We start from the raw sequence: 53,526 nt of genomic DNA on the forward strand, positions 1-53,526 counted from the left end.
ATTACAGCCACATCACCGCGCCGGCGACGACGGATGCGAAAAACATCATGCCGCGCGTCGCCGCGCTGCTTGATGTGATGGTGATCTCGGACGCCACCGCCGTTGTGGATGCGGACACCTTTGAACGCCCGATCTATGCCGGCAATGCGATCCAGACGGTGAAATCCTCGGATGCGACCAAGGTTGTGACCTTCCGGACCTCGACCTTCGATGCGGCCGCCACAGGTGGCAGCGCGGCAGTCGAGATGATCGGCGCGGCCGGTGATCCGGGCCTGTCATCTTGGGTTGAGGACAAAGTGGCCGAAAGCGACCGACCCGAACTGACCTCGGCAGGGATTGTGGTCTCCGGCGGGCGCGGCGTGGGCTCGGAAGAGCAGTTTGCGATCATCGAAGGCTTGGCCGACAAGCTGGGCGCGGCGGTTGGCGCGTCTCGCGCGGCAGTCGACAGCGGCTATGCGCCGAACGATTGGCAGGTTGGCCAGACCGGCAAGGTCGTGGCGCCCCAGCTTTACATCGCGGTCGGCATCTCGGGGGCGATCCAGCACCTGGCGGGGATGAAAGACAGTAAGGTCATCGTCGCGATCAACAAAGACGAAGAGGCGCCGATCTTCCAGGTCGCCGATTACGGCCTCGTCGCGGACCTGTTCGATGCGGTGCCAGAACTGACCGAAAAACTCGGCTAGGCGCTGCAAATCACTTATTGCGAAGGCCCGCTGATATCTCGGCGGGCCTTTTTTAATTGGAGTTTTGCTCTACCAAATTGTGCAAGACATTTCGCCATTTGCTCATCGGCTTGTCGCCCCAAGGCAAGAGCCGCGCCGCCGCCTTCCGCCTAAAGACCTTGCCGCGCGTTGAGGTCTTATGCTCCACCTTGCCAGTGGCCAAAATGCTTAGAGACAGCCAGACAGAGACCATGTCTTCTAGCATCTCATGAGTCATAAACAGCGGATCGCCCCTCAGATCACGAATGTCATAGTCACCTTCGGGAAGGCGGCCCCAAGTTCGGTGCAAATCGGAGCGGCGCACGCGCGCGAGGCGCTAGATTTCAGAGTTCACCACAACCTCGTCTATCGCTGAATTTGCCGCGCCTCTTGGGCCTTGTGTGCGAGGCTTGGCGAGGCCTATGGTGCGGCGGAAATCGGGCGCAAAAGGATGCCGAGCATGGATATTCAGAAGATCGGAATTGTGGGCGCAGGGCAGATGGGCAACGGCATCGCCCATGTCTGTGCGCTTGCAGGCTATGACGTTGTTCTGAATGATATTTCCCAAGATATGCTGGATAAGGCTGTGGCCCTGGTCGACCGCAATCTTGATCGGCAGGTGAGCCGTGAAAAGATCAGCGCTGACGACAAGGCCGCCGCGATGGGACGGATTTCAACCACCCTTGTTCTCAAGGAGTTGGGTCCGTCGGATTTGATCATCGAGGCCGCAACCGAACGTGAGACCGTCAAACAGGCCATTTTCGAAGACCTTCTACCGCATCTCAAGCCAGATACAATTCTGACTTCGAACACGTCTTCGATCTCAATCACGCGTCTGGCCAGCCGGACCGACCGGCCCGAGAAATTCATGGGATTCCATTTCATGAACCCCGTGCCGGTGATGCAACTGGTGGAGTTGATCCGCGGGATCGCCACCGATGAAGAGACGTTCAAAGCCTGCAAAGCAGTAGTCGATAAGCTTGGCAAAACGGCTGCGACCGCCGAAGACTTCCCAGCCTTCATCGTCAATCGCATCTTGATGCCGATGATCAACGAGGCGGTCTATACACTCTACGAGGGGGTCGGATCGGTTCAATCCATCGACAGTTCCATGAAATTGGGTGCGAACCATCCTATGGGGCCGCTGGAATTGGCGGATTTCATCGGGCTCGATACCTGCCTGGCGATCATGAATGTGCTGCATGACGGGCTGGCGGATACGAAGTATCGGCCCTGCCCCCTGCTCACGAAATATGTCGAAGCCGGTTGGCTGGGCCGCAAGACCGAGCGCGGGTTCTATGACTATCGCGGTGACACCCCCGTGCCGACACGCTGAGCGTTTCGACGAACGCCTGTACAATCCTTAATGCTAGGCGTCGGGATTATCTTTCAGAGACAGAGTGTGCTCACGCAACCAGGCCATGAATTGCCGCGGGTTGCCGATACGCGGCTCCCAATCCTTAGGCGTGAGCGGTCTGCCAATGATTGGCGCTTGCGGCTTGTCGAACGAATGCACCACCTCGTGGATCAGCAAACCCTGGCGCAACACCGGCGAGATCCGATTGGCAATCTGGTACCAACGTGAGTTCGCCCCCTGGAAAAAGCACGGCACGATGGTGGCACCCGATTTCCGGATCATCTTAGCTGTGAACACATTCCACTCCGCCTCAATCGCCGGGCCAAACATCGTCTCGGATGTCGCCACGACGCCGGATGGGAACAGTGCAATGAGTCCGTTTTGCGCCAGATGATCCATTGCGCGGCCACGCATTTCGATCATCTTGCTCTGTGCTTCGGGCTCGTGCGGGAATGGCACCGCAATCATATAGCTGGCCGCGCTTTCGTCGATCCCGGTCAGGATCGACCGGCTGAGAATGCGGTAATCCGTGCGGCGGCGGCCAATCAAATCGGCCAAAATCATCCCATCAACCAACCCGTGCGGGTGATTGGCGACAAACACGACCGGGCCATCGGTTGGAATGTGGTCAAGCTGCGCCTGCGGGGTTTGCAGATCGATGCCCATCGCCTTCATCGTGGCGGGCCAAAACGCCTGCCCGACGGGGGCGCCTTGGCGTTCGAACTGCCGCACCCGACGGATGATCGGGATTTTGCCCGTCATCCATTCGATGGCTTTGATCGTGTGCTGCGTCCAGACCGTGTCGAAACTGTTGGCATAGGTCAGGCTACGCCGGTCATACATAGCAGGCGATTGCCGATCCACAGGTCGGTTTCTAGGTTTCACACTGGGCGTGGTGATATCCGTCAACGCACCCTGTCCCCTCGGGTTACCCTCGACACGGGGTCAGTTGCCTTCGCCAAACTTGTCGGCCACCAGAGCCTCCAACGCATCAGCCAACGCCTCTGCATCCGTGCCAGATGTCTCGACCTCAATAGAGGTTCCAAGCGAAGCTGCCAACATTAAAAGCCCCATAATCGAATCTCCGGCGGCACTTAGCCCATCGCGCCGCACTGTCGCTTGAGCATCAAAGTCTTCTACCACCTCAACAAATTTGGCGGAAGCCCGGGCATGTAAGCCTTTAACATTCACGATCTCCAAATCACGGATCACGGGCTCTGCTGTCATTCCGGCGCTCCGTCGAAGCTGTCAATATAGCGCCGACCGGCCTCCGCCGCGCGACTGACGGCAAGCTCTACCGGTAGATGACGGGATTTGGCCAGCTTTATCAGCATGGGCAGATTGACACCGGTCAGGATTTTGCGGTTTTGCGGGCGGCACGCCCTGAGCGAAAGGTTCGAAGGAGAGCCGCCATACATGTCGGTCACCACGACGACACCGTCTCCGGTATCGACCTGATCGGCGGCGTCACAAATCTCGCGCGTGCGACTGGCGCGGTCGTCATCGGCCCCGATGGGAATCGCGATCATCTCCGGCTGTTGGCCCACCACATGCTCGGTCGCTTTCATCAGCTCCCGTGCCAGGCCCCCATGTGCGACGATAACGATACCGATCAACTGTGCTCTTCCCGGCTCATGGCGTCTGAACCACGCCTCGCCTCTCCAATTCCCGATGTCTTTTAGACACCTGCCACCCGGCGCGCGCAAGATGGGCGCTCAGATTTTCGGCCATTGCGACAGATCGGTGTTGCCCGCCGGTACAGCCGAACGCAACCGTGAGGTGGCTCTTGCCCTCTTCGCGATAGGCGGGAAGCAGGGTTTCGATCAGTTGCGTCACCTGAGCGGCGAAAGCCGGAAAGCGGGGATCCTCGGCGATATACCCGGCCACTGCCGGATCGCGACCATCGATCGCGCGCAGGCGATCTTCCCAATATGGATTGCGCAGAAAGCGGCAATCAAACACCAGGTCCGCCCCGGTCGGCAGCCCGCGCTTGTAGGAAAAGGATTGCACCGAAAGCGCTAGGTTTTGCTGGCCTCCTGCCGTGAACCAGCGGTTAATCTCCGCCCTGAGGTCATGGGGTGTCATCTCGGAGGTGTCGATCAAGATACCCGCGCGGGCGCGTACCGGGGCCAGGAGATCTTGCTCCAGCTTGATCCCCAGCATCGGCTGATCTTCGGGCGCCAAAGGGTGGCGGCGGCGGGTCTCGGAATATCGGCGCTCAAGCACATCCGCTGCGCAGTCGAGATAGACCAAATCGGCGAGGATATCTGGGTCGGAGGAGAGGCGGTCAACCGCCGCAATCAAAGCTTGGGCGCTGTAATCACGGTTGCGTGTATCCGTTCCCAACGCCAGGGGACGGGTGATCGGCGGGCCTTCGAGAAGCCGGGGCAGCAAGCTGAGCGGCAGATTATCGATCGCTTCAAAGCCTAAATCCTCCAGGGCACGAATCGCCGTCGAACGACCCGCCCCCGACGGGCCGGAGACGAAAACAACCCGGGTGCCATCCTCGCCGGTGGGCGCGGCACTGTCAGAACGGGTGCGGTCGGGGTCGATCATTGGTTTTGGCCTCGTGGGAGTTGTGGTGTCTCGGTCATTCTACGCGCCCGCCGCGCAGATATTGGATCAGCACCGCCCAAAGCATCGGCTGACCGGCACCTTGTATCAACTCCGCCGTTGCCCCCGCCCAAGCAACCTTGCGTCGCGGCGGCAAGCGGGCCGGTTCGGGCCGATCCAAATCAACCGCCAGCCGCAGCGGTAACGGACCCGGGGCGAGCGTGGCAGCGAGAAGGCCGACGTTCCGCGCCTCGATCAACGGCGGCGTCGTATCGGGCCGATGCATCAGCAGCCTTCCATCTTCGGCCGTCAATCGCACGCCATCATCGGCAAACAGCTGTGCGCCATGCGCCATCAGAGACAAGGCCAAAGCGGATTTTCCGGTGCCAGATGTGCCGAGCAACAAAAGCCCCCGCCCATCAAAACTCACTGCAGACCCATGGCAATGAAGATGCGTGTCAAACGTCGTCCCGAACTCTTCCAGCGGGCGGATGAGCGGATCGCTTGCGCCCGCCTCCATCGATCAGACCGGGAGACCAACCACGAAACGGGCGCCAAGCGGCTCGGAGGTGACCTCGGCGTCTGTGGGACGGATGTTTTCGGCCCAGATCACACCGCCATGGGCCTCCACAATCTGCTTCGAAATCGCCAAACCAAGGCCCGAATGATCGCCGAATTGCTGCACCGGGCGCTCGGAATAGAACCGATTGAACACTTTGGTCAGCGCCTCTTCCGGGATGCCGGGGCCGGTATCTTCGACCACGATCAACACCCGATTTTGCCGCTTGCGCGCCCAAAGGCGGACGGCATCCCCAGCTTCGCAGAACGAGATCGCATTGCCGATCAGATTGACGAAGACCTGCGCGAGCCGGGCCTCTAGACCGTTGATCACGATCGGTTCGTCGGGCAAGTCGGCAATGAAATCCACATCGATCTTGTCGGCTTCTTCGCGATGATATGTGCTCAGATTGCCCAACATCCGCACAAGATCGAATTCTTCCTCCTCCTCCTTCACCAGCTCACTATCAAGCCGCGAGGCGTTGGAGATATCGCTCACCAATCGGTCAAGCCGCTTCACGTCATGTTCGATGACCTCGAGCAGGCGATTGCGTTGATCTTCGGTCCGGGCAACCCGCATGGTGCCCACGGCGGATTGCAGAGATGCGAGCGGATTCTTGATCTCGTGCGACACGTCGGCAGCGAATTGTTCGTTGCTATCAATCCGATCGTAAAGCGCGCCGACCATGCCACGTAGCGCACCCGACAACCGCCCAATCTCGTCAGGCCGGCCCGTCAGATCGGGGATACGTACGCGGGTCGGGCTCATTTTGCGGGCATTTTTATCTCTGCCCAACTCGGCCGCTGCGGAGAGGTCGGACAGCGGGTTGGCGATGGTCGAGGCCAAGACCAGACCCAAACCGAAAGAAACCAAGAGCGCGATGAGGAACATCTGCAAAAGCTGCTCCCGCTCCACCCGCACCAGCTGATCAATCTCGCCCGCGGCTGTGGTCATCGCCAAAACGCCAACCATCCCGGTGTTGCCCTGGATCGGGGTGGCGGCAGTATAAACCGTGCCCCCCAGATTGGTGCCCCGCCGAATGACCGTGCCGCCCCGCAACGCGTCATCCAACAACACGCGGGCCATTTCCTCTTGATTGATCACGGTCTCGGGCATCTCTCTGCCCGACAGGACAGTCGCAATCCCTTCCCAAACCGCGTTCAGGAAATTTGTGACCAACAACGTGCGGCCTTGGCCTTCATCCAACCCTTGTATCGGACGTACCGGATTTCGGGCGACGGTATCGGTCGAGGCGACCAAGACACCCGATGGAGCATAAACAAAGACATTAACGCCTTGGGTCAGGCCGACGCGCGACAGAACTTCTTGCGGATCGATCCCATCACCCGTGATCAGATCGGTCGGCGCGTTGCGCGGTAGGCTGGCTTCGAAGACATCTGCAACCAACTGCGCCTCGAGAGCGAGCGCGCGTTCGCGCTGCAGCACAAGACTGTCACGGAACGGGTTGAGATAGAGCACACCCGCGACCAAAATAACGATGGCCAACAGATTGAAGATGATAATCTTCCGTGCCAGCGGCGACCGGTTCAATGTGAACCAGCCGCGCCGTTGCCGTGCTGCCCGCAATTCGGCTTCGACCGCGCCTTGCGGTCGATCCCAATCTTCACCCAACACGATATCGGCCCGGTCACGTGCCCGGCGGTTGGTCATGGAGAGGTCCGAAGCCAGAGTCATCTACTCTTCGTTGTACCGGTAGCCGATGCCGTACAGTGTTTCGATGGCCGAGAAATCATTATCGGCCTGGCGCATCTTCTTGCGCAGGCGTTTGATATGGCTGTCGATAGTCCGATCATCCACATAGACTTGCTCGTCATAGGCCACGTCCATCAGTTGATCGCGTGACTTCACGAACCCGGGCCGTTGCGCCAAAGCCTGAAGTAGCAAGAACTCGGTCACCGTCAGTGACACGTCTTTGCCTTTCCAGGTCACCGCGTGACGAAGCGGATCCATCGACAACTCGCCACGGGTCAGCACTTGGCTTTCCTCTGGCGTATCGGTGGCATCGGAGGCGATGGCGTCCTGCCGCCGCAGGATCGAGCGAATGCGCTCCACCAACAAGCGCTGCGAGAACGGTTTCTTGACGTAGTCGTCGGCCCCCATGCGCAGGCCCATCAACTCGTCAATCTCGTCATCTTTCGAGGTGAGAAAAATCACCGGCACCTTGGACTTCTGGCGCAGACGCTGAAGCAGGTCCATGCCGTCCATCCGGGGCATCTTAATGTCGAGAACGGCCAGTTCCGGCATCCGCCGGGTAAACGCATCAAGCGCGCTCTGACCATCATTGTATGTTTCAACCTCAAACCCTTCTGCCTCAAGGGTCATGGAAACGGAGGTCAGGATATTCCTGTCGTCATCGACAAGTGCGATCCGTGACATGCTGTCATCCTTATTACTGCTCGGTTTGCCTTATTTTTTCCTTATTGTCGGGTTTTCCCGCTTTAGAATCAATCTTTAACTTGCGAATCGCTCTGTTGATTCGCCTCAACCAGGGCCTTTTCGGCACGAAAGCGGCCCGATTGATGCAAAAATGTTTCGCTTTGGTTGCGCTAACTGTGCTCTTGCGTCCTGTTCATACGCAAAAACGTCATGTTATACGGGCCTCGCATCGGAGGGCCGACGCCCAACCCGATGCGGGATTTCCACCCTGGGACCGGGCTGATCCGGGCAAGGAGCTAGCTAATGACAATTGGACGCGTGAACCCAGCTGAGACGCTGGACCAGCAAGGCATCACCGGGCTGGGCACGGTCTATTATAACCTGCTGGAGCCCGCGTTGATCGAAGCGGCGCTGAAACGCGACGAGGGCACACTGGGCCAGGGCGGCACCTTTCTTGTGACAACCGGCAAACACACAGGCCGGTCGCCAAAGGACAAATTCGTCGTCCGCACGCCAAGCGTCGAAGATACGATCTGGTGGGAGAACAACGCGCCGATGGCACCTGAGGCGTTCGACGTTTTGCATGCCGACATGCTGACCCATATGAAGGGCGGCGAGTATTTCGTCCAAGACCTTTATGGCGGCGCTGATCCGGCGCACCGTCTGGATGTCCGCGTTGTGACCGAACTCGCCTGGCATGGGCTGTTCATCCGGCATTTGCTGCGTCGACCAGAAGCAGCGGAACTCGACACGTTCGTGCCGGAATTCACCATCATCAACTGCCCCGGCTTCCAAGCCGATCCCGCGCGCCACGGCTGCCGGAGTGAGACGGTCATCGCGCTGAATTTCGAAAAGAAAATCATCCTGATCGGCGGCACCGCCTATGCCGGGGAGAACAAGAAATCTGTTTTCACCCTGCTCAACTACATCCTGCCGGGCAAAGAGGTGATGCCGATGCATTGCTCCGCCAATCATGCGATCGGCGATCCGGCGGACTCCGCCGTATTCTTCGGCCTAAGCGGCACCGGCAAGACAACGCTGTCCGCCGATCCGTCCCGCACCTTGATCGGCGATGATGAACACGGCTGGTCTGAGACCGGCATCTTCAATTTCGAGGGCGGCTGCTACGCCAAGACAATCAGCCTGAACCCCGAAGCCGAGCCGGAGATTTACGCCACGACGAAGACCTTCGGCACGGTCATCGAGAACATGGTCCATGATCCGGACACGTTCGAGTTGGATTTTGAGGATGACAGCCTAACGGCCAACATGCGTTGCGCCTATCCGTTGCATTACATCTCAAACGCCTCGGATACGGCGCGGGGTGGGCAGCCGAACAACATCATCATGCTCACCTGCGATGCGTTTGGCGTGCTGCCGCCAATTGCGCGGCTGACCCCTGCGCAGGCGATGTATCACTTCCTGTCGGGCTTCACCTCCAAGGTCGCGGGCACCGAGCGGGGCGTGACCGAACCGGAGCCGACCTTCTCCACCTGCTTTGGGGCACCCTTCATGCCGCGCCGCCCCGAGGTATACGGCAACCTGTTGCGCGAGAAGATCGATCAACATGCCGCCACCTGCTGGCTGGTCAATACCGGCTGGACCGGCGGCGCTTATGGCACCGGCTCGCGCATGCCGATCCGCGCCACGCGGGCGCTGCTCTCTGCTGCGCTGGACGGTACGTTGAACAAGGGCGCCTTCCGCCGCGATCCGAATTTCGGCTTCGAAGTGCCGATCAGCGCGCCGGGTGTGGCCGAGGTGCTGCTTGACCCGCGCCGCACTTGGTCGGTCAACGAAGAATACGACGTGCAAGCCGCGAAGCTGGTGCAGATGTTTGCCGACAACTTCGCGCAATACGTCCCGTTCATCGACGATGACGTGAAAGCGGCGGCAATCTCGTGAGGCGCTTGGGGTCGTTGATCCGACCCTTCGCCGTTCTTGCGGCACTGGCCCCCGGGCTGGCGCTGGCGAACCCACAGGTCGGGCCAGGCCTCGCCACGCTTGATTACGGCATTTATTGCGCCGAAACACCAGATATCGTGGAAGAGGCACCGGGAACCGCCTCGGGTGTCATCAACCTCGTCGCGGAGATTCCGGTGCTGCGATGGCGGCAATTGGTCGTGCCGGACGATATCGGCATCGGCTTCGGCGTCATCGTTGAGCCGCATCCCGGCGAAACCTTGGAGCCGGTGATCGTGACCGTGACGCACCCACCTTTCCCCGACAGCGGTATCGAGGTGGAGCAATGGATCACCACCATCGAAAGTGACAGTCAGAGCTTGATGGGGTTCAGCTTCGAGCTACCGGAAGAGCAGGTCCATGGCGAATGGACCTTTAGCGCCAGCTATGAGGGCGAGGAGCTTTATCACATCGCCTTCGAAGTGGTGCCAGGCTCCGCTCTCCCAAACATGGTGATCACCTGCATGGGCGGTGCACTGTCTTAGTCCAAAGGCGCGTGGAGCCGTGTTTCCGCCGTGATGATCCCGCCGCGCGCGCCGATCTCAAGCGATCCATAACGCTCCGCGAAGACCGGCGGCAACGGGCGGTCGCCTGGCAGAGATAGCCAAAGCCGAAAGAGATGCCGCCGCCGCGCCGGTTCCGGCCAATCGGTGAAACCGGTCCGGTCATGCAATTGGCTGTGGTTATAGACAAATTGCATGTCGCCCGGCTCCAACTGCATCCCGAAATTCAGCTCCGGGTCATTGGCCAGGGCATCGAACATATCAAGCGCGGCCACATGCTCCGGTGTTAGCCGCAGCGCACCTTCAAACCGTTGTGCGGAGTCGATATATTGCCGCTGATAAAACACAGTGAGCTTGCCCGCATGCCAGGAGAGCGCCGGGATTTCCATATAGGGTTTCGCACCCTCGGGCACCTCGCCCCGCCGGTCGGTCGCAATCGGCTCGAAAAGACGGCGCAAGAGGTCGGGCCGCTCGGCACGCATCCGGTTATAGATGCTTTCGGCACTCACGAGCAGTGACAGACCGCCCTCTTTCGCCGCATTCAGGCAGAGCAGACCGACGCAATCGGCACTGTCCGTATGAAAGCTTTGCCGTGCCGCCGTTTGGTAAATCCGCACATTTGGATCATTCGCGTCGGCCCCGGTATTGCGCACATGGCCGAGAATATGCCCCGCCGCGTTTTGGGACCGGGCCGAGCCCAAATGCGCACCGATCCCGCAGAAGATCGTTGCGGCCATGCGCTGATCATAGCGCGCGACCGGCAGGCCGCGCAGCACTTCGACACCAACCCCGTGGAGCAGTTTCTCTTTCAGCGCAGCAAGATGATCTGCAAAGGGGCCAAGGGGGAACGCGGCGGCAGTGATCTCCCCCACATCGCGCCCGAGCGCCAGGAAATGCGTGGCCGCCTGTTCCAGATCGGCAATGTCCTCCGGCGAGAGTTCGACAAGCCAGCGCTCCGGCGCTGCGGCCATCTCCGCGCCGAGCCAGGCAGCAGGCCCCTCCAACCGCTTCGGCATATCTTCCAAACGGATCATCACATCACCCTCCCCAGGGGCGACGCTAGCCCATGATCCCGCGCCGCACCAGATTGGCGCCGGCCACCACCAACACGATCAGGGTCGCCTTGCGGAACAGATTCGCATCAAGCCGGTCGCTCAACCAAAACCCCACCTGCATCCCGAGAAAGGCCGGAATGAGCAACGCAGCGGAAAACGGTGCCGTCACCGTGTTCAAGACGCCGGATTGCAGGTGCCCGAGAAAGAGGCTGACCGCGCCCAAACCATAGACCACGCCTTGCACCAACATCTGCTTGGCTTTCGGCGTCTCCAAAGCGATGAGGTAGAGCACCGTCGGCGGTCCCCAGGTGCCGGTCAAGCCGCCGAGCCCACCCGCGAAAAGGCCCACACCCCATTCCGCCGCGAGCCGTCTGTTCTGCGGGATATGGAAGCGGACGCCAAAGAGTTGGATCAGCGATAAGCCCACAACGGGGATGCCCAGAACCAGATACATCACCTGCGTCGGGATGATGGTGACGAATTGCGCCACCACCAAGATCATCACACAGACAATCAGAATGTAGCGCCGGTATTCGAGCACCACGGCCTTGGCTTCGGCCAGGCCGAACCGCATCACCTGTTGGAAATTCGTCATCACAATCGGTAAGACGATGCCCGCGATGGCCAATTGCGGCTCGAGGAAGAGCGAAAGGCCGGAGATCATCACCAAAGGCATCGCAAACCCAACCGCCCCTTTTACGAACCCGGCCACAAAGGTCACGCCCAAAGCCGCCAAGAAGGCCCAAAGCGGCATCAGGTTCAACGTCTCTTGCATATCTGTGTCCCCTTCCTGTCCTTCCTATCGCGTCGCTGCAGCGCAAAACAAGTGAGACATTTTCGGTCTTTTTGCGTGTATATGTTGTATTTTTCTTGCGCTGCATCTGCAAAATGCCTAATTCCAACGCAGACCCGATGCGACCGGAGAGACCCATGCCAGATGATGGACAGCCGATGACCGAGAATGCGACCCAAACCGTGCTTCTGCCCGATCTCTTGACCCTGACGGGCGAGGCCATTCCGCCGGTTGAGGCACTTCTGGCAACCGCCACGGATCGGGTGCGGGAGTTGGTCAGCGCGGAGGGCCGCGTGTCTGGCGCGGCGCTTGAAGCGCATCAGACGGCAGCGCATGGATTGGCTTGGCTGGCAACCTATGTGGAATCGCTGCGTCAGATGCAGGGTTGGGCCCAGAAGCTCTCGGCAGAGGGGCAATTCGGCGAGACCGAGGCACTGATCCATCAGATCGCGTTTGGTGAGTATCTCTGGCAGATCTATGGCGGCATCCCGATGTCTCAGGGGGAGATTCTGCGGATGCAAGACCTGGGGCTCACTCAGGACGATCAGCGCGGCATGATGGCGCCCTCGGTCATGTTGCTTTGCCAGTCCGGCAACACCCAGGCGGCGCGTCTGCGCCTGGTCGAACTGATGCAAGAGCAAGCCGCGAATATCACCTTTGGCGCGACCGGTCTGGATGATGAGCTTGAGATGATCCGCGAGCAATTCCGGCGCTATGCGGTCGAGAAGGTCGAACCCTTCGCCCATGATTGGCATCTCAACGATGAGTTGATCCCGATCGAGGTGATCGAAGAGCTGGCTGAGATGGGCGTTTTCGGCCTGACCATCCCTGAGGAATATGGCGGGTTCGGCCTGTCGAAAGCCTCGATGTGCGTGGTCTCGGAAGAGCTGTCGCGCGGCTATATTGGCGTCGGTTCACTTGGCACACGATCAGAGATCGCGGCGGAACTGATCCTGACCGGCGGCACCGACGCGCAGAAAGCCAAATGGCTCCCGCAAATCGCCAGCGCGGAGACCCTACCGACTGCGGTGTTCACCGAACCCAATACCGGCTCCGACCTCGGCAGCTTGCGCACCCGCGCCGTGAAAGAGGGTGACGATTACCGCGTCACCGGCAACAAGACCTGGATCACCCATGCGGCACGGACCCATGTGATGACGCTTCTGGCCCGGACCGATCCGGAGACCAGCAATTACAAGGGCCTCAGCATGTTCCTGGCAGAAAAGACGCCGGGCGATGATGCGAACCCCTTCCCAACCGAGGGCATGACCGGCGGCGAGATTGAGGTGCTTGGTTATCGCGGGATGAAGGAATACGAGCTTGGTTTCGACAATTTCCATGTGAAGGGCGAGAACCTCCTGGGCGGCGAGGAAGGCATGGGTTTCAAACACCTGATGGAGACCTTTGAGAGCGCTCGGATTCAGACCGCCGCGCGGGCCATTGGTGTGGCACAATCGGCGCTGGATGTGGGCCTGCAATATGCCGAGGACCGCAAGCAATTCGGCAAATCGCTGATCGCCTTCCCGCGCGTTGCCTCGAAACTGGCGATGATGGCGGTGGAGATCATGATCGCGCGGCAGCTCACTTATTTCAGCGCGGCGGAGAAAGACGAAGGCCGCCGCTGCGACCTGGAGGCTGGGATGGCGAAACTGCTTGGCGCGCGGGTGGCCTGGGCCGCAGCGGATAATGCGCTACAAATCCATGGCGGCAATGGTTTTGCGCTGGAATACAAGGTCAGCCGAATCTTGTGTGATGCGCGGATTCTCAACATCTTCGAAGGTGCGGCGGAGATACAGGCGCAAGTCATCGCTCGGCGTTTGCTCGGCTGAGATCTGGGCAGGCAATCGGCCCACCTTCCCCGTCCCAGCGGGTCTGCATTATCCAGGATTATCCACGTTTGGATAACTATCCCATCTGTGATAGTCTTGGATAATGACCAAATCGCATTGGCACTACACCCGCACAGATTTCCTCGACACGGTCTTCACCATGCTGGTCAGCGGCCCGGTGCAGGCGATCTCACTCTTCGGGCCCCGCAGGATCGGCAAAACCCAGTTCCTGCAATATGATCTCGCACCACGGGCCGAGATGTACGGCCACAAAGTCGCCTATGCCTCCTTCTGGCAGATGCCGACCTCGCCACTGGCGATCCTGCTTTACGAATTGGATCAAGCGATCCGCGCCGACCCAATCACCACAAGGCTGGCCCGGGGTACATTGGCCCTCTCTCCGAAACTGCGCCTCCGCGACCCCAGCCGTCGGGGGGAGATCGAAATCGATCTCAGCGATCTGAAAGGCAAAGCGCCTGAGGATCATCTGCTGCTGCTGGATCAGTATTGCGAGAAACTGAGCAACCAGAAACACCCGACGATCCTGCTGTTTGACGAGTTTCAGGAAATTCTGCATGCGCCGGAAGCCAATGCGATCATGGCCGCGCTTCGCACCGCGCTCGACAAACGCAAAACCGGGCTATCGGTCGTGTTTACCGGCTCGTCGCAATCGGGCCTGAAACGAGTCTTCTCGCAACGCGACGCGCCGTTTTTCAACTTCGCGACTGAGATCACTTTGCCGCCCTTGCCGGATGCCTTTGTGACGCAGCAACTCAAAGCGTTTCACGAAACCTATCGCGGGCGGGTCGCCGCGGAGACCGCGCAAGCCGCGTTTGAGGATTTCGACCGCAACCCGTTGATGTTCCAGATTTGGTTGAACGCCCTCCCCCTGAACGGGTTCGATGATGCCGCAGCCCGCGCGCAGGTGACGCAGCAAATGGCGGAAACCGGCGGGTATGATCGGACCTGGCTCGGCCTCAGCCCGATCCAACGGGCGATGCTGAGACTGCTGGCCGAGGACGTCCCGCAGCCGACCGGGCAGCGGGGCCATGATTTTCTGAAGACGTTAACCGGCACGAGCTTTACGACCTCGCAACGCCAAAAGGCGCAAAAGGCCTTGGCCCAGCGCCATCTCATCGACAATTGGCAAGGGCATTGGCATCTGAGCGATCCGCTTCTGAAGGCTTGGGTTTTGGCACGGCCCGACCGAGATTTTACATGATCGCCATTTATCTCAAGAAGGATAATCTCGGATAAATCTTGCCGGCTGGAAATTCCGCCACAACCCGTTTCTTGAAGATCGGGGGGATCTGCTCCAATCTACGCCGATGATCCGCCTCGCCCCCCTCATCGGGCTATCCCTCCTTCTGGCGGCCTGCCAAGACGAAACCGTCTCTGGTTATGCTGGGGGTATCTGGCGTCTGACCGAGATGGCCGGTGACCCCGCGCCGGAAGGCGTGACCTTAGATTTGACCGAACAGGGTCAGATTTCAGGTCAAGCGCCCTGCAACCGCTATAGCGGCCCCCAAAGCGTCCCTTATCCTTGGTTTGAAACCGGCCCTCTGGCAGTGACCCGCAGGGCCTGCGCCGCATTGGATGCCGAACGTCGCTATCTGTCGCTGTTGCAATCCATGAGCTTGGCCGAGGTCGCGGGCGATGTCCTCATCCTTTCCAATGAGGCGGGCGGCGAGCTGGTCTTTGCGCGTTAGGCCGAAGAGTGACGTGCGATCAGGTCAACCAAGCGTTGCCGCGCGGCGGGCATAGGTTTGTCACCAAGCGCCGGGGCCAAATGATGCTCCAAGAAATGCCCAGTGAGGCGCAGACCTTGGTCAATCTCTTCCCGGCTAGCCGGGCCTGATTGCAAGAGGCATGCGGGCAGAGGCAATAGCCGATCCACCCAATCCCCCGCCCCCGCCGCACTCACCGCGCGACCGGTTCGGGGCGAGACATACGCCAAACCATCCCGGGCCCCTGTGACCGCGCAAGAGGACAGATCGAGGGCAAACCCCATCTCCCCCAACAGCGCCATTTCCCAACCCAGATAGGCCTGCGCCCAGTTCTCGGCCCCCAACCCATCAAGCAGTGCCACAGACCGCGCATAAAGCGCCGGATGCGGCGCGCGTTCCGGCAAGGTGAAAGACAAAAGCGCACAAACCGACGCAAGGCCAGCCAGCGCCACCCGATCCGCCAGCGCCTCAGCGGCGCGGGTTTTCAACGGTTCGACCGTGAAGGCGCCCAAATGCGCCTCAAGCCGCGCCCGCCAAGTGACATCGAGCTGCGCGCCGGGCTGCAGGATCGGCGTCATCCGACGCGACGCCCCGCCGCGCACCACGCCCGCATAGCGCCCGTACTCGGGCGTAAACATCTCGATGATCGCTGCGTTTTCGCCATGCGGTCGGACCGCCAACAAAACACCTTCGTCGCGCCATTCCATGCGGATCATCTTCCACGCGGCGCGGCGGTTGTCCATCACCACGCCGCCGTGGCACCTTACGCGCATGCCAAACCACACCAGCAGACTGGCTCGAGGATGCGCCGCCCTGATCGCACTGGTGGCTTTGGCCGCTTTGATCTTGCAGACACCGGTTTTGATGGAACTTAGCGACACCTCTCTCGCCGCAACTTTGTGGGAGATGCCAAGGTATTTCACCAATCTGACCAATGCTCTGGTCGTCCTTACCCTTGGCAGTCTCGCCCTGGGCCGCGGACCGGTTCGCCCCGTTTGGCTGGCCGCGCTGACCGCATCAATGGTTTTGGTCGGCGCGGTCTATCACCTGCTTTTGGCACATCTCTGGAACCCGCAAGGTCTGCATTTCTGGACCGATCAGGCGTTGCATAGCGCCGTACCTTTGGGGCTGGGTGTTTGGTGGTTGGCCTATGCACCCAAATCCACCTTGTCGCTCCGCAGCCTTCCAGCCTTTGCGATCTGGCCCGCGATTTATGCGGTCTATGCCCTGATCCGCGGGGCGTTGGACGGGATGTACCCATACCCCTTCCTCAATCCGATCGAGTTGGGCTTTGGGCAAGTTGCGCTCAATCTGTTTGGCCTCTTGCTGGCGATCCTAGCTACCGGTGCTGTGATGATCGGGATCGCAAAGGCAACGCGGCGCTAGGCCAGGCCCTCTTCTTCGAGCAGATGCCGCCCGGCGCGATCTTCGACCTCGATCACCCAAAGATCAGGGTCGAAGCTCTTCTGTCGCTCAATCGCGGCGTCCACATCCGCCTCCACACCCTCGGCCAGCGTGACCCAAGCACGTTCGCCAGTCATCAGATCGAAACTGCGTTGAAAGGCCCACGCCTGGCCGTTGAGCGGGTTTAGCTTCACCAAAACGGCACCCGCGGTCAGATCGCCCTTGGTGGTCACAAAAGCGGGGATGTCGGCCAGTCTGAGCCGGGCCAGATAGGCCTGTACCCAGAACTCCGCCGTCAGCCGGGGGGTCATGCGCCGTCCTTGAAATCCAGACCCATCTCAGAATAGCGCTCGGCCTCGTCCAGCCAATTGGGCCGAACCTTCACCTGCAAAAACAGATGCACACGGCGGCCTAGGAACTCTTCCAATTCCTCCCGCGCGGCCTTGCTGACGCTCTTGATCGTCTCGCCCTTGTTGCCCAGCACGATGCCCTTGTGGCCATCGCGCGCGACATAGACGATCTGCTCAATCCGGGCGGAGCCATCTTTGCGCTCCTCCCAGCTCTCGGTTTCCACGGTGAGTTGATAGGGCAGTTCCTGATGCAAGCGCAGGGTCAGCTTCTCCCGCGTCATCTCAGCCGCAATCATCCGCATCGGCAGATCGGCAATTTGATCCTCGGGATAAAGCCATGGGCCCTCGGGCACGACCTCGGCCAGCCACTCGCGCAAGTCCTCAACGCCGTGACCCTTCTCGGCGGAGATCAAAAAGGTCCTCTCAAACGCGAAGGCCGCATTCATTTTCTCGGTCAACGCCAGAAGCACTTCTGCTTTCACCCGATCAATCTTGTTGATCGCCAGCGCCACCCGGCGGCCCTCGGCCCGCTCGGCCAATCCATCGAGAATAGCCTGGACGCCTTCGGTTAACCCGCGATGCGCCTCGATCAGAAGCACAACCACATCCGCATCTGCCGCCCCCGACCAGGCCGCGGCCACCATGGCACGGTCCAATCGTCTGCGCGGGCGGAACAGGCCGGGCGTATCGACAAAGACAATCTGGCTCTCGCCCGCCATCGCCACACCGCGGATGCGCGCGCGCGTGGTCTGAACCTTGTGGGTCACGATCGAGACCTTTGCCCCAACCATTCGGTTCAGAAGCGTCGACTTGCCCGCATTGGGTTCGCCAATCAAAGCAACAAATCCGGCGCTTTTCGTCATTTGTCTTTCCTCAATCTACGCGGTCGGGGTCCAGCGCGGCCCGGAAAACACCCGTTTTCCGCCCGTTTTCTTCGAAGAAAACGGCCCCCGGACGCGGCCCTCACGACGCGCCCATACGGCTCATCAGGGCCGCAGCCGCCGCCTGCTCGGCCTGACGTTTGGCCCGCGCCTCGGCCCGGGCGCTTTCACCCGATTGTAGCCGTGCCTCAATGGTGAAGACCGGGGCGTGATCCGGGCCGCTTCGACCAATCTCGACATAGCTCGGCGGTGTCTGCCCCCGGGCTTGCGCCCATTCTTGCAAGGCTGTCTTCGCGTCCCGCGCATCCGCATCGACCTCGGCCACCCGATCGCCCCACAGGCGCAGAACCAGGGCACGCGCCGCATCGAAACCGGCGTCTTCATAGACCGCCGCAATCACCGCTTCCATCGCGTCACCCAGAAGCGCGTTTTTGCGGCGCCCGCCGGTCATCTGCTCGGATTTGCCAAGCTTCAACACAGCGCCGAGATCGATCTCGCGGGCGACATCGGCGCAGGTTTCCTTGCGCACCAAGGCGTTGAACCGTGGGGCCAACGTCCCCTCGGGCGCTGTCGGGTCCTGCGCCAGAACCGCCTCGGCCATCACCAGACCCAAAACCCGATCACCCAGGAACTCCAAACGCTGATTGTCGGGCCGTGTCTCGGTCGAGAGCGACGAATGGGTCAGCGCGCGGATCAAGAGCGCGGGGTCGTCAAACACATGCCCCAACCGGTCGCAAAACGCGCTGAGATCCTTCGACAGTTTCACTCGATCGCCCGGAAGAATCTGTCTGAGCGCCAGGTCCAGAAATAGACCATCCGCCGCCCGGCCGACGAGAACATCACCCGATCCGCCCGACCGATCAGATTTTCCATCGGCACCATGCCGACCCCGCCCACCGATTGCGGGAAACGACTGTCGAGGCTGTTGTCACGGTTGTCGCCCATGGCGAAGAAATGCCCCTCGGGAACGGTGAAAAGCGGCGTGTCGTCGCCGCGCGTCCCGTCCTCGATATTGAGCACCGAATGGGTCGGACCGCTTGGCAGCGCCTCGGTGAAGCGCTCTTTCAAACATTCACCGCCTTGCCCGACCGGCGCATTGGAACAGCGCGGCACATGGCCAATCGGGCCCTGCTGCTCAAACAGTTCTGAAAACGGATCTTCCGGCTCAAGCCGCGCCACCTCGCCATTCACATAAAGCACGCCATTGCGCATCTGCACCGTGTCGCCCGGCAGCCCGATGACGCGCTTGATGAAATCGCTGCCGTTGACCGGATGGCGGAAGACAACCACATCGCCCCGCTCCGGCTCAGACCCGAAGATCCGCCCCTCAAACGGGCACATGGAGAACGGGCAGGAATGCTGCGAATAGCCATAGGCCATTTTATTGACGAACAGGAAATCGCCGATCAAGAGCGTGTCTTTCATCGAACCGGACGGAATCCAGAACGGTTGGAAGAACAGCGTGCGGAAGACGCCCGCGATCAACAGGGCATAGACCACGGTCTTCACCGTTTCCCAGATGCCATCTTTCTTTGCCTCTGCCGCCATTTATCCTGCCTCGTTTAGGGCCGTTCCTTGGTCCCGCGTGTCATGAGCGTTGCCCTGGCCGGTGTCAAGCAAGCGGACGCCTGGGCCGGGGCATCGGCGGGCGGGTGGGCACCTGCCCCTCGGGCACAGCCTCGATCACCACAAAGGCCTGCGCCCAAGGGTGATCATCGGTGAGCGTCACATGGAGGATGGCCTCATGACCTTCGGGCGTCATCTGATCCAGCCGCTCCTTGGCCCAGCCCGTGACATGCATCACCGGCTGACCGGTCCGCAAATTGGTGACCGCCATGTCTTTCCAGGCAATCCCCATGCGCAACCCGGTGCCAAGCGCCTTGGAACACGCCTCCTTCGCCGCCCATCGTTTGGCATAAACAGCAGCCGGATCCGGCATCCGCTCGGCGCGTTTCTGTTCGATCTCGGTGAAAACCCGGTTGCGGAACCGATCACCGAACCGATCAAGCGTGCCCTGAATCCGCTCGATATTTGCCAGATCCGTGCCGATACCAAGGATCATTCCGCCCCCCGCCACACCAAAAGCCGTAGGGCCGCGCCCGCGAAGAGAGCCGCAAACACCCCTTCGATCCAGCGGCGGAACCGTTGATACCAAGCCATGACCGGGGCAAGTGAAAAGAGCGTGGCATAGCCGATGTAAATGACGCCGCCGAGCATAGCGCAAATCACAACGATGAGAATTGAAACCACGCTAGTCGAGGCTGCCTCAGTACCTAATGCAAGCGCCGCGACCCAGGCTAGGACCGCTTTCGGATTGCTCAGATTAAGGAACAGGCCACGCCGCATGAGACGCCCCGCAGGCTCCTCAAGCGGCGTCAAATTCTCCTGCTTGGCCGGGCGGAGGGCGGCCCGGCCCGATGCAATCGCGAGATAGAAGAGATAGCCAGCACCGATCAGTTTCAAAACCGTCAGAATGGCTGCGCTTTCGGCGACCAATGCGCCAAAGCCCAAAGCCACAACACCACCCCAAAAGGCCAGCCCGAAGGTCAATCCTGCCGCCAAGGCCATGCCGCGCGCGCGCCCACCCGCCATAGCTGTTGCCGACACCGCCAGGGTTGCCGGGCCGGGCGAGCCCGCCGCAAAAACAAAAGTGGCCACGCTGGTTATTGCCGCAAGGAATGTGGGATCGGTCATCATACCTCCGCAACGCCGCCGTCAGGTCAGCCGCGTCGTCAGAATCTTCAACGCCGCTGCGCCAAACAACGCCGCAAAGACCAACTCGAAGCCGCGCTTCATCCGCTGATAGACCCGCATCACGCCGCCAGCGGCGAAGAGTGCGCCATACCCGACGAAAATCACGCCTGAGACGCTCACCAGAGACAGGTAGATTGTGATCAACGCGGTGAAGTCTGACCCGGGTGGCACGAGCACCGCAAACACAGCACCCCATCCAAAAATCGGCTTCGGATTGGTCAGGTGCACGAAAAGCCCCTTGAGAAAAGGCGGCAGGCCCGTCCGGCCTCCAGTTGCGATCAATGGCGCCGCCGTGATCGCCGAGCGCAGAGACTTCAGCGCCAGATAAAGGAGATAGCCCGCGCCCAGATAGCGCAAGACCTCAACGATCCAGCCATTGCTCAGCATCAGGGCGCTCATCCCAAACATCGCGGCAAGCCCCCAGAAGGACGACCCGGCCAGAACACCCAACCCGGTCAGCATGCCGTCGCGCCGCCCGCGATCCATCGCCGTGCCCGCAATGGTCAATGTTGCAGGGCCGGGGCTGCCCGCGCCAATCCCCCAAGCGGCGAGAACAATAAGCAGTTCGAGCCCGCTCATGCCCGCGCCTCATCCATCAGCCGCCGCATTTCCGCAAGAGCAGCAGGCAGGCCGACAAAGACCGCCTCGCCGATCAGGAAATGGCCGATATTCAACTCTTTCACCTGGGGCAGAGCTGCGACCGGTGCCACATTGGTATAATTCAGCCCATGGCCCATATGGACCTCGAGCCCGAGATCATCGGCTTGGATCGCGGCGTCGCGCAGGCGGGCAAACTCCGCATCCCGCGCGGCGATATCGCCCTCTGCATCAAAATCGCAATAGGCCCCCGTATGCAGTTCGATGACTGGCGCGCCAATGCGATGCGCGGCCTCAATCTGCACCGGGTCGGGCGCGATGAACAGCGATACGCGGCACCCAGCTTCCGAGAGCGGCCCGATGAAATCGGCCAGCTTGTTCTGGTCACCGGCCACCTCAAGCCCGCCCTCGGTGGTGCGCTCCTCGCGCCGCTCCGGCACGATACAGGCCGCATGCGGACGGTGCCGAAGGGCAATGGTTTGCATCTCATCGGTGGCGGCCATCTCGAAATTCAGCGGGATCTCGATGGCCTTCAGGATCGCCTCGATATCCTCGTCGCGGATATGGCGGCGATCTTCGCGCAGATGTGCGGTGATGCCATCGGCCCCCGCCCCTTGCGCCGCCATGGCCGCGCGCACCGGATCGGGCAACGCACCGCCTCGTGCGTTCCGAAGCGTCGCCACATGGTCGATATTTACCCCTAGCCTGAGTCGCTCTGCCATCTGCCGTCCCCTTTCGGGTCCAACCTACTGCTTTGCCGCCTCTGCGCCAGTCTGTTCCCGCAGCTTTTTCATTTTCTTGCGCAGCTTGGCCGCGCGACGTTTCTGATATGCGCGGATCACCGGAACGCTGAGATAGTAGCAGACGGTGCCGCAGATCAGCCCCGGGATGATGCCGCCGATCATGTAAGGAAAGAATACGTCGCGATAGAAGACACCAAGCTCATGCCAATGCGCCTCGGCCGGTGTGAAGATTGCCACAAAGTTATGCCAGAGATCGCCTGCGGCCCGCGAGAATTTGACGAAGAGATTGCCTTCGACATCGCTGCGCAACTGACTGCCCAGAAGGAAATGCCCGGTTTGCAGCGAGATGATCCCGATTGGGATATAGGTCAGCGGGTTGCCGATAAAGGTTGCAAGCAACGCGGCCAAGATATTGCCGCGCATCAGCTTGGCCAGGACAGCCGCAACCACGAAATGCAGCCCGTAAAATGGCGAGAAGACCGTGAACGCACCGGCAAAAATGCCGCGCGCAATGGTCTCCGGCGTGCCCGGCAATCGCCGCAGCCGATGTTTGATATATTGAAACGCACGCGCCCAGCCACCGCGCGGATAAATCCACTCGGCCACGACTTGCCCCCAGGGGCGGTTATCGCGTCGCTTGAAGACCAAGCCTGGTCTCCTCCCATTTGGGCCAGCTTAGGGGCGGCGCTCCAAGGCTCGGCACCGCTCCAAGGTGGCCACATCGCTATCGGCCTCGACCGCCATCATCACCGCGTGAAGATGTTCGGCGTCTCTCACATCCAAGTCGATCAGCAGACGATAGAAATCCGGCTTTCGATCAATGAAATGTAGGTCCGAGATATTTGCGTTCTGCTCACCGATCAATGTGCAGATGCGTCCCAACACGCCATTATCATTGCTGAGTGTGACATCTACAGTCACATTATGGACAGGGGCGTGGCGACCTTCGGTCCAATGCAGGTCAATCCAGCGGTCCGGTTGATCATCCAAATCCGCCAAGGCCGGGCAATCGATCGCATGCACCACCGGGCCACGCCCTTGATAAGTGATGCCGACGATCCGCTCCCCCGGCACGGCCTGACAGCATTGCGCCCGGTGGATCATCGACCCCGGCGGCAGGCCGATCACCGCGCGGCGCGCATCAACGTCGCCCGTCTCCCCTTCGGTCAGCAATTCGGGATAAAGCGCGGCCACCACATCACGCGCAGACAACTCAGCACTGCCGATCCGGGCCAAAAGCTCATCGCCACTGTCGAGCCCCAGGGTTTTCGCCGCCGTCGCCAGCGCCTTGTCGGTGGCCTTCTTGTTCACATGCTCAAACGCCACCCGCGCCAGCTCTTGGCCCAGCTTGATGTAGCGCCCGCGATCTTCCTCCCGCAGAGAGCGGCGGATCGCAGCTTTGGCTTTCCCGGTCACCGCAATGTCGATCCAGGTCGCTTGCGGCGTCTGCCCCTCTGCCGTGATAATCTCGACCGACTGGCCGTTTTTCAGCCGCGTCCAGAGTGGTACGCGGATACCGTCGACTTTGGCCCCAACGCAGGAATGCCCGATCCGCGTGTGGATCGAATAGGCGAAATCAAGCGGTGTCGCGCCTTTCGGGAGTTTCACCACATCGCCCTTGGGCGTGAAGCAGAACACCTGGTCGGAATACATCTCGAGCTTCACATGTTCGAGGAACTCGTCATGATCCTCGGCCATTTCGAACCGCTCGGTCAGGTTCGCCAGCCATTTTGCCGGATCGACGGCAAACGGGTTCTCGGCCCGTACACCATCGCGATAGGACCAGTGCGCCGCCACCCCGGATTCGGCTACATCATGCATCTGCCGGGTCCGGATCTGCACTTCGACCCGTTTGCCATCGCGGCCCGACACAGTGGTGTGGATCGAGCGATAGCCGTTCGATTTCGGCTGGCTGATATAGTCCTTGAACCGCCCCGGCACCGAACGCCAACGCTGATGGATCGCCCCCAAAATGCGATAGCAATCATCCTCGGTCTCGGTGATCACACGGAACCCATAGATGTCAGAAAGCCGCGAGAAGGCGAGCTCTTTCTCCTGCATCTTCCGCCAAATCGAGAATGGCTTTTTCGCCCGGCCAAACACCTCGCCGGTCACGCCGTGTTTCTCCATCACCGTCTCAATATCGTCGGTGATTTTCGGGATCACATCGCCCGATTCCTTCTGCAGCGTCAAAAACCGCCGAATGATCGAGTTGCGGGCCTCGGGGTTGAGCACGCGGAAGGCCAGGTCTTCCAACTCCTCGCGCATCCAGTGCATCCCCATCCGCCCGGCGAGCGGTGCGAAGATGTCCATGGTCTCACGGGCCTTCTTGGCCTGTTTCTCCTGCGGCATATGCCGGATCGTCCGCATATTATGCAGCCGGTCGGCGAGCTTCACCAAGATCACCCGCATGTCCTTGGACATCGCCATAAAGAGCTTGCGGAAATTCTCCGCCTGTTTGCTCTCGCGGTTCGACAGTTCCAGATTGGTCAGCTTGGTGACCCCGTCGACCAATTCGGCCACGTCTTTGCCAAAGAGATCGACAATCTCGGAATACGTGCCCTTGGTGTCTTCGATCGTGTCATGCAGAAGCGCGGTTGCAATCGTGGCATCATCCAACCGCTGTTCAGTCAGAATCGCAGCCACCGCCACGGGATGCGTGAAGTAAGGCTCACCGGAATGCCGCGTCTGCCCCTCATGCATGGCGCGCGCATAGTCATAGGCGCCCAGCAAGAGCGCCTCATTGCACTTTGGATTGTAATTCTTGACCAGGCTGAGCAGGTCAGAGGCGTCGATCATCGATCCTCCATCCGCGCCGGCGTCCCGATTACTTCTGACCCTGCGCTTCCATCAAAGCACGCAGCATCTGCTCTTCGGACATATCGTCCTGAGCTGGCTTGTCCTGCTCCACACCCTGCAAGAGCGCCATGGCGTCTTCTTCGGGCTCGTCCACCTCGATCTGGGTCTGATGGCTTTCGATCAGACGCTCACGCAGATCATCGGCGCTTTGAGTTTCGTCGGCGATCTCGCGCAGGCTCACAACCGGGTTCTTGTCGTTGTCCCGGTCGATGGTCAGCGGGCTGCCCGCAGAAATCTCGCGGGCACGATGCGAGGCGAGCATCACCAGTTCAAACCGGTTCGGAACCTTGTCAACGCAGTCTTCAACCGTCACGCGGGCCATTCAAGAAACTCCAGCATCCTGTTTCGGGAGGGTCAGAAGCCTGTCATGTATCGCCGATTGGTGGGAAAGGCAAGGCCCCGGCGGGCGGATCAACCACCGTGATGGCGTCTCGATCTGCCTGTGGCAGCGCGGCCAACATCTCTGCGATCGTTAGGCCGGTCACGGGGTGCACCCAGTCCGGCGCCACATCGGCCAGCGGGGCCAAGACAAAGACCCGCTCAGCCAAGCGTGGATGTGGCAGGATCAGCGTTTCTGGCGCAATCTCCGCCGCCCGATCAGATGGCAGATTCCGCCACCGGGCCTGCGTCTCCAAATCTGGCAAAACCTGATCACCAAATGCGATCAAATCCAGGTCCAACACCCGGGCCTCCCATCGGGTGCGCCGGGTCCGGCCAAAACTACGTTCAACCCAGTGCAGATGCGTGAGCAGATCCGCCGCCTCGCCTTGCCATGAAAGCGTCAGGGCAGCGTTAATAAAGTCAGGTCCAGCACCCTCCGGAAAGGCAGGCGTTTGATAAAGTCGGCTGAAATGTGCCGTCGCATTTTCGAGATCGGCTAATTTTTTCATGGCCGCGCAAACCACCGAAACCGGCGGATTTCTTGCAAGTGAAACGTTTGAACCCACGGCGACCAATGCGCGTGTGACGGTCTGATGACGCTTCGATGCTTGCGGTTGCCGATAGTTCACCTATTTTCCTTTGTATTGCCGGTCGTAGATTTTGTTCTCACTCCATTATCATTCCACGCGATTGGCGCCACAAATACTCACGGGACCACCCAATGTTTTACCGAGACGAACGGTTGGCGCTGTTCATCGATGGATCGAACCTCTACGCCGCCGCCAAAGCGCTGGCCTTCGACATCGACTACAAGCTCCTCCGCCAGGAATTCATGCAGCGCGGCAAGCTCCTGCGTGCGTTCTACTATACCGCCCTTCTGGAGAATGACGACTATTCGCCCATTCGCCCGTTGGTCGACTGGCTGCACTATAACGGCTTCACCATGGTCACCAAACCGGCCAAAGAATTCACCGATAGCCAGGGCCGCCGCAAAGTCAAAGGCAATATGGATATCGAGTTGGCCGTCGATGCGATGGAGATTGCGCCGCATGTCGATCACATCGTGATCTTCTCTGGCGATGGTGATTTCCGGCCGCTCGTGGCCGCGCTCCAGCGTAAAGGCGTGCGCGTCTCGGTGGTCTCCACGATTCGCAGTCAGCCTCCGATGATTGCCGATGATCTACGCCGCCAGGCCGATAACTTCATCGAACTGGATGAGTTGAAGGACGTTATTGGCCGACCACCCCGCGAACCGCGGGAGATGGATGAGCATGAAATCGAAACGGTTGAGACCTGATCAGATACAAAACCCCGCCAACTTGGCGGGGTTTTTCGTTAATAGAGATCTTAGACCGGTCCGTCATACTCGCCCCGCGCCGGGTAATTCTTGTCGATGGCAAAATCGACCGCCCCCAACAGCTCCCGGAAATGTGGGCGCACAAACGGCATGGTCTGCACCGACATGTAATAGAGCGTTTGATCGGGGTTAATCAGAAACAGACCCGGTTCGGCAAAGAGCGGTGGCTCTTCGATCCCAATTGACGTTTTCCCGCGCGAGGTCGAGATATAGAGGCCCCATTCACGCGCTTTTGTAAGGGTCAGATCATAACCAAAGCGCAGTTTCTCAGCGCCGATCTTATCAGACATAGCTTGCGTCCGCTCTTGACCATCCGACGAGATCGCAACCGAGGCCACACCCCGCTCGGCGAAGTCACCCGCAAGCTTCTCGAACTCTGTCAGATAGGTCGCGCAAAGCGGACAATGCAGCCCGCGGTAGAAACAGATGACCACGCCGCGCGGGCTGTCCTCAGCGCTCAAATCGAACTGACCGCCTCCCAAAAGCGGCACAGTGAGGTCAGGGGTTTTCTGGCGGGGCATCAACATCAGCGGGTCTCCGAAGTTCTATTTGGCTGGATCGTCGATCTTACATGCGTTGAAACACACTGATTTGAAAGGATTGTTGATTGCCTTTGGGGGTCACATGCACGTGAGGGCAGCTCTCGATCAAGCGAAACTGACGCGGTGCGAGCGCCTCCAGCGTCGCGGCCAACGTCTCGGGCGCATAGCGTTGAACCGGCAGGTTCGAGCAGGTCTCGGGCCCATCCAAGGCAAAACTTGAGACTATGGCGTAGCCACCGGGTTTCAAAGCCGCCCTCATCGCGGCGACATAAGCCGCGCGGTCTTCCTCCGTGGTGAGGAAATGAAATACGGCCCGGTCATGCCACAACGTTACCTGTCGGTCTGGGCGCGAGGTTGTGATGTCTGCCGCGATCCAACGGACCGACGCGGCGCGTACACCCAATCGATCCCGGCTGATCGCGAGCGCTGCATCGGATAGGTCCAAGACAGTGACATCGCCATATCCATCCGCCAACAGCGCATCGACCAGACGTGATGCGCCGCCGCCAACATCCAAGATGGCGTCCGCTGGCATCAGATAGGCATGGATCATCTGCAGCGACAGATCGGGCGTCGCCTCAAACCAAGTCAACGCGTCTTCGTCCCGCGCAGCATAGACCGCATCCCAATGCGCCTTATCCGATGCCATGATGTCCTCCCCACCTCTATCCTGCGCCGCAAACTGCATTCCGGCAAGCCGCTGCGCCGATCCGCCTCTGGACGGCGACGGCGCTTGCCCCTACCTATCGCGTGATGTCGGAGGCTCAGATGACCAAACCGCCCCTTACGCTCTATCTCGCCGCCCCGCGCGGGTTCTGCGCCGGTGTCGACCGGGCGATCAAAATCGTCGAAATGGCGCTCGGGAAATGGGGCGCGCCGGTTTATGTGCGCCATGAGATCGTCCATAACAAATTCGTCGTCGATGACCTTCGCGCCAAGGGTGCCGTGTTCGTCGAAGAATTAGACGAATGCCCCGATGACCGCCCGGTGATTTTCTCGGCTCATGGCGTACCGAAGGCCGTCCCCGCAGAGGCTTCGCGCCGCGAGATGGTGTTTGTCGATGCCACCTGCCCGCTGGTTTCCAAAGTGCATATCGAGGCGGAACGCCACCACGCCAACGGGTTGCAAATGGTGATGATCGGCCATGAGGGCCACCCCGAAACCGTCGGCACCATGGGGCAACTGCCGCCCGGCGAGGTGATCCTGGTGGAAACGGTCGCAGATGTCGCCGAGATCACACCGCGTGATCCAGAGAAACTGGCTTTCATCACCCAGACCACGCTCAGCGTGGATGACACGGCCGAGGTTGTCGCGGCCTTGCAGGCCCGCTTCCCCGCCATTATCGGGCCGCATAAGGAAGACATCTGCTACGCTACGACCAACCGGCAAGAGGCGGTCAAAGCAATGGCGCCGAAAGCTGACGCCATGCTGGTGGTCGGTGCGCCAAACTCCTCCAATTCCAAACGCCTGGTCGAGGTCGGCGCGCGGGCAGGTTGCGACTATGCCCAGCTTGTCCAGCGCGCGACTGATATCGACTGGCGGGCGCTGGACGGGATCACCTCGATCGGGATCACAGCCGGCGCGTCGGCCCCGGAACTTCTGGTCAACGAGGTGATCGACGCCTTCCGCGCGCGATATGACGTCTCGGTCGATCAAGTCGAGACGGCTGTCGAAAATGTCGAATTCAAGGTCCCAAGGGTCTTGCGCGAACCGGCCTAAATCGGCTCTCCTTCGCGGATACCTCTGCGGAAGGATGCGCGCACCATGATTTCTCTACAGTTTCTCGTCACCGCTTTCGTCGTTGTCATCGCCCCGGGCACCGGCGTGATCTACACGCTGGCCCTTGGCCTTGGCCAAGGTCGGCGCGCCGCGATTTCGGCGGCCTTTGGCTGCACGCTTGGGATCGTGCCGCATTTGCTCGCCGCCACGCTTGGCCTCGCCGCGCTCTTGCACACCTCGGCGCTGCTCTTCCAGGTGGTGAAGTTCGCCGGGGTCGCCTATCTGCTCTATCTCGCCTGGCAGGCCCTGAAATCCGATGGCGCGCTCGCGATCCGCGAAGAAGCAAAACCCGAAAATCTCTGGCGCATCGCCCGGCGTGGCGCTTTGATCAACATCTTGAACCCCAAGCTTTCGATCTTCTTCCTGGCACTCTTGCCGCCGTTTCTCTCCGGCAATCCCGCCAGCGCGACAGCGGAAATGGCGCTGCTCGGGGCGATCTTCATGGCACTCACCTTCGCCGTCTTCCTGCTCTATGGCGTCTTCGCGGCGGCAGCGCGCAGTTGGATCTTGGGCAGCGCCCGGGTCATGCGCTGGCTCAACCGCAGCTTCGCCGGCATTTTTGCACTTTTGGCGGGTCGCTTGGCGTTTGAGCGGGCTTGAACCAGGCCCTAGGCTGAACGGTTTTCTGACAAACGGCCCTTGCCGAGCGCAACCGGCTTGGGCAGAACCCTGGCTATGATGCGTATTCCTCCCTCCGCCCTGATCCTCGGGCTTGCCGGGCTGATCCCCTTTCTGTGGGGCGCGGCCACTTTGGCGAGCCCCGCGCTCCAGGGTTGGTCGGTGCGCAGCCTTGGCCCCGCCCTTACCGGCCCGTTTGTGCTGCAAAGCTATGGGATCGTGATCCTTTGCTTCATGTCTGGCACGCTTTGGGGCTTTGCCACACGTGCGGCGGGAGCCGTCGCGGCCAGCGGCTATGCGCTCTCTACCCTGCCCGCGCTTTGGGCGTTCTTCATGGCTGGCGGCAATCCAAACACGGCCGCAGTAGCGCTTTTGGCCGGGTTCATCGCGCTGCTGCCGCTCGATTACATGTTTTGGCGACAAGAGCTTGCACCGCAATGGTGGATGCGTTTGCGTCTGATCCTGACCGCTGTTGTCGTGGTTTGTCTCGGGATCGGGGTCGTCACATGAGCGATCAGGGGACGATTGATGCCTATGATGCGCGGGCTGCGAGCTATGCCGCCTTGGACATCAACGACGCGCAGACCGAAAGCCTCCGGGCTTTTCTTGCCTGCCTGCCTGCGGGTGGGACGATCCTTGATCTTGGATGCGGCCCCGGTTTGCAAGCCAAAGCCATGCAAGATGCGGGGTTCGCGGTCATCGGCTTGGATGCCACCCCCGCCTTTGTCACCGCGGCGCAATCCGTTGGCATCGACGCCCGGCTCGGCACCTTCGACGATGTGACCGAAACCGAGGCGTATGACGGGATCTGGGCGAGCTTCAGCTTGCTTCATGCGCCGCGCGCCGATTTCCCGCGCCATCTCACCGCGCTGGCGAAAGCGCTCCGGCCAGGTGGCTATCTCTATCTGGGCATGAAACTCGGCACCGGCGAAGGGCGCGATGCTTTGGGCAGGTTCTACAGCTATTACTCCGAAACCGAATTGCGCACAGCCTTGGAGGGCCTCGGCTTGACCGTATCGGATGTCACAACCGGGACTGGCACGGGCCTTGCGGGCACGACAGACCCCTTCATCTTGATCACCGCCCATGGCTGAGCTTTTCGCCTATACCGACGGCGCTTGTTCAGGCAATCCCGGCCCCGGAGGCTGGGGCGCTTTGCTCATCGCGAGGGACGGTGAACGCGTGGTCAAAACCCGTGAGCTAAAGGGCGGCGAGGTTGAGACCACCAACAACCGCATGGAGCTTCTCGCCGCGATCCACGCGCTGGAAGCATTGGAACGCCCGTCCTCGCTGACCGTCGTCACCGACAGCGCCTATGTCAAAGGCGGCATTACCGCCTGGCTGCACAACTGGAAGCGTAACAACTGGCGCACTGCGACGAAAAAGCCGGTGAAAAACGAAGACCTCTGGCGCCGCCTCGATGCTGCCAATGCGCGCCATCAGGTGACGTGGGAATGGGTCAAAGGCCATGCGGGTCACCCCGAAAACGAACGCGCAGACGAACTGGCCCGCGCGGGTATGGCGCCGTTCAAACCCAAATGATCGCGACGCTCGATTATATGTCCGTGGCGATTTTCGCACTGACCGGCGCGCTGGTGGCCTCGCGCGCACAACTCGATATCATTGGGTTCTTCTTCGTCGCCTGCCTCACCGCGGTCGGCGGCGGTACAATCCGCGATCTCCTGCTCAACCGCGATCCGGTCTTTTGGCTCGCCGATCCGACTTATCTCGGCATCGCCTGCATCGCCGCGTTGATCGTGTTCTTCACCGCTCATCTGTTCGAAAGCCGCTATAAGCTGATCCTCTGGCTCGACGCCGCTGCCCTCGCTGTTGCGGTCGCCGCAGGTGTCAGCGTTGCCATCGCGATGGATCAATCTGCCCCAATTGTTCTCGTAATGGGCGTGGCAACAGGCACGCTTGGCGGACTCATGCGCGATGTGGTCTGCAACGAGTTACCTTTGGTTCTGAAACAGGGGGAGCTTTATGTCACGGCCGCCTTCGCGGGGGCGGGTGCGGCGCTGATCACGCCTCTGGCAACGCCCCATTCACTCGCCCCAATCATCGCCTGCATCGCGACCTGTTTCGCCCTGCGCGCCGGCTCACTGGCCTTCGGATGGCGCTTGCCGGTCTACAAACCGCGCCCGCCGAAATCGTAAGATCGCTCAAGAGCCCGCCTGCGGACCACACCGCCCGACAGATCGCCGCCCGAACCAAAGACAGCGCGCCGAAGGCGCTCAATTTGGCAACGGGCGCAGGGCTTACTTCCGCCGATTTCGCCGCCGATTGGCCCATTCCGTCGGGATCAAGATCAGCGCCGCAGCCGAGCCGATAATGGCGTCCACCCCGGGCCGCCCGAAGCTCAGCCCGAAAAGCGAGCGCAGGAAAAACAACATCAGCACGGCGCCGAACGCGATCAGGACTGACGGGATCAGCCCGTTATGCGTCCAGCCCCATTTCTCGAACAGATAAGCCACGATCCCTGCGATCATCAGCGAGCCGAAAAACGAAAACAGAATCATCTGATCTCTCCCAAAACCACGCCCGGCGATACCGAGGTGCCACGCAGAAACGCTGCGGCGTCTTGCCGAGCTCGACCCTCAGCCTGAAGCTCCAATATCTCGACCGCGCCGTTGCCGCAGGCCACGCGCAACCCCTCCAACACCTCACCTGGGCCACCATCACCCGTCGCCACCCGGCTCCGCAAGAGTTTGATCCGCCGCCCGTCCAGCATCGTCCACGCGCCCGGAAAGGGTGACAGCCCTCGGATCAACCGATCCACCTCAACGGCCGGTTGGCCCCAATCAATACGCGCCTCGGCCTTGTCGATCTTCGCGGCATAGGTCACGCCGTCTTCAGGCTGCACCTCTGGCGTCAACGTCTCCAAACCAGCCAGCGCATCGACAATCGCCTCGGCCCCCAGAGCACTCAACCGATCATGCAATGCGCCGGTGGTCTCTTCCGCCTCAATCGGCACAGCCCGGCGCAACAAAACCGGCCCGGTATCCAGGCCCGCCTCCATCTGCATGATGCAAACCCCGGTTTCCGCATCACCCGCCATAATCGCCCGGTGGATCGGAGCCGCCCCGCGCCAGCGCGGCAAGAGGCTGGCGTGGATATTCAGGCACCCATGCGTCGGCGCGTCCAACACCGCCTGCGGCAGGATCAGCCCATAGGCCACAACAACGGCGACCTCCGCGTCCAAAGCCGCAAACTCCGCCTGCGCTTCTGCAGATTTCAGCGAGACCGGATGCCGAACAGGCAGCCCAAGCACGTCCGCCCGCGCCTGGACCGGCGAAGGTCGGTCTTTCTTGCCCCGCCCCGCCGGGCGCGGCGGCTGGCAATAGACCGCGACGATCTCGTGGCCCGCCGTCACCAAAGCGTCCAACACCGGCACTGAGAAATCCGGCGTTCCCATAAACACGATCTTCACGCGCGCTTCCTCGCCTTCTTCACCAACATGTCCCGTTTCACCCGGCTCAGCCGGTCAAAATACATCCGGCCATTCAGATGGTCGATCTGATGTTGAACGCTGGTCGCCCAGAGGCCCACCAAATCTTTGCGCACCCGGATACCCGCGCCGTCCATATAGCTGACCGTCACCGCCCGGGGCCGTTTGATCTCGGCCTGCACGCCGGGCAGGTTGGGGCTGGCCTCCACATGGGGCCGCAACTCCACACTGGCGCGCAAAATCTCCGGGTTGGCCATGCGGATTGCCTTGCCCCGCTCATCAGACGCATCAACGACCGCAAGGCGCAACATCACGCCGATCTGCGGTGCGGCCAGACCAACGCCCGGCATCGCGTCCATGGTCTCAACCATATCATCCCAAATCGCACGGACCTCGTCCGTCACGGCCTCAACCGGGTCGCACACGGTCTGCAACCGCTTGTCCGGCCACATCACGAAGGGCTTAGCTGGCATAGTCTGCCTCCAATGCCCGCCGCGCCTCGGAAGACACCCGATCGAACGTCACGATGCCATCCAGATGATCATATTCATGCTGCGCACAAATGGCCGCGAACCCATCCAGGCGCTCTTCGCGTACCGCGCCTGTCTCGTCTGTCCAGCGCAGGACAATCCAGTCCGCCCGCGTCACATCGGCGGTCACACCGGGGATCGACAAACACCCCTCCGGCCCCGTCACAACCGTCTCAGACCGCGCCACAATCTCGGGGTTGATATAGACCGGCGGATCTCGATCCCCATCTTTCCAACCCACATCCATAACGAAGAGTCGCTGCAAAACACCGATCTGCGGCGCCGCCAGGCCACGCCCCGGCGCGGCATACATCGTCTCGAGCATATCGGTCGCCAAATCCGAAACATCACCCGAAACCGGCGCACAGACCTTGCTGAGGCGCGGATCAGGCCAGAGCAGGATGGGCAACAGGCTCACGCCTTCTCCCGCGCCAACTCGCGCTTTAGTTTGACCATTTTCCGGGTGATCATCTGCCGCTTCAGCGGGCGCAGATAATCGATGAAGAGCTTACCGTCCAAATGGTCGATCTCATGCTGCACGCAGGTCGCCCAGAGCCCGTCAAAGGTCTCGCTCTGCGCCGCGCCGTCGCGGTCCATCCATTCGACAGTTACCTCTGCCGGGCGCTCCACATCGGCATAAATCTCGGGGATTGAGAGACAGCCCTCTTCATAGACGTTCCGCTCATCTGAGCTTGCCACCACAACCGGGTTGAACATCGCCAGCGGCCGGGGCTCCGCGCCTTCTTCCTTGATGCAATCAAGTACGATCAACCGACGTCCAATACCCACTTGTGGCGCCGCCAACCCAATCCCGGGCGCAGCATACATGGTTTCCAACATGTCATCGGCCAGCGCCCGCAGCTCATCGGAGATATCGGGCACCGCGTCGGCCACCTTCTTCAGGCGCGGGTCGGGATGGATCAAAATAGGACGTTTCATGGACAGGGAGATAGGCGATCAGGAGCGCCGGGGCAACGGGCGAGGGGGCAGCCCCCGCTACCTTCGCGCGCCTCCCGGACATATTTCTGAATCGAAGGCGTGAATGTAACCTTGACGTTACTTATTGTGCGCCTTATGTAACCCAAAGGTTACTTAGCGCTCATGTGAAAGGAGCACCTCCATGTCCAGCAATCCCGTTGCCCGCCTGCGCCTCATCGGCAGCGCCACAATGGTTCTTCTCGCCCTCGCCGCGGTGGGCGCGTCGATCGCCTCGATCGGACCCTCGGGTCTGACCTGGGCCTGGGTGATCGGCGGTACAGCGATCGCCTATGCCGTGCTGTCGGCGATCATGCATCGGCGTCACCCGGAGGCGGCGGAGGCGGCTTGGGACGAACAAAACATCGCCGCCCATCGCGACAGCCTCATCTTCGGCTTCTGGGCTGTGCTGGCGGTCTTCCTCTTTTTTCTTGTCCTGGTTCTGACCGATCGGCTGGATCCGGCGATGGCGTTCTTCTGGCTCGGACCGGTTCTGGGCGCCGCGCCCTCGGCACATTACCTCGCCTCAATCTTTCGAGGCCGCGCCGAATGAGCGCCAAACTGATCGTGCATCTGAAAGCCCACCGGACCGAGGCTGGCCTGACCCAGGCGGACCTGGCCGAGGCGGTGGGCGTCTCGCGCAAGACCATCAACACGATCGAAAACGGCGTCTTTACCCCCTCCACATACCTCGCCCTTTGTCTGGCCGATGAATTGGAGGTCAGCGTGCATGACCTCTTTGCCCTGCCGGAGGACGACTAGCCCTTGCACCCCGGCACCGCATCGCTAGCTTAGCGCGCGGATATCGGAGGGACAGACATGTCATTTGACGAGATTATCGATCGCCGTGGTTCTCATTGCGTGAAATGGGACATGATGGAGCAGCTTTATGGCGTTGACCCGGAAACAGGCATCGCCATGTGGGTCGCCGATATGGATTTCCGCCCACCGGCCTGCGTCCAAGATGCCGTGCAAGCGATGGTCGATCATGGCGTCTATGGCTATTTCGGCGATGACAGCAAATACCGGGCCGCCATCTGCTGGTGGATGGAAAACCGCCACGGCTGGAAGATCGAGCCGGATTGGATTTTCACCACCCACGGGCTGGTCAACGGCACCGCCATGTGCCTCGACGCATATACGCAGCCGGGCGATGGCATCGTCTTGATGACCCCGGTTTATCATGCTTTCGCCAAAGTAATCCGCGCGGCGGGTCGGGAGCTTGTCGAATGCGAAATGATCAATGTCGATGGCCGGTATGAATTGAACATCGACGCGTGGGATGCGCAGATGACGGGCAATGAGCGGATGCTGATCCTCTGCTCACCGCATAACCCAGGCGGGCGGGTCTGGACCCGCGCCGAGCTGCAGGCGCTGGCTGCCTTTGCGAAGCGGCATGAACTCCTGATCGTCTCCGACGAGATCCACCACGACCTGGTCATGCCTGGCCATGCACATATCCCGATGGCACAGATCGAAGGCATCACCGACCGGCTGATCATGATGACGGCGGTCACCAAGACCTTCAACATCGCGGGCTCCCATGTGGGCAATGTGATCATCGAAGACCCCGACCTGCGGGCGCAGTTTGCGGCGCGGATGATGGCCATGGGTATGTCGCCGAACTCCTTCGGGCTCTTTATGGCGACGGCGGCCTATTCTCCCGCGGGAGCCGAGTGGGTGGATCAACTGATCCCCTATTTGGCCGAAAACGCCCGTATTTTCGACGAAGGCATCAATGCGATTCCGGGGCTGCATTCGATGGCATTGGAAAGCACCTATCTGGCCTGGGTCGATTTCGCCGGCACCGGGATGGAGATGGCGGAGTTCACCCGCCGCACCGCTAAGGATGCGGGGATTGCGGTCAACCATGGACCGACCTTTGGCAAAGGCGGTGAAGACTTCCTCCGCTTCAATATCGCCGCGCCTCGGTCGGTGATCGAGGATGCGGTACGGCGCATGCAGGCTGCTTTCGGGGACTTGCAGTAGACACCACAGCGAACCCGCTTACCGAGCTTGCCCAACGCGACGATGGCGTGTTACCCGCGTTATCCGTCGCGCCCCGGTTCGTTCGGATTGCTGGCGAACAACGCAATCTTGTTGCCTTGAGGGTCGCGAAGGTAGCCAACATAAAAGCGCGGTCCATAGGCATCGCGGAAACCCGGTTGGCCCTCGTCGGAGCCGCCCGCGACAAGTGCGGCGGCGTGGAGGTCACGAACCTGCTGCTGACTGCGTGCCTCGAACGCGATCATCACACCGTTTCCAGCCGACGCCGGGTGTCCATCGAAGGGTGTCTTGATGTAGAGGTCCGGCAGAGCGACAGACTGGCTGGGTTGCGTGCGGAGCGTGCAGCTTAGGCCGTCAGCCCGCTCCTCCAACTCGTAATCAAGCGCTGGCAGGAACGCCGCGTAAAACCGTTTCGCCCGTGCGATGTCATCTGCGCCGATGGTGACGTAAGCAATCATGCGACGCGGTCCTTTCAACAAGTCTGGTTATGGCAACCAGATAACCACGCCAACTTAGGCCAACTTATAAGCCCGCTCAACTGACGCCCCTTTGTTGAACGCGCCGCCAAAGCCGAGGCTGATGCAATTGGAGCGAACGCGCATTTTGCTCTGCACAGCTCCAGGCTCAAGATTAGCTGCCGGAGTACACGGAACCGCACTGGCGATCATCATGCCGCGCCGCAGCACTTGCGCCCGCCCGCGCAATATCCTACGCCTCAGGTCACGCCAAACGACACATCCTTGCGCCAAAGGGAATCGCCTCATGAGCTTCCGCCTGCAACCCCACCCCGTCGCCCGCCCCAATCGATGCCAATTGTTCGGCCCCGGTTCCAACACCAAACTGTTTGAGAAGATGGCGGCCAGCGCGGCGGATGTGATCAATCTCGATCTGGAGGACAGCGTCGCGCCGGATGATAAGGCACAGGCCCGCGCCAATGTGATCCAGGCGATTGGCGCGGTGGATTGGGGCAACAAGACGTTGAGCGTGCGGATCAATGGGCTCGACACGCCCTATTGGTATCGCGACGTGGTCGATCTTCTGGAGCAGGCCGACGAACGGCTGGATCAGATCATGATCCCAAAGGTGGGCTGCGCAGCGGATATCTATGCGGTCGACGCGCTGGTCACGGCGATTGAAACCGCCAAGGGGCGCCGCAAGCAGATCAGCTTTGAGGTGATCATCGAAAGCGCCGCTGGCATCGCCCACGTGGAAGAAATCGCCGCCGCCTCGCCGCGCCTCCAAGCCATGTCGCTCGGCGCGGCAGATTTCGCAGCCTCAATGGGGATGCAGACCACCGGCATCGGCGGCACCCAAGAAAACTACTACATGCTGCATGGCGAGACGCGCCACTATTCAGACCCCTGGCATTGGGCGCAGACCGCGATTGTCGCCGCCTGCCGCACCCATGGCGTGCTGCCGGTCGATGGGCCGTTCGGCGATTTTTCCGACGATGACGGCTACCGTGCCCAGGCCCGGCGCTCCGCAACGCTTGGGATGGTTGGCAAATGGGCGATCCACCCCAAGCAGATTGCGCTCGCCAATGAGGTCTTCACCCCGTCCGACGAAGCGGTTGCCGAGGCCCGTGAGATCTTGGCCGCGATGGAAGAGGCCAAGAAATCGGGGGCTGGGGCCACGGTCTACAAAGGTCGGCTGGTCGATATCGCCTCGATCAAACAGGCCGAGGTGATCGTAAAACAATCCGAGATGATTGCCGGCTGACCAGCCTCACCCGGCGATCGGAATCAGAAGCCGCGTCCGCAGATCTTCGGGCGCGGTGAACTCCGGATCATTGAGATACATCTCCGCCGAGGGGCCGTCTGCCGGAACAAACCCTGCAGCGCCCATCCCTGTCTGACGAAACCACATCCAGGATTCAGGCAGACCCGCATAAGGCCCGGCATGGATTAGTTCCGCATACCGGCCAGCGGACAGGACGACGCGGTCAAACCCGTCAGGCAGCGGTGCCTCCGCCGGGAAAACGCATGCCGCGTGGGAGCGGAGCGCAGGTTCTGCAACCGCCCCAGGACTGTTGTGATAGATCGCCGCCCAGGCGCCGGAGCGATCCCAAAGGGCCTGCGCGGTCAACTGATCCGCAAGGCGTTGAAACGCCTTCCCAATCCCGGCATGGCTTCCGGCATGTGGCACGCCGATTAGGGAAAGCTCAGCGGCCTCGGTCACAATCTCGATCTTGGGCATAGATCGGTCTCCTATTTCAGCGGCACACAAACATCGGTCAGAAGCTCGTCCGGCGCTGTGTCTTGCGGGTTGTTCAGATAGACTTCGATCGGCGGATGATCCCCAAGCTCTTCACCGGAGTTCGGCACCCAGACGCCATACATATGCTTATACGCCGCCGCGAGGCCGGAATACGGCCCTTTGTAGTGCATCACCGCATAGCGCCCCTGAGGCAGACGCACATCCTCAAGCGGGGCATCAATGGTCATTGCGTCGTCAACCACCACACCAGCCAAACTTCTGAGATCCTCAGCCGCAGTCGCCTCGGGGTCGTCATAATACACCCCGACCATACCGGTGATATGCGGCCAAAGGCTGCGAGAGGTCGCAAGCGCGGCCACACTCTCGAAGGCCTTGCCAATTTCGGCATAGGGTCCTTGGTGCGACACAGCGGCCAAACGGCGGGTCGGTTGGTTCATGATTTCAATGGGGTACACAGGATAGTCTCCTTGTCCAGCGTTCTGAAGAGGTGGCAACATTTCGCCACGGGTTCTGAACGCCCCAGGGGTCATGCCATGGGCCGCCTGAAAGGCCCGGCTGAAGCTGGGAAGACTGGGATACCCGACATCGGCGGCCACCTGTTTCAGCGGTCGGTCGCTCTGCACCAACCAGACCGCCGCCCGATGCAACCGCACCCGGCGCACGGCTTGGGCGCAGGTCTCGCCCGTCATTGCCCGAAACACCCGGTGCCAATGAAACCGACTCATCGCCGCCACATCGGCGAGCGTATCGAGCGACAAATCGCCCGCAGGGTGCTCATAGATATAGGCCAGTACCCTCAGCAGCCGATCTTCATAGCTTGCCATGTTGTGACAGCCTCCCGTTGCGTTCCGAGCCCTTATGCGTCGACCCCGGTTCGCAAATCTTGCGGTATTGCGGCGGCGATGGCGATGCCCGCTTGGCAAGCGGCATCAAAGACAGGCAGGAACCGGGTCTCACACAGCAGAGAGGAGCAGATTATGACGCTGAGAGATCGCAAAATCACCTATATTGGCACAGTTGAGCAGGGGGCAAGTGGCGCGGAATTGCGCGTCACAGAAGCCTATCGCGCGGGTTTGCGCGGCCTTGGTGCGTTCAGCCACGCTGTTATTCTTTGGTGGGCACATGAAACCGAGGCGGCCGCGCAACAGACATTGGTGCTGCCACGGCCCTACACCGGGAGCAGCGGGAATGTCGGTGTCTTCGCCACACGCTCCGAGGCTCGGATCAACCCGATCGGACTCTCGGTGATCGAAATCGCGGGTGTGGATGAAACGGCAGGCATCCTTCACACCTATTGGATCGACACATTGCTGGGCACGCCCCTTATCGATATCAAACCCTACTTCCCGGCTTCGGATCGGGTGGAGATGGCCGCAATGCCAGACTGGGCAGCGGGGTGGCCGCAGAGCCTGGAGGCATCGGCCGATTTCGACTGGGAGGCCGCCTTCAAATAGACCACGGCATTGCATACCCAAGCAGCCAGCGTCATATAACTGCCAGCAAAAGCGTAGGACGATCCACATGAACTACCTCGATTTTGAAAAACCCCTCGCCGAGATCGAAGGCAAGGCAGAAGAGTTGCGCGCCCTGGCGCGCCAGAACGAGGAGATGGATGTCGAGGAAGAGGCCAAAGCGCTCGACAAAAAGGCCGCCGATATGCTGGTGGAGCTTTATCGCGACTTGACGCCGTGGCGGAAATGCCAAGTGGCACGCCACCCTGACCGGCCCCATTGCCGCGACTATATCGACGCGCTTTTCACCGAATACACCCCGCTGGCAGGTGATCGGAATTTCGCTGATGATCATGCGGTGATGGGCGGGCTGGCGCGGTTCAACGACACACCCGTCGTGGTGATTGGCCATGAGAAGGGCCATGACACCAAGACCCGGATCGAGCGGAATTTCGGCATGGCGCGGCCCGAGGGCTATCGCAAAGCGGTCCGCTTGATGGAGATGGCGGATCGGTTTGGCCTGCCGGTCGTAACGCTGGTCGACACGCCCGGCGCCTATCCGGGCAAAGGCGCCGAAGAGCGCGGGCAATCGGAAGCCATCGCGCGGAGCACTGAGAAATGCCTGCAAATCAAGGTGCCGCTGATCTCGGTCATCATCGGCGAGGGTGGCTCTGGCGGGGCTGTGGCCTTTGCGACCGCCGATAAACTGGCCATGTTGGAACACTCGATCTATTCGGTGATCTCCCCCGAAGGTTGCGCATCGATCCTTTGGAAAGATGCCGAGAAGATGCGCGAAGCCGCCGAAGCCCTGCGGCTCACCGCGCAAGACCTCCAGCGCCTTGGCGTCGCCGATCACATCATCCGAGAACCCGCCGGCGGCGCACAGCGCGACCGGGACGCGACGATCACCGCCGTCGGTAAAGCGATCGAAAGCCTTTTGGCCGAGATGGACGGGCAGAACGGCAAAGCGCTCGTGAAAGCACGCCGGAAGAAATACCTGGATATGGGCTCGAAAGGGCTGGCCGCGTGATCACGCGCCGGGCCGTCCTCGGCGGTCTTGTCACGAGTTGCCTCGCCTCAATGGGGCAGGCTGGGTTGGAGCGCAATGCGATGACACCCGTTTCAGAGCTAGATTGGACCTATTTGGCCGACAATGTGATGGGCGGCGTCTCAGAGGGCCAAGCCCAGATCGAAGATGCGGCCATTCGCCTGACAGGCACCGTCTCAACAGCCAATCGCGGCGGCTTTATCCAGGTCCGTACAACGCTGCCGGATGGCCTACCGCCCGACACCGCAGCGCTACGCCTGCAGGTTCGCGGCAATGGGGCTCGGTACTTCCTCCACCTACGGACAACCCGCACGCGCCTGCCCTGGCAGTTTTATCAAGCCGGGTTCGAGGCCGGGCCGGATTGGTCGGATATCAGCCTGCCGCTTTCCGCGTTCACACCGCAAGGTCAGTTGCTGTCGAGAGACCTGAGACCAGAGGAGGTTCGCTCCATCGGGTTGGCGGCCTATGGGCAAGATTATGTCGCCGATGTCTCGCTGCGCGCTCTTGGCATCGGCTGAGCGCGCCGTCACCACATCCGCGTCTTGGCATATTCCGCATAGCCGCTATCGTAGCTCTCGGCATCGAAATCCGCCTTCATTTCTTTGACGAACTGACCCGCGCTTGGAATCCCCGCGCTATCATCACCGCGCGTCCAAAGGCCAGACCGCATGATCGCCTTGGCGCATTGGAAATAGATCTCCTCAGGCGTCACCACGATCACGGTTTTGGGCTGCTTTCCGCGTTGCTCAAATTGCCCTGTGACGGCTGTATCCGCAGTCAGCACGGCGCGCCCGTTCACCCGCACCACATTGTTGGACCCCGGCACCATGAACATCAGGCTCACCCGCCCGTCGCGAACGATGTTGCGTAAGCTGTCGATCCGATTGTTCCCGCGCCAATCCGGCAGGAGCAACGTCTTGTCGTCCGCGATCCGCACCACGGGGCCATCATCGCCTCGCGGGCTGGCATCGGTGCCTTCGGGGCCAACGGTGGTCAAGACGCAGAACCGCGAGGCCTCGATCCACTGCCGATAGAGCGGCGTCACACGCTTGGCGACTTTGGTCAGCGAGGCGGACACCGGCGCGTCATAGATCGCTTCCAGGGCGGCCATGTCATCAATCGTGTCCATCAGTCTCTCCGAAATCCGACCTCGTCCAGTAGCGCATTACTGGCCGTTTCCACTTCTGTCTCCAGCCGCGCCATGAATGCGTCTTTGCTCAACCCCGGCTCGATCCGGGGCAGAAACTCCACCACAGCCACGCCAGGTTTCCGGGTAATCCCATGTTTCGGCCAGAAAGCACCGACATTCGCCGCCACCGGCACGCAGGGCTGTTCCATTTGCTCATAAAGCGCACCGGTGCCGATCTTGTAAGGTCTGTAGTCCCCTGGCGCGACGCGGGTCCCCTGCGGGTAGATGATGAGTTGGCCGCCCTCTTGCTGGCCGCTCCGCACGTCTTCCAACATCTTCTTGATCGCCGCACCGCGTTTGCCCCGGTTCACCGGAACGCAACCGATGCGGAGCGCATATTGGCCCAAGATTGGTGCGAACATCAAAATCCGCTTCATGATGAATTTGCCGCGCGGCACTGCGTTATAGATCATCATGATGTCGAGAAACGACTGATGTTTCGCGGCGATCATCACCTCATCGGTCGGGATCTCGCCCCGCACCTCGACCTTGAGGCCAACCATCCAACCAAGCGTCCAAAACACCCACCGGCAATAGGCGTGACAGGCGGCATGGGCGCCTGCGGGGCTAAAGAGCGCCCAGGGCAAGTAGACGACCGCCAGCACCGGCATCGCCAAATACATCTGCCCGATAAAGATCAAAGATCGGAGCCATTGGATCATCTGAGCCCTCTTAAAGTCCGAAACGCGGCAATCCGGGTCGCCCAGAACGCCGTCACCGCCGCCAGGATCGGCACGGTGAGCGGCCAGAGCCAGTGCACACCGGCAAAACCAAGACCCGTAAGGAACGCTTCATCATCGCCAGCGCGCGGCAGGAGCGCCACCGCAACCATGCCCGCACCTGTCCCCACCGCAGCCCCCATCAGGGCGCGCAGTGTGAAGCGCCGCACGAAGGCCCTCGCGATGTAATTGTCCTTCGCCCCGACCAGGCGCATGACGGTGATCACACTCTGGTTCGCAGCCAGAGCCGAGCCCGCCGCCAGGGTGATCAACGCGGCGGTCGAGGCCAGGATCAGACCCATCGCCACCCAACCCAACATCCGCAACCGGTTCGCCGCCTCGACCAGCGGACGACGCCATCTTGTATGATCATCCAAAACCGCGCCTGGCGCTTCAGCCGCCAAACGTTGGCGCAAACCCTCCGCGTCATAGCCCGCTTCGGTCTCGATCACTTCAACCAAGCGCGGGATCGGCAGATCGGCCACCGGCAGATCGGGCCCAAACCAAGGCTCCAAAAGCGCGCGTTGTTCCTCATCGGTCAGGGCCCGCGCGCTATCCACGCCCGGCGTTTGTTCTAGAACTGTCAAAACGGCCCAGGTCTGCGCTTCCAATTCCGCGACAGGCGCGGAAATTCGGATCGTGGAACTGCGCGCCAGCGCGTCTGACCATCGATCCGCCAAGCGTCCCGCCGCGAGAGACAGCGCCATCGCGAAGACCGCCAAGAATGCCATCGCGCCAGCGGTGAACAGCGTCAACCGGGCGGAGTACCCCGAAGGCGGCACCACACGGTCCGCTTGGCTATCGCCCTGCAGCAGAGCCAGCACACGGTTCATAAATCCGCCCCCGCCAATTGCAGACGCCCATCGCCGATCCGCAGAACACGCGCGGAGACCTGCGCTTTGGCCGCCCGGATCAGCGATAGATCATGCGTCGCGATCAGCACGGTTTTGCCCATCTTGTTAAGCTCGACCAAAAGCGTCAGCAGTCGCAGCGACATCTCCCAATCCACATTGCCCGTGGGCTCGTCGGCCAGGATGACATCCGGATCCATGATCACGGCGCGGGCCAGCGCCGCGCGTTGCCGTTCCCCGCCCGAGAGCTCCGGCGGCAACGCATCGGCGCGCGCCCGCAGCCCGACCCAACCGATCAGCTCTTCCAGATTGGCCGCTTCTTCGCCGGTCTGCCGGTTTGAGACGGTCAGCGGCAGGGCGATATTCTCCGATACCGGCAGATGGTCGAGAAACTGGCAATCTTGATGCACCACGCCAATCCGCTGCCGCGCCAAGGCGATCTCATCGCGGGCCATGGTCTTGGCCTCTTGCTCAAACAGCTTCACCGACCCGCCCGTGGGCAGCAACTCCGCATAGCACAGCTTGAGAAAGGTGGTCTTGCCCGCGCCTGATGGGCCGGTCAAGAAATGGAACGATCCCGGCGCCAGACGCAAGCTGATCTCAGACAGAAGAGGCTCGGCCCCATAGCCGTATGCCGCATCCTCCAATTCGATCACGATCCCTGCCCCCTGCAACCTCGCTCCCCCCTCATGCCCCAGGCGAGGCAAGGTTGCAATTGGCACAGATATACAATCACTTGGAAACAGTGCCGTAGATTGATAGATATTGTGATAGATAACGATAAGGGCAGTGGCGCGAAGGCGTGGCGGAAACGGGGTAGTGATGCGGCTGACATGTCCCAATTGCAGCGCTCGATACGAAGTCGATGACGAGATGATCCCCCCGGAAGGGCGGGATGTTCAATGCTCGAATTGCTCCACGACCTGGTTTCAGCCAGGCGCGCGGTCGGCAATTGATGACGAGGTTGAGGCGAACGCCGAGGCCGAAACCGAGGTCCAAGCGGCTCAGTTCGACACCGAAGGTTCCGAGTCGACGCAAGAAGCCGACCCAACGGAGACTTCCGCCACAGAGCCCGAAGACGCAGACAACGCCGCTTTAGATGACGGGCCGGCGCGCCGCGATCTAGACCCGGCGGTCCGGAACTTGCTGCGCGAAGAGGCCGAGCGCGAGACGCGCTTGCGCCGGGAAGAGGCCGAAATCGTCGAGACCCAAGACGAAATGGCGCTGGACAGCGCGCCGCCGACGTCGACGCCACCGGAAGCCGACACACCGCCACAGCGGCAATTGCCAGAAGCGGATGAGAATTTCGATGAAGAGATCCTGGATGAGCTGATCAGCGGGGGGCAGGCCGCCGGACCACGCCGCGATCTACTGCCTGATATCGAAGAGATCAATTCGACCCTGCGCGCGACCTCGGATCGGAACGCGAACGAGCAGGAAGCCAGCGACGTGGAGACCGTTGACGGGGCGCCGCGACGCCGCCGCGGGGCGCGGCTTGGCTTTGCCCTCGTCCTGTTCATCACCGCGGCCCTCGTGGCCATTTACTCCAATGCCGTTCAAATCGCCGAACGGGTCCCGCAGGCTAGCCCGGCGCTTCAAGCCTATGTCACGCAAGTGAACGCCGCCCGTCTGTGGCTCGATGACTTGGCGCAAGGTGTGTTGCAAGACGATGAATCCGCCAGCGGCGACACGCCGCCGAGCGAATAGCTCCAACCTCAGAACTGGTCCAACAGCCGACGCAGGTATTCGAGCTCGATCTCGGGACGCTCCTGCTCTGCGGAGCGACGACGGATCTCGTCCAAAAGCTCACGCGCCCGGCGGAACGCCTCTTCGCGTTGCTCAAACCCTTCCTCCGACCCAAAGGCACCCGAGTTGCCCGCCTGACGGCCCAGTGGGTCCTGCAAGGGCCGATCCGGTTGCATGGTGCCATCGGCCTGCCCCTGCCCCGGCTCCTGCGCGCCTTCCTCTTGTGCCAAGGCGCGGCCCAATTCGCTCATCCCATCGCGAAGCGCTTCCATCGCCTCTGATTGGCTGTCCAGCGCATCGGCCAAATCACCGCGCCCCAGCGCATCGGCCGCCTCATCCATGGCCCGCTCAGCATCTTCCAGGGCGCGCTGTGCCGCCTCGCCGCCCTCAGTGCCCTCGCCGGGCAGGTTGAAGGCCTGTTCCTCCAACTGACGGCGCAAATCCTCTTGGCGCTCGGCCAGACTGCGGCCGTCATTCTCGCCGCCCTGGCCTTGGCCCTGCTGCAGGCCATCTTGGGGCGGCTGGCCGCTTTGTGAGCCGCCTTGCCCATCTTGGGTTTGATCGCTCGGCTGGCCTTGTTGCTGGCCTTCCTGGCCGGGCTGCACCGGTTGGCTCTGCTGGCCCTGCCCTTGTTGGCTCTGCTGACCGGGCTGGCCCTGCTGCGGGTTTGGACGGCCTGGGTTGAACTGCTCCTGCAACTCCCGGAAGCTGTCATCGCTGAGGTCTTGTTGATCGCGCAGCGTGTCTTGCAGATCCTGCATCGTTTGCTCGCCCGGGGTCCGCGGCCCGTCGCCGCCTTCCCCTTGGGTGATCTGCATGTTTTCCATCATCTGGCGCAGCGCATCGAGCATTTCCTGCGCCTCGGCCATCCGGCCCTGCTGCATCAGCTCTTCGATCCGGCGCAGCATCTCGTCGAGATCGGCCATGGACATCTCCATGGTCTCTCCCGATTGATCCGGCTGATCCTCGCCTGGCTGCGCGTTTTCGGCGAGCTGCTGCATATAGTCGTCCATCGCCTGGCGCAGCTCATCCATCAATTGCGCGATTTCCTCATCGCTCGCGCCCTGACGCATCGCCTCCGAGAGTCGATCCTGCGCCCGGCGGAGCCGTTCCAGTGCATCGGCCAAATCGCCCTCTTCAAGCTGGATCGCCGCATTCCAGAGAATCTCCGCCACCTGATCCCGGGTCTCAACTGATAGGCTATCTACCCCGCTTTCCAACCGGCGGATCGCGGTGCGGACCATCAGATACGCCCCGTCATCGTCAAACACACCTTCGGGCCGGTGGCTGACAGCACGCAGGATTTGCGCCGCGCGCGCCGCATTCTCGCGTGACCAAAGAATATCACGACGTTGTTCGATGAGTGCGTTGGCCAGCGGGTCAAAGAACCGGCGGCCCGGCAGGCGCGCAATCGCCTCGCGGATCGTCCCAATCTGACCAGCGTCATCCACCACCGTCAGCGTCACGGTGACCGGCAGATTGGCAAACGGGTGCTGCGACAGATCCTCGACCAGCAATTCCGAGAACTCCGACCGAGAGCCGGAAAACGGCATCGGTAGGTCGAGCACCAGCGCCTCGCGCGGCTCTGGCTCCACAGCCAGGCCAAAGCGCCGGTCCGCCGCCTCGGCATCCAGCATCAACCGGGCTTGCCCCGAGATTACCGCGTAGTCATCGGTCGCCGTGTAGGTGAACTGCATCTGCCCCGGTGGAACGCCGGTCATATCTCCATCCATGACAACAGCAGGCGGCTGATCCATCAGCATGGAAATCTGCCAACTGCGCCCGTTTGGCCCCTCAATGGCGACCTCGCCGGAGCGCTCCAGCACCAAGTCTTGCGCCGGTGCGGTGGCATCTGTATCGGACTCGACTGCGGCCGCCATCACACTCTGGCGGAGGCTTAGCGCACCCGCTTCGCCATAGAACCGTACGGTGATGCGCGACCCCGCCGGGGCTTCAAACGCGGCTTGGGTGATATCGTTGAGATAGAGCGAGGGCAGCCCGGTATAGAGCGGCGGCTCGACCCAACCTTCCCAGCTTGGGCCGCTGATCGTGGCCTCGCCCGTGCCGATCACCACATCGCCCATATCGCCGACCCGCCAGACGGACCCGAAGAGCAGCGCCATGGCAAAGGCGACCCCCGCCACATAGCGCAGCGCATAAGGGTCTCGGTCTGAGAGGCGCAAATCCGGCTCGGGCGCGCGGGCGGCGGCCACTTTCTCGGCCATCCGCGCCACATGCGCGGCCCAGACCGATTGCGAGGCTGGGTCATCCGCTCCCACGGCAGGCGTGTCGATCAAGGCAGTGATTGGGCGACCTGGCAGCGTCCGGTCGAGCCTGTCCAACGCCTCCGCCGGCGTCGGCATCTCAAAAATACGGATACCTTTGACTGCAAACCAAATCAGAGCGGCCATGGTGAGACCCAAGGCAACCCACAATAACTCAAGCGGCAACGCATCCGCCGCGCCAAAAGCAAACAGCGCGACCGCCAGCAACACAATCGTCCAAACCGGCCAAAACGCCCGCACAACCCGCTCGGCAACCATACCCAGACGGGTCAGGCGCAGCGGCCAGATCAGACGCCTCAACGCGGCGTCATTGGAAGGGGTTTGATCCGTCATGATCCCTTTCGGGGCGGTTTCATGGCATCATAGCCACTCCGGAACGATATCGCGATTAATGATCTCGTCAAATGTCGGTCTTGGGCGGATTACGGCAAATTGATCATCTTTCACCAGGACCTCAGGGATCAAAGGCCGCGTGTTATACTCGCTCGACATCACCGCACCATAGGCACCGGCCGAGCGGAACGCGACCAGATCGCCCGCCCGCAGCGGCGGCATATCGCGCTCTTTGGTGAAGGTATCACCGCTTTCGCAGACCGGGCCGACAATATCATAGCGGGCTTGCTCGACACCCGGCGCGGGTTCCATCACCGGAACAATATCGTGATACGCCTCATACATCGCCGGGCGGATCAGATCATTCATCGCGGCGTCGAGGATCAGAAAATCCCGCCCCTCGCCGTGCTTTACATAGATCACGCCCGAGACCATCAGCCCCGCATTGCCCGAGATCAGGCGACCCGGCTCAATCTCCACCTCAACATCCAGATCGCCCACCGTTCGCTTGATCAGCGCACCGTATTCTGTGGGCAGCGGCGGAGCCTCGTTCGAGCGGGTATAAGGGATGCCCAAACCACCACCGAGGTCCAAGCGCTTGATCTCATGCCCATCGGCGCGGAGCTGATGGGTCAACTCTGCTACCTTCAGATAGGCGGCCTCAAACGGTGCCAGATCGGTCAACTGGCTGCCGATATGCACGTCGATCCCCACGACTTCGAGCCCGGGCAGCGCCGCCGCCATGGCATAAACCTCGCGCGCCCGCGCGATCGGGATGCCGAATTTGTTCTCGGATTTGCCGGTGGCGATTTTGGCATGGGTCTTGGCGTCCACATCCGGGTTCACCCGAATGGTGACGGGCACTGTTTTGCCCATCGCGCTCGCCACCTGGCTCAAAAGCGTCATCTCCGGCTCTGATTCCAGATTGACCTGTCGGATGCCGCCGGCCAGCGCCAATTCCATCTCGTCCCGCGTCTTGCCGACGCCCGAGAACACGATCCGCTCGCCCGGCACACCGGCGGCCTTGGCGCGCAGATACTCCCCGCCGGAGACCACATCCATGCCTGCGCCCAAATCACCAAGTGTCTTGATCACCGCCTGATTGCTGTTGGACTTCATCGCGTAACAGACCATATTCGGCAGCCCATCCAGCGCATCTTTGAAAAGCCGGTAATGCCGGGTCAGCGTCGCGGTGGAGTAGACATAGAACGGCGTGCCAACCGCTGCCGCGATCTCGGGCAGGGGCACGTCTTCGGCATGCAGAATGCCGTCGCGATACAGGAAATGATCCATCTTGGGCCTTTAAATCATATCTCGGGCGCAGGTAGCAGCTTGCGCCGCAGATGCAAAGCGCCTCATCCGCGCGGCCTGGAGCGCAGATAGAGATAAAGCGGCAAGCCGCAACTCACCCCGATGCAATAGATCGTCGGCACAGCCAGAAGGGAAAGGTAATCCCGGCGCGTGATCGCCTCAGCCAAAATCCAAATCGTCAGCGCCACCGCAGCAATCGTCAGGTCCCAAACCAGCCCCGAGGTCGCCGCGTTCACATGCCAGGCATCGACCATTGCCATGATCGACCAGGAATTCTCCTGAAACCACGTCACGAAGTAATACATCGGCACGACGGTCCCAAGGATCGCGAGGCCGAGATAGGTGAGGCGCAGAATGGACATTTTGGTCGCTCCGATAAGGCCAGATTTCCTGTTGAGATAGTCCAGTCAAACAGCGTCTCAACCGCTTAAAAAACAAGCTGTGATGCGGCGTCACGATTGACCCAAGCCCCCCTGTCGCGCTACGCCTTCGCGGACGCAGAAATTAGCGACCTCGGGCCGGGGGAGGCCGGGGTCAGCCAAGGGGGACCCATATGGCCGAGATAGACCGCGAGTCGATGGAATATGATGTGGTGATCGTGGGGGCGGGCCCGTCGGGGCTTTCCGCTGCGATCCGTCTGAAACAGCTCGACGCCGATCTGAATGTGGTGGTGCTGGAAAAGGGCTCCGAAGTTGGTGCGCATATCCTCTCTGGTGCGGTGCTCGACCCCGCTGGCCTGGATGCGCTGATCCCCGATTGGAAAGACAAAGGCGCGCCCATCACCGTGCCGGTCCGGCAGGACAATTTCTACATGCTCGGCGAAGGCGGCGGGGTACGGCTGCCGAATATCATGATGCCGCGGCTGATGAACAATCATGGCAATTACATCGTCTCCATGGGCAATGTCTGCCGCTGGATGGCCGAACAGGCCGAGGAATTGGGCGTTGAGATTTTTCCCGGCATGGCCTGTTCTGAGCTGGTCTATGGCGACAATGGTGAAGTGAAAGGTGTAGTCGCGGGGGAGTTCGGCAAGAACCCCGATGGCACACCGTCTGACGCCTATGAGCCAGGCATGGAACTGCATGGCAAATACGTGTTCCTCAGCGAAGGTGTGCGTGGGTCGCTCACCAAAGAGGTGATGGAGAAATACAATCTCTCAGAGGGTCGAGGGCCGCAGAAGTTCGGCCTGGGCATGAAAGAGATTTGGGAGATCGACCCGGACAAGCATCGCGAAGGCACAGTGACCCACACGATGGGCTGGCCCCTTGGCAAGAATGCCGGCGGCGGCTCCTTCATCTATCATCTTGAGAATAATCAGGTTTATGTCGGGTTTGTGGTCCATCTGAACTACGAAAACCCCTATCTCTACCCCTATATGGAGTTCCAGCGCTTCAAGCATCATCCGATGGTGGCGGAGCTTCTGAAGGGCGGCAAACGGGTCGCCTATGGCGCGCGCGCGATCTCGGAAGGCGGCTGGCAGTCGATGCCCAAGGCCTGCTTCCCCGGTGGTGCCATCCTTGGCTGCGGTGTGGGCCTGGTGAACGTGCCCCGGATCAAGGGCAACCACAACGCAATGCTCTCAGGCAAAGCGGCGGCAGAAGCGGCCTATGAGGCGATCCAAGCGGGCCGCGCCAGTGATGAACTCGAAACCTATGAAAGCGAGCTGCGGTCTGGCCCGATTGCCAAAGACCTCAAGCGCGTCCGCAATGTGAAGCCGCTCTGGTCGCGCTATGGGCTGATGGGTGGGCTGATGCTCGGCGGCATGGACATGTGGACCGCGAACATCACCGGGCTGACCCTCTTCGGCACGATGAAACATCACAAAAACGATGCCGAACACACCGGCAAGGCGAAGGATTTCGAGCCGATCGACTATCCGAAACCCGACGGGGTGTTGAGCTTCGACCGGCTGACCAATGTCAGCTTCTCGATGACCAATCACGAGGAAAGCCAACCGGCGCATCTGACGCTGAAAGACGCCAGCATTCCGATCTCGGTCAACCTGCCGGAATATGCCGAACCGGCGCAGCGCTATTGCCCGGCAGGCGTCTATGAGGTGGTGGAAGAAGACGGCCAAGAGCCGCGCTTTGTAATCAACTTCCAAAACTGCGTGCACTGCAAGACCTGCGACATCAAAGACCCGTTGCAGAACATCCACTGGACAGTGCCGCAGGGGGGCGACGGGCCAAACTACCCCAATATGTGATCACTTCCGCATCAGGCGGGCGCTGGTCGCCCGCCGACGCATTGCCTATCCCCGGTCGGGCACCTAGTCTCAGACCCAATTGTGAACCGGAGAACGCGCATGCGCCTTGCCGCCCTGACTTTTGTTGCCCTTCTGGGTCTTGGTCTGATCCTGCCCAACCCGTCGGCGGCGCAAAACCAGATGGGGCTTGCTGGCTCCTATCTCGCAGCGCGCCAGGCGGTGATTGATGGCGATCACCGCGAAGCCGCGCTCTATTTCGAGCGCGCCATGCAACGCGATCCGGATAACACCGGGCTGATCGGCAACGCGCTCTTGGCCCGGGCCGCCCTTGGCCAGTGGAATCGTGCCCTAGAAGTCGCGGCGCGCCTGCCCGCCGATCAAGACGGGCGTGAATTGGCGCAGATGGTGGAGCAAGTCGCACGCATCCGCGACGGCGACCTGGCGGGCGCCCTGGCGGCGATTGCGGCGGAAGAGGCCGTGGGGCCGCTGATCGATGGGCTGACCTCTGCGTGGCTGCATCTGGGCGAAGGCGATATGAGCCGGGCCGTGGCCGAGTTCGAAGAGATCGCCAGCGATGGCGCTTTGGCCCAGATCGCCCAGTACCACCTCGCCCTGGCGCGCGCCGTTGTCGGCGACTTCGAAGGGGCGGATGCGATCCTTTCTGGCGAGACCTACGGCCCACTGCAGGTCACCTCGCGCGGCGTGCGGGCGCATGCGCAAGTCCTTGTCCAGTTGGACCGCCAGGCGGACGCGTTGGAGCTTCTCGATCTCGCCATTGGCTCCGTCCCTGACCCGGTTCTTCTGGCGCTGCGCGACGCGATCGCCGCCGATCCAACCCGGCCCTATGATTTTCTGATCAGTGCCCAACAAGGTGTGGCCGAGGTGTTCTACACCCTTGCGCAGGGCCTTGGCAGTGATAGCGGCCCAACCCTGCCGCTGATCTATGCCCGGGCTGCGCATGTCATCGACCCCACGCATGGTGACGCACTCCTTTTGGCGGCGGAACTGCTGATCGCGGATGATCAACCACATCTCGCGGCAGATACCTATGCGGAACTCCCTGCCGATCAGCCTGCCTTCATCACCGGTCAGATGGGCCGTGCCGAAGCCCTCTTCGAAATGGACCGACAAGAGGATGCGGTTGCGGTTCTGCAAGCTCTGGCCACCGATCATCCAGACCAAACCTCGGTCCATGCCCGGCTTGGCGACATGCTGCGCCGGATGGAACGCTTCGGTGAGGCCATCGTTGCCTATGATGCCGCGATGGCTCAGATCGACCGGGAACAGCCCCGCCACTGGCTGCTGTTTTACACCCGCGCCATTTCCCTGGAACGCGAAGGCCGTTGGGAGGAGGCCGAAGCCGATTTCCGGCATGCGCTGGAACTGAATCCTGACCAGCCGCAAGTTTTGAACTATCTCGGCTATTCCTTGGTCGAACAGCGCCGGAACTTGGACGAGGCCCTGGACATGATCGAACGCGCCGTCGCCGCGGAGCCGCGCTCAGGCTATATC

Annotated in this window: 65 protein-coding genes (1 of these 65 only partly in view); 25 read left to right on the plus strand and 40 right to left on the minus strand. The window is 61.1% G+C overall.

Annotation, left to right across the window (positions count from 1 at the left end; all coding sequences use genetic code 11):
• A partial coding sequence (locus GTF44_RS14630) for an electron transfer flavoprotein subunit alpha/FixB family protein (protein ID WP_171567025.1) occupies positions 1-683 on the plus strand: 683 nt, incomplete at its 5' end.
• A gap of 52 nt (positions 684-735) precedes the next feature.
• On the opposite strand, the gene GTF44_RS14635 is transcribed toward GTF44_RS14630, so the two are convergent.
• Entirely contained in the window at positions 736-1,026 is a 291-nt protein-coding gene (locus tag GTF44_RS14635; RefSeq protein ID WP_171561085.1) for a hypothetical protein, read from the minus strand.
• Positions 1,027-1,161: 135 nt separating this feature from the next.
• On the opposite strand from GTF44_RS14635, the gene GTF44_RS14640 reads away from it, so the two are divergent.
• Positions 1,162-2,037, plus strand: a complete 876-nt coding sequence (locus tag GTF44_RS14640) for a 3-hydroxybutyryl-CoA dehydrogenase (RefSeq protein WP_171560514.1) — start codon at positions 1,162-1,164, stop codon at positions 2,035-2,037.
• A gap of 33 nt (positions 2,038-2,070) precedes the next feature.
• On the opposite strand, the gene GTF44_RS14645 is transcribed toward GTF44_RS14640, so the two are convergent.
• The 7 genes from GTF44_RS14645 to GTF44_RS14675 form a co-directional block, all read right to left on the minus strand.
• Entirely contained in the window at positions 2,071-2,901 is an 831-nt protein-coding gene (locus GTF44_RS14645) for a lysophospholipid acyltransferase family protein (RefSeq protein ID WP_171560590.1), read from the minus strand.
• Between the two features lie 102 nt (positions 2,902-3,003).
• Positions 3,004-3,285: an HPr family phosphocarrier protein gene (locus GTF44_RS14650; protein WP_145214883.1), complete on the minus strand. Its 282-nt coding sequence runs from the start codon at positions 3,283-3,285 to the stop codon at positions 3,004-3,006.
• Positions 3,282-3,674 (minus strand): PTS sugar transporter subunit IIA, encoded by a 393-nt coding sequence (locus tag GTF44_RS14655; protein ID WP_145214881.1) that lies wholly within the window; start codon positions 3,672-3,674, stop codon positions 3,282-3,284. The genes GTF44_RS14650 and GTF44_RS14655 overlap by 4 nt, the downstream gene beginning before the upstream one ends.
• A 16-nt stretch (positions 3,675-3,690) precedes the next feature.
• Entirely contained in the window at positions 3,691-4,614 is a 924-nt protein-coding gene (gene rapZ, locus GTF44_RS14660; protein ID WP_171560511.1) for an RNase adapter RapZ, read from the minus strand.
• A gap of 34 nt (positions 4,615-4,648) precedes the next feature.
• A complete protein-coding gene (locus GTF44_RS14665; protein WP_171560509.1) occupies positions 4,649-5,131 on the minus strand; it encodes an HPr kinase/phosphorylase in 483 nt (160 codons plus the stop codon).
• A gap of 3 nt (positions 5,132-5,134) precedes the next feature.
• The gene (locus tag GTF44_RS14670; protein WP_171560506.1) at positions 5,135-6,865 is read right to left on the minus strand and encodes a sensor histidine kinase; all 1,731 of its coding nucleotides are present in this window, start codon (positions 6,863-6,865) and stop codon (positions 5,135-5,137) included.
• Positions 6,866-7,567 carry a response regulator transcription factor gene (locus GTF44_RS14675; protein WP_145214869.1) on the minus strand — a complete coding sequence of 234 codons (702 nt, stop codon included), beginning with the start codon at positions 7,565-7,567 and terminating at the stop codon, positions 6,866-6,868.
• A 303-nt stretch (positions 7,568-7,870) separates the two neighbouring features.
• Here GTF44_RS14675 and GTF44_RS14680 point away from each other — a divergent pair, with 303 nt between their 5' ends.
• Complete coding sequence (locus GTF44_RS14680; RefSeq protein ID WP_171560503.1) at positions 7,871-9,469, plus strand: phosphoenolpyruvate carboxykinase; 1,599 nt, start codon at positions 7,871-7,873, stop codon at positions 9,467-9,469.
• A 14-nt stretch (positions 9,470-9,483) separates the two neighbouring features.
• Positions 9,484-10,011, plus strand: coding sequence for a DUF3859 domain-containing protein (locus GTF44_RS14685; protein WP_171560500.1), 528 nt, complete (start codon positions 9,484-9,486; stop codon positions 10,009-10,011).
• On the opposite strand, the gene GTF44_RS14690 is transcribed toward GTF44_RS14685, so the two are convergent.
• Positions 10,008-11,063: a TauD/TfdA family dioxygenase gene (locus GTF44_RS14690; RefSeq protein WP_171560497.1), complete on the minus strand. Its 1,056-nt coding sequence runs from the start codon at positions 11,061-11,063 to the stop codon at positions 10,008-10,010. The two genes, GTF44_RS14685 and GTF44_RS14690, sit on opposite strands and share 4 nt — an antisense overlap.
• Positions 11,064-11,088: 25 nt before the next feature.
• Positions 11,089-11,859, minus strand: coding sequence for a sulfite exporter TauE/SafE family protein (locus GTF44_RS14695; protein WP_171560495.1), 771 nt, complete (start codon positions 11,857-11,859; stop codon positions 11,089-11,091).
• Positions 11,860-12,014: 155 nt separating this feature from the next.
• Between GTF44_RS14695 and GTF44_RS14700 the strand changes: the two genes are divergently transcribed.
• The 3 genes from GTF44_RS14700 to GTF44_RS14710 all read left to right on the plus strand — a co-directional run bounded on the left by GTF44_RS14700 (position 12,015) and on the right by GTF44_RS14710 (position 15,415).
• Positions 12,015-13,706: an acyl-CoA dehydrogenase family protein gene (locus tag GTF44_RS14700; protein WP_171560493.1), complete on the plus strand. Its 1,692-nt coding sequence runs from the start codon at positions 12,015-12,017 to the stop codon at positions 13,704-13,706.
• A 103-nt stretch (positions 13,707-13,809) separates the two neighbouring features.
• The gene (locus GTF44_RS14705; RefSeq protein ID WP_171560490.1) at positions 13,810-14,928 is read left to right on the plus strand and encodes an ATP-binding protein; all 1,119 of its coding nucleotides are present in this window, start codon (positions 13,810-13,812) and stop codon (positions 14,926-14,928) included.
• Positions 14,929-15,034: 106 nt separating this feature from the next.
• A complete protein-coding gene (locus GTF44_RS14710) occupies positions 15,035-15,415 on the plus strand; it encodes an META domain-containing protein (RefSeq protein ID WP_171560487.1) in 381 nt (126 codons plus the stop codon).
• On the opposite strand, the gene recO is transcribed toward GTF44_RS14710, so the two are convergent.
• Entirely contained in the window at positions 15,412-16,140 is a 729-nt protein-coding gene (gene recO, locus GTF44_RS14715; protein ID WP_171560588.1) for a DNA repair protein RecO, read from the minus strand. The genes GTF44_RS14710 and recO overlap by 4 nt on opposite strands.
• Positions 16,141-16,204: 64 nt before the next feature.
• On the opposite strand from recO, the gene GTF44_RS14720 reads away from it, so the two are divergent.
• Positions 16,205-16,819 carry a Pr6Pr family membrane protein gene (locus tag GTF44_RS14720; RefSeq protein ID WP_171560485.1) on the plus strand — a complete coding sequence of 205 codons (615 nt, stop codon included), beginning with the start codon at positions 16,205-16,207 and terminating at the stop codon, positions 16,817-16,819.
• Here GTF44_RS14720 and GTF44_RS14725 read toward each other — a convergent pair.
• From GTF44_RS14725 to folK, 12 genes are all read right to left on the minus strand, one after another.
• Complete coding sequence (locus GTF44_RS14725; protein ID WP_171560482.1) at positions 16,816-17,148, minus strand: DUF1491 family protein; 333 nt, start codon at positions 17,146-17,148, stop codon at positions 16,816-16,818. The genes GTF44_RS14720 and GTF44_RS14725 overlap by 4 nt on opposite strands.
• Positions 17,145-18,050 carry a GTPase Era gene (gene era / locus GTF44_RS14730; protein WP_171560480.1) on the minus strand — a complete coding sequence of 302 codons (906 nt, stop codon included), beginning with the start codon at positions 18,048-18,050 and terminating at the stop codon, positions 17,145-17,147. The genes GTF44_RS14725 and era overlap by 4 nt, the downstream gene beginning before the upstream one ends.
• Positions 18,051-18,150: 100 nt before the next feature.
• A complete protein-coding gene (gene rnc, locus GTF44_RS14735) occupies positions 18,151-18,834 on the minus strand; it encodes a ribonuclease III (protein ID WP_171560477.1) in 684 nt (227 codons plus the stop codon).
• Positions 18,831-19,616, minus strand: a complete 786-nt coding sequence (lepB, locus tag GTF44_RS14740; protein ID WP_171560474.1) for a signal peptidase I — start codon at positions 19,614-19,616, stop codon at positions 18,831-18,833. Before lepB ends, rnc begins: the two co-directional genes overlap by 4 nt.
• A gap of 64 nt (positions 19,617-19,680) precedes the next feature.
• Entirely contained in the window at positions 19,681-20,130 is a 450-nt protein-coding gene (acpS, locus tag GTF44_RS14745; protein WP_171560472.1) for a holo-ACP synthase, read from the minus strand.
• Positions 20,127-20,762, minus strand: coding sequence for a LysE family transporter (locus GTF44_RS14750; RefSeq protein ID WP_171560469.1), 636 nt, complete (start codon positions 20,760-20,762; stop codon positions 20,127-20,129). Before GTF44_RS14750 ends, acpS begins: the two co-directional genes overlap by 4 nt.
• 21 nt (positions 20,763-20,783) lie before the next feature.
• Entirely contained in the window at positions 20,784-21,401 is a 618-nt protein-coding gene (locus tag GTF44_RS14755) for a LysE family translocator (protein WP_171560466.1), read from the minus strand.
• Positions 21,398-22,141 (minus strand): pyridoxine 5'-phosphate synthase, encoded by a 744-nt coding sequence (locus tag GTF44_RS14760; RefSeq protein ID WP_171560463.1) that lies wholly within the window; start codon positions 22,139-22,141, stop codon positions 21,398-21,400. The genes GTF44_RS14755 and GTF44_RS14760 overlap by 4 nt, the downstream gene beginning before the upstream one ends.
• Positions 22,142-22,165: 24 nt before the next feature.
• A complete protein-coding gene (locus GTF44_RS14765; RefSeq protein ID WP_171560460.1) occupies positions 22,166-22,810 on the minus strand; it encodes a DUF2062 domain-containing protein in 645 nt (214 codons plus the stop codon).
• Between the two features lie 27 nt (positions 22,811-22,837).
• Positions 22,838-24,961, minus strand: coding sequence for a bifunctional (p)ppGpp synthetase/guanosine-3',5'-bis(diphosphate) 3'-pyrophosphohydrolase (locus tag GTF44_RS14770; RefSeq protein WP_171560458.1), 2,124 nt, complete (start codon positions 24,959-24,961; stop codon positions 22,838-22,840).
• 28 nt (positions 24,962-24,989) lie between these two features.
• Positions 24,990-25,343, minus strand: coding sequence for a DNA-directed RNA polymerase subunit omega (gene rpoZ, locus GTF44_RS14775; protein ID WP_145214811.1), 354 nt, complete (start codon positions 25,341-25,343; stop codon positions 24,990-24,992).
• 43 nt (positions 25,344-25,386) lie between these two features.
• Positions 25,387-26,031 (minus strand): 2-amino-4-hydroxy-6-hydroxymethyldihydropteridine diphosphokinase, encoded by a 645-nt coding sequence (gene folK / locus GTF44_RS14780; RefSeq protein WP_367383378.1) that lies wholly within the window; start codon positions 26,029-26,031, stop codon positions 25,387-25,389.
• A gap of 92 nt (positions 26,032-26,123) precedes the next feature.
• Between folK and GTF44_RS14785 the strand changes: the two genes are divergently transcribed.
• Positions 26,124-26,699: an NYN domain-containing protein gene (locus GTF44_RS14785; RefSeq protein WP_145214806.1), complete on the plus strand. Its 576-nt coding sequence runs from the start codon at positions 26,124-26,126 to the stop codon at positions 26,697-26,699.
• A 50-nt stretch (positions 26,700-26,749) separates the two neighbouring features.
• Here the strand turns inward: GTF44_RS14785 and GTF44_RS14790 are convergent, their stop codons facing one another.
• Positions 26,750-27,286 (minus strand): peroxiredoxin-like family protein, encoded by a 537-nt coding sequence (locus GTF44_RS14790; RefSeq protein WP_171560455.1) that lies wholly within the window; start codon positions 27,284-27,286, stop codon positions 26,750-26,752.
• Between the two features lie 40 nt (positions 27,287-27,326).
• On the minus strand, positions 27,327-27,950 hold the full coding sequence (locus GTF44_RS14795; RefSeq protein ID WP_171560452.1) for a trans-aconitate 2-methyltransferase: 624 nt from the start codon (positions 27,948-27,950) through the stop codon (positions 27,327-27,329).
• Positions 27,951-28,069: 119 nt separating this feature from the next.
• On the opposite strand from GTF44_RS14795, the gene ispH reads away from it, so the two are divergent.
• From ispH to GTF44_RS14825, 6 genes are all read left to right on the plus strand, one after another.
• Complete coding sequence (gene ispH / locus GTF44_RS14800; protein WP_171560450.1) at positions 28,070-29,020, plus strand: 4-hydroxy-3-methylbut-2-enyl diphosphate reductase; 951 nt, start codon at positions 28,070-28,072, stop codon at positions 29,018-29,020.
• Positions 29,021-29,065: 45 nt separating this feature from the next.
• A complete protein-coding gene (locus GTF44_RS14805; protein ID WP_171560447.1) occupies positions 29,066-29,680 on the plus strand; it encodes a LysE family translocator in 615 nt (204 codons plus the stop codon).
• A 75-nt stretch (positions 29,681-29,755) separates the two neighbouring features.
• Complete coding sequence (locus tag GTF44_RS14810; protein WP_171560445.1) at positions 29,756-30,208, plus strand: DUF3429 domain-containing protein; 453 nt, start codon at positions 29,756-29,758, stop codon at positions 30,206-30,208.
• Positions 30,205-30,792, plus strand: coding sequence for a bifunctional 2-polyprenyl-6-hydroxyphenol methylase/3-demethylubiquinol 3-O-methyltransferase UbiG (locus GTF44_RS14815; RefSeq protein WP_171560442.1), 588 nt, complete (start codon positions 30,205-30,207; stop codon positions 30,790-30,792). Before GTF44_RS14810 ends, GTF44_RS14815 begins: the two co-directional genes overlap by 4 nt.
• Positions 30,785-31,240, plus strand: coding sequence for a ribonuclease HI (gene rnhA, locus GTF44_RS14820; RefSeq protein ID WP_171560440.1), 456 nt, complete (start codon positions 30,785-30,787; stop codon positions 31,238-31,240). The genes GTF44_RS14815 and rnhA overlap by 8 nt, the downstream gene beginning before the upstream one ends.
• Entirely contained in the window at positions 31,237-31,854 is a 618-nt protein-coding gene (locus GTF44_RS14825; protein WP_145214783.1) for a trimeric intracellular cation channel family protein, read from the plus strand. The genes rnhA and GTF44_RS14825 overlap by 4 nt, the downstream gene beginning before the upstream one ends.
• Positions 31,855-31,956: 102 nt before the next feature.
• Here GTF44_RS14825 and GTF44_RS14830 read toward each other — a convergent pair whose 3' ends face one another.
• From GTF44_RS14830 to def (GTF44_RS14850), 5 genes are read right to left on the minus strand one after another with little or no spacing between them, the layout of a single operon-like run.
• Positions 31,957-32,217 carry a hypothetical protein gene (locus GTF44_RS14830; protein WP_145214781.1) on the minus strand — a complete coding sequence of 87 codons (261 nt, stop codon included), beginning with the start codon at positions 32,215-32,217 and terminating at the stop codon, positions 31,957-31,959.
• Positions 32,214-33,128, minus strand: a complete 915-nt coding sequence (fmt, locus tag GTF44_RS14835; RefSeq protein WP_171560437.1) for a methionyl-tRNA formyltransferase — start codon at positions 33,126-33,128, stop codon at positions 32,214-32,216. The genes GTF44_RS14830 and fmt overlap by 4 nt, the downstream gene beginning before the upstream one ends.
• Positions 33,125-33,619, minus strand: coding sequence for a peptide deformylase (gene def / locus GTF44_RS14840; protein WP_171560434.1), 495 nt, complete (start codon positions 33,617-33,619; stop codon positions 33,125-33,127). Before def (GTF44_RS14840) ends, fmt begins: the two co-directional genes overlap by 4 nt.
• The gene (def, locus tag GTF44_RS14845) at positions 33,609-34,094 is read right to left on the minus strand and encodes a peptide deformylase (RefSeq protein WP_171560431.1); all 486 of its coding nucleotides are present in this window, start codon (positions 34,092-34,094) and stop codon (positions 33,609-33,611) included. The genes def (GTF44_RS14840) and def (GTF44_RS14845) overlap by 11 nt, the downstream gene beginning before the upstream one ends.
• Entirely contained in the window at positions 34,091-34,615 is a 525-nt protein-coding gene (def, locus tag GTF44_RS14850) for a peptide deformylase (protein ID WP_171560429.1), read from the minus strand. The genes def (GTF44_RS14845) and def (GTF44_RS14850) overlap by 4 nt, the downstream gene beginning before the upstream one ends.
• A gap of 181 nt (positions 34,616-34,796) precedes the next feature.
• Here def (GTF44_RS14850) and GTF44_RS14855 point away from each other — a divergent pair, with 181 nt between their 5' ends.
• From GTF44_RS14855 to GTF44_RS14865, 3 genes are read left to right on the plus strand one after another with little or no spacing between them, the layout of a single operon-like run.
• Positions 34,797-35,204, plus strand: coding sequence for a hypothetical protein (locus GTF44_RS14855; RefSeq protein WP_171560426.1), 408 nt, complete (start codon positions 34,797-34,799; stop codon positions 35,202-35,204).
• Entirely contained in the window at positions 35,201-35,413 is a 213-nt protein-coding gene (locus GTF44_RS14860; protein WP_145214768.1) for a helix-turn-helix transcriptional regulator, read from the plus strand. Before GTF44_RS14855 ends, GTF44_RS14860 begins: the two co-directional genes overlap by 4 nt.
• A gap of 57 nt (positions 35,414-35,470) precedes the next feature.
• The gene (locus GTF44_RS14865) at positions 35,471-36,640 is read left to right on the plus strand and encodes a MalY/PatB family protein (protein ID WP_171560424.1); all 1,170 of its coding nucleotides are present in this window, start codon (positions 35,471-35,473) and stop codon (positions 36,638-36,640) included.
• 59 nt (positions 36,641-36,699) lie between these two features.
• On the opposite strand, the gene GTF44_RS14870 is transcribed toward GTF44_RS14865, so the two are convergent.
• Entirely contained in the window at positions 36,700-37,116 is a 417-nt protein-coding gene (locus GTF44_RS14870; protein ID WP_171560421.1) for a VOC family protein, read from the minus strand.
• Positions 37,117-37,420: 304 nt separating this feature from the next.
• On the opposite strand from GTF44_RS14870, the gene GTF44_RS14875 reads away from it, so the two are divergent.
• Positions 37,421-38,377, plus strand: a complete 957-nt coding sequence (locus tag GTF44_RS14875) for an L-malyl-CoA/beta-methylmalyl-CoA lyase (protein ID WP_171560418.1) — start codon at positions 37,421-37,423, stop codon at positions 38,375-38,377.
• A 6-nt stretch (positions 38,378-38,383) separates the two neighbouring features.
• Here GTF44_RS14875 and GTF44_RS14880 read toward each other — a convergent pair whose 3' ends face one another.
• The gene (locus tag GTF44_RS14880; RefSeq protein WP_171560415.1) at positions 38,384-38,854 is read right to left on the minus strand and encodes a GyrI-like domain-containing protein; all 471 of its coding nucleotides are present in this window, start codon (positions 38,852-38,854) and stop codon (positions 38,384-38,386) included.
• A gap of 11 nt (positions 38,855-38,865) precedes the next feature.
• Positions 38,866-39,699 carry a GyrI-like domain-containing protein gene (locus GTF44_RS14885; RefSeq protein WP_171560412.1) on the minus strand — a complete coding sequence of 278 codons (834 nt, stop codon included), beginning with the start codon at positions 39,697-39,699 and terminating at the stop codon, positions 38,866-38,868.
• A gap of 153 nt (positions 39,700-39,852) precedes the next feature.
• On the opposite strand from GTF44_RS14885, the gene GTF44_RS14890 reads away from it, so the two are divergent.
• From GTF44_RS14890 to GTF44_RS14900, 3 genes are all read left to right on the plus strand, one after another.
• The gene (locus GTF44_RS14890) at positions 39,853-40,329 is read left to right on the plus strand and encodes a TrmO family methyltransferase (RefSeq protein WP_171560409.1); all 477 of its coding nucleotides are present in this window, start codon (positions 39,853-39,855) and stop codon (positions 40,327-40,329) included.
• 67 nt (positions 40,330-40,396) lie between these two features.
• On the plus strand, positions 40,397-41,356 hold the full coding sequence (locus tag GTF44_RS14895; RefSeq protein ID WP_171560406.1) for an acetyl-CoA carboxylase carboxyltransferase subunit alpha: 960 nt from the start codon (positions 40,397-40,399) through the stop codon (positions 41,354-41,356).
• A complete protein-coding gene (locus GTF44_RS14900; protein ID WP_171560404.1) occupies positions 41,353-41,892 on the plus strand; it encodes a CIA30 family protein in 540 nt (179 codons plus the stop codon). Before GTF44_RS14895 ends, GTF44_RS14900 begins: the two co-directional genes overlap by 4 nt.
• Before the next feature lie 8 nt (positions 41,893-41,900).
• Here GTF44_RS14900 and GTF44_RS14905 read toward each other — a convergent pair whose 3' ends face one another.
• From GTF44_RS14905 to GTF44_RS14920, 4 genes are read right to left on the minus strand one after another with little or no spacing between them, the layout of a single operon-like run.
• Positions 41,901-42,503, minus strand: coding sequence for a pyridoxamine 5'-phosphate oxidase family protein (locus GTF44_RS14905; RefSeq protein WP_171560401.1), 603 nt, complete (start codon positions 42,501-42,503; stop codon positions 41,901-41,903).
• Positions 42,503-43,225 (minus strand): 1-acyl-sn-glycerol-3-phosphate acyltransferase, encoded by a 723-nt coding sequence (locus GTF44_RS14910; RefSeq protein ID WP_171560398.1) that lies wholly within the window; start codon positions 43,223-43,225, stop codon positions 42,503-42,505. The genes GTF44_RS14905 and GTF44_RS14910 overlap by 1 nt, the downstream gene beginning before the upstream one ends.
• Entirely contained in the window at positions 43,222-44,115 is an 894-nt protein-coding gene (locus tag GTF44_RS14915) for an ABC transporter permease (RefSeq protein ID WP_171560395.1), read from the minus strand. The genes GTF44_RS14910 and GTF44_RS14915 overlap by 4 nt, the downstream gene beginning before the upstream one ends.
• Positions 44,112-44,789 carry an ATP-binding cassette domain-containing protein gene (locus tag GTF44_RS14920; RefSeq protein WP_145214747.1) on the minus strand — a complete coding sequence of 226 codons (678 nt, stop codon included), beginning with the start codon at positions 44,787-44,789 and terminating at the stop codon, positions 44,112-44,114. The genes GTF44_RS14915 and GTF44_RS14920 overlap by 4 nt, the downstream gene beginning before the upstream one ends.
• A 166-nt stretch (positions 44,790-44,955) precedes the next feature.
• On the opposite strand from GTF44_RS14920, the gene GTF44_RS14925 reads away from it, so the two are divergent.
• Positions 44,956-45,840 (plus strand): zinc-ribbon domain-containing protein, encoded by an 885-nt coding sequence (locus tag GTF44_RS14925; protein WP_171560393.1) that lies wholly within the window; start codon positions 44,956-44,958, stop codon positions 45,838-45,840.
• A gap of 8 nt (positions 45,841-45,848) precedes the next feature.
• Here the strand turns inward: GTF44_RS14925 and GTF44_RS14930 are convergent, their stop codons facing one another.
• From GTF44_RS14930 to GTF44_RS14940, 3 genes are all read right to left on the minus strand, one after another.
• Positions 45,849-48,497, minus strand: a complete 2,649-nt coding sequence (locus GTF44_RS14930; protein ID WP_253261231.1) for a DUF4175 domain-containing protein — start codon at positions 48,495-48,497, stop codon at positions 45,849-45,851.
• A 27-nt stretch (positions 48,498-48,524) separates the two neighbouring features.
• On the minus strand, positions 48,525-49,790 hold the full coding sequence (gene lysA / locus GTF44_RS14935; protein ID WP_171560391.1) for a diaminopimelate decarboxylase: 1,266 nt from the start codon (positions 49,788-49,790) through the stop codon (positions 48,525-48,527).
• A 62-nt stretch (positions 49,791-49,852) separates the two neighbouring features.
• Positions 49,853-50,170 carry a DUF2834 domain-containing protein gene (locus GTF44_RS14940; protein WP_171560388.1) on the minus strand — a complete coding sequence of 106 codons (318 nt, stop codon included), beginning with the start codon at positions 50,168-50,170 and terminating at the stop codon, positions 49,853-49,855.
• 191 nt (positions 50,171-50,361) lie between these two features.
• Between GTF44_RS14940 and GTF44_RS14945 the strand changes: the two genes are divergently transcribed.
• Together GTF44_RS14945 and GTF44_RS14950 are read left to right on the plus strand one after the other, a co-directional pair.
• Entirely contained in the window at positions 50,362-52,014 is a 1,653-nt protein-coding gene (locus GTF44_RS14945) for an electron transfer flavoprotein-ubiquinone oxidoreductase (RefSeq protein WP_171560385.1), read from the plus strand.
• Between the two features lie 99 nt (positions 52,015-52,113).
• Positions 52,114-53,526, plus strand: the 5' portion of a protein-coding gene (locus tag GTF44_RS14950) for a tetratricopeptide repeat protein (RefSeq protein WP_171560382.1). 282 nt of this gene lie beyond the right edge of the window; the window shows 1,413 of its 1,695 coding nt (coding positions 1-1,413); it begins with the start codon at positions 52,114-52,116; its stop codon lies off the right edge, out of view.

Source organism: Roseobacter sp. HKCCD6576-2 (genome assembly GCF_013179285.1).
GTDB classification, from domain to species: Bacteria; Pseudomonadota; Alphaproteobacteria; order Rhodobacterales; family Rhodobacteraceae; genus Rhodophyticola; species Rhodophyticola oceani.

Bases quoted from the DNA above. Each gene is read 5' to 3' on its own strand.
- GTF44_RS14930 (WP_253261231.1), bottom strand. From the start codon at position 48,497: ATGACGGATCAAACCCCTTCCAATGACGCCGCGTTGAGGCGTCTGATC.
- GTF44_RS14815 (WP_171560442.1), top strand. From the start codon at position 30,205: ATGAGCGATCAGGGGACGATTGATGCCTATGATGCGCGGGCTGCGAGC.
- GTF44_RS14790 (WP_171560455.1), bottom strand. From the start codon at position 27,286: ATGTTGATGCCCCGCCAGAAAACCCCTGACCTCACTGTGCCGCTTTTG.
- GTF44_RS14940 (WP_171560388.1), bottom strand. From the start codon at position 50,170: ATGTCCATTCTGCGCCTCACCTATCTCGGCCTCGCGATCCTTGGGACC.
- def (WP_171560429.1), bottom strand. From the start codon at position 34,615: ATGAAACGTCCTATTTTGATCCATCCCGACCCGCGCCTGAAGAAGGTG.
- GTF44_RS14640 (WP_171560514.1), top strand. From the start codon at position 1,162: ATGGATATTCAGAAGATCGGAATTGTGGGCGCAGGGCAGATGGGCAAC.
- GTF44_RS14795 (WP_171560452.1), bottom strand. From the start codon at position 27,950: ATGGCATCGGATAAGGCGCATTGGGATGCGGTCTATGCTGCGCGGGAC.
- GTF44_RS14895 (WP_171560406.1), top strand. From the start codon at position 40,397: ATGAACTACCTCGATTTTGAAAAACCCCTCGCCGAGATCGAAGGCAAG.
- GTF44_RS14905 (WP_171560401.1), bottom strand. From the start codon at position 42,503: ATGGACACGATTGATGACATGGCCGCCCTGGAAGCGATCTATGACGCG.
- GTF44_RS14705 (WP_171560490.1), top strand. From the start codon at position 13,810: ATGACCAAATCGCATTGGCACTACACCCGCACAGATTTCCTCGACACG.
- GTF44_RS14865 (WP_171560424.1), top strand. From the start codon at position 35,471: ATGTCATTTGACGAGATTATCGATCGCCGTGGTTCTCATTGCGTGAAA.
- GTF44_RS14675 (WP_145214869.1), bottom strand. From the start codon at position 7,567: ATGTCACGGATCGCACTTGTCGATGACGACAGGAATATCCTGACCTCC.
- GTF44_RS14830 (WP_145214781.1), bottom strand. From the start codon at position 32,217: ATGATTCTGTTTTCGTTTTTCGGCTCGCTGATGATCGCAGGGATCGTG.
- GTF44_RS14875 (WP_171560418.1), top strand. From the start codon at position 37,421: ATGAGCTTCCGCCTGCAACCCCACCCCGTCGCCCGCCCCAATCGATGC.
- GTF44_RS14680 (WP_171560503.1), top strand. From the start codon at position 7,871: ATGACAATTGGACGCGTGAACCCAGCTGAGACGCTGGACCAGCAAGGC.
- GTF44_RS14825 (WP_145214783.1), top strand. From the start codon at position 31,237: ATGATCGCGACGCTCGATTATATGTCCGTGGCGATTTTCGCACTGACC.
- GTF44_RS14700 (WP_171560493.1), top strand. From the start codon at position 12,015: ATGCCAGATGATGGACAGCCGATGACCGAGAATGCGACCCAAACCGTG.
- GTF44_RS14710 (WP_171560487.1), top strand. From the start codon at position 15,035: ATGATCCGCCTCGCCCCCCTCATCGGGCTATCCCTCCTTCTGGCGGCC.
- GTF44_RS14810 (WP_171560445.1), top strand. From the start codon at position 29,756: ATGATGCGTATTCCTCCCTCCGCCCTGATCCTCGGGCTTGCCGGGCTG.
- GTF44_RS14870 (WP_171560421.1), bottom strand. From the start codon at position 37,116: ATGATTGCTTACGTCACCATCGGCGCAGATGACATCGCACGGGCGAAA.
- GTF44_RS14880 (WP_171560415.1), bottom strand. From the start codon at position 38,854: ATGCCCAAGATCGAGATTGTGACCGAGGCCGCTGAGCTTTCCCTAATC.
- GTF44_RS14720 (WP_171560485.1), top strand. From the start codon at position 16,205: ATGCCAAACCACACCAGCAGACTGGCTCGAGGATGCGCCGCCCTGATC.
- GTF44_RS14650 (WP_145214883.1), bottom strand. From the start codon at position 3,285: ATGACAGCAGAGCCCGTGATCCGTGATTTGGAGATCGTGAATGTTAAA.
- GTF44_RS14855 (WP_171560426.1), top strand. From the start codon at position 34,797: ATGTCCAGCAATCCCGTTGCCCGCCTGCGCCTCATCGGCAGCGCCACA.
- GTF44_RS14690 (WP_171560497.1), bottom strand. From the start codon at position 11,063: ATGATCCGTTTGGAAGATATGCCGAAGCGGTTGGAGGGGCCTGCTGCC.
- recO (WP_171560588.1), bottom strand. From the start codon at position 16,140: ATGGAATGGCGCGACGAAGGTGTTTTGTTGGCGGTCCGACCGCATGGC.
- era (WP_171560480.1), bottom strand. From the start codon at position 18,050: ATGACGAAAAGCGCCGGATTTGTTGCTTTGATTGGCGAACCCAATGCG.
- GTF44_RS14755 (WP_171560466.1), bottom strand. From the start codon at position 21,401: ATGAGCGGGCTCGAACTGCTTATTGTTCTCGCCGCTTGGGGGATTGGC.
- rapZ (WP_171560511.1), bottom strand. From the start codon at position 4,614: ATGATCGACCCCGACCGCACCCGTTCTGACAGTGCCGCGCCCACCGGC.
- GTF44_RS14925 (WP_171560393.1), top strand. From the start codon at position 44,956: ATGCGGCTGACATGTCCCAATTGCAGCGCTCGATACGAAGTCGATGAC.
- GTF44_RS14910 (WP_171560398.1), bottom strand. From the start codon at position 43,225: ATGATCCAATGGCTCCGATCTTTGATCTTTATCGGGCAGATGTATTTG.
- GTF44_RS14860 (WP_145214768.1), top strand. From the start codon at position 35,201: ATGAGCGCCAAACTGATCGTGCATCTGAAAGCCCACCGGACCGAGGCT.
- GTF44_RS14760 (WP_171560463.1), bottom strand. From the start codon at position 22,141: ATGGCAGAGCGACTCAGGCTAGGGGTAAATATCGACCATGTGGCGACG.
- GTF44_RS14915 (WP_171560395.1), bottom strand. From the start codon at position 44,115: ATGAACCGTGTGCTGGCTCTGCTGCAGGGCGATAGCCAAGCGGACCGT.
- GTF44_RS14805 (WP_171560447.1), top strand. From the start codon at position 29,066: ATGATTTCTCTACAGTTTCTCGTCACCGCTTTCGTCGTTGTCATCGCC.
- lepB (WP_171560474.1), bottom strand. From the start codon at position 19,616: ATGGCGGCAGAGGCAAAGAAAGATGGCATCTGGGAAACGGTGAAGACC.
- rnhA (WP_171560440.1), top strand. From the start codon at position 30,785: ATGGCTGAGCTTTTCGCCTATACCGACGGCGCTTGTTCAGGCAATCCC.
- GTF44_RS14645 (WP_171560590.1), bottom strand. From the start codon at position 2,901: ATGTATGACCGGCGTAGCCTGACCTATGCCAACAGTTTCGACACGGTC.
- GTF44_RS14725 (WP_171560482.1), bottom strand. From the start codon at position 17,148: ATGACCCCCCGGCTGACGGCGGAGTTCTGGGTACAGGCCTATCTGGCC.
- GTF44_RS14665 (WP_171560509.1), bottom strand. From the start codon at position 5,131: ATGGAGGCGGGCGCAAGCGATCCGCTCATCCGCCCGCTGGAAGAGTTC.
- GTF44_RS14945 (WP_171560385.1), top strand. From the start codon at position 50,362: ATGGCCGAGATAGACCGCGAGTCGATGGAATATGATGTGGTGATCGTG.
- lysA (WP_171560391.1), bottom strand. From the start codon at position 49,790: ATGGATCATTTCCTGTATCGCGACGGCATTCTGCATGCCGAAGACGTG.
- rpoZ (WP_145214811.1), bottom strand. From the start codon at position 25,343: ATGGCCCGCGTGACGGTTGAAGACTGCGTTGACAAGGTTCCGAACCGG.
- GTF44_RS14890 (WP_171560409.1), top strand. From the start codon at position 39,853: ATGACGCTGAGAGATCGCAAAATCACCTATATTGGCACAGTTGAGCAG.
- ispH (WP_171560450.1), top strand. From the start codon at position 28,070: ATGACCAAACCGCCCCTTACGCTCTATCTCGCCGCCCCGCGCGGGTTC.
- acpS (WP_171560472.1), bottom strand. From the start codon at position 20,130: ATGATCCTTGGTATCGGCACGGATCTGGCAAATATCGAGCGGATTCAG.
- GTF44_RS14770 (WP_171560458.1), bottom strand. From the start codon at position 24,961: ATGATCGACGCCTCTGACCTGCTCAGCCTGGTCAAGAATTACAATCCA.
- GTF44_RS14695 (WP_171560495.1), bottom strand. From the start codon at position 11,859: ATGCAAGAGACGTTGAACCTGATGCCGCTTTGGGCCTTCTTGGCGGCT.
- GTF44_RS14670 (WP_171560506.1), bottom strand. From the start codon at position 6,865: ATGACTCTGGCTTCGGACCTCTCCATGACCAACCGCCGGGCACGTGAC.
- GTF44_RS14785 (WP_145214806.1), top strand. From the start codon at position 26,124: ATGTTTTACCGAGACGAACGGTTGGCGCTGTTCATCGATGGATCGAAC.
- def (WP_171560434.1), bottom strand. From the start codon at position 33,619: ATGCCAGCTAAGCCCTTCGTGATGTGGCCGGACAAGCGGTTGCAGACC.
- GTF44_RS14885 (WP_171560412.1), bottom strand. From the start codon at position 39,699: ATGGCAAGCTATGAAGATCGGCTGCTGAGGGTACTGGCCTATATCTAT.
- GTF44_RS14750 (WP_171560469.1), bottom strand. From the start codon at position 20,762: ATGACCGATCCCACATTCCTTGCGGCAATAACCAGCGTGGCCACTTTT.